The sequence below is a fragment of the Shewanella inventionis genome, from assembly GCF_014641855.1.
In the GTDB taxonomy this organism is placed as follows: Bacteria; Pseudomonadota; Gammaproteobacteria; order Enterobacterales; family Shewanellaceae; genus Shewanella; species Shewanella inventionis.
This window is the reverse complement of sequence record NZ_BMII01000023.1, coordinates 1-57,671: the sequence shown is the minus strand read 5'-3', so window position 1 is coordinate 57,671 and position 57,671 is coordinate 1. Positions and strand designations below refer to the sequence as shown.

The window sequence follows — 57,671 nt, the reverse complement described above, 5'->3', positions numbered from 1 at the left end:
CAACGGCTTTAATAGGGCATCCCTATCAATTGAAAATTTCATCGTTCTACATTCCCTGAATTAAGAAGACAAAGTTCTAATCAAGTTAGCGTAATCTTCTTTAATGTCATGACTCTCTTCACGCAGTTGCGCAATTTTACGACAAGCATGCAATACCGTCGTATGGTCACGACCACCAAAGGCATCACCAATTTCTGGCAAGCTTTGGTTAGTGAGTTCTTTAGATAGTGCCATCGCCACTTGTCGTGGTCTTGCCACACTGCGTGAACGACGTTTAGACAGCATATCTGCCATTTTTATTTTGTAGTATTCAGCAACTGTCTTCTGAATATTGTCTATAGTGACTAATTTTTCTTGCAGTGCCAAGAGATCACGTAACGCTTCGCGCACAAAATCAATGGTAATTGGACGGCCAGTAAAGTTGGCATTAGCAATAACGCGGTTTAGCGCCCCTTCAAGCTCGCGAACGTTTGAGCGTAAACGCTTAGCAATAAAGAAAGCCACTTCATCAGGCAGGTTAATGCCACTCTCTTGTGCTTTACGCATTAAAATCGCCACGCGGGTTTCTAACTCTGGTGGCTCAATGGCAACCGTTAATCCCCAACCAAAGCGTGATTTTAAGCGATCTTCAACACCGTCGATCTCTTTAGGATAACGGTCTGAAGTTAAAATAATTTGATGATTACCTTCTAGCAAAGCATTGAAGGTATGGAAAAATTCTTCTTGAGAACGATCTTTGTTGGCAAAAAATTGAATATCGTCAATAAACAGAGCATCGACACTGCGGTAATAACGCTTAAATTCTTCTATTGCGTTATTTTGTAAGGCTTTGACCATGTCCTGTACAAAACGCTCAGAATGCATATACACCACTTTAGCATTAGGATTATTTTTAATGATCCCATTACCAACTGCATGCAATAAGTGAGTTTTACCTAAACCAGTGCCACCATATAAAAATAACGGGTTATAGGCGCCACCTGGGTTTTCAGACACCTGTAGTGCAGCAGCTTTACCAAGTTGGTTTGACTTACCTTCAACGAAGTTATCAAACTGATAAGTTGGATTAATATTACTGCGGTGATTGGCATTCGCTATAGGTTCTGCTTGGGTATTAAATGACGTGGTTCCAACCTGTGCTCTGGTTTGGCTGCTAACAGGTTTAGCGGCTACAGGCGCAGGAGCAACAGGACGTGCTGACGGACGGCTACCAATATCAAAACGTAACTTAGGCGCATCGCTGCCCATTTGTTCAGTAAAAAATTGATTAATGATATTAATGTATTTATCGCGTACCCAATCGAGTACAAAACGATTTGGCGCATACAAAACCAACGTATCACCATCCATTTCAGCCTGTAACGGACGGATCCACATACTGAACTGCTGAGCTGATAATTCATCTTGCAGTCTGCCGATACATTGTTGCCAAAGTGAAACCGCCACTTATTTATCCCCAAATATCTTTAGTCAAAGGAAGTGTATTCTATAGTGAGATCACAATGATCGCTATCCTTAAAAACAGAATTATCCCCAGCAAGATCATTCTATGTGGATATCTGGGATCATGAAAGATCAAAATCGATCCATTTATTGTAAATATGATGCAAATCCAGCTTTATTAACCGATCCACATTGATCTATAATACGCCAGCTTTGATCTGCTTAAACACACAAAGATCCACAAGATATAGTGTCTGTACACAGACTTATCCACATCTTATGGTGCTTTTTTGTATATAGCATCAAAGAAAGATTGGCAGAAATTCATCATATAACCACTTTCGTTATTGACGATAGTAATTAAAGTGATTACAATTCGGCCTCTTTTTTGCCCTTACCTCTAATGTTGGAGCTAAGGTAAATTCACTAACAAAGACGGATTGCCATCATGAGTAAACGTACTTTTCAACCTAGCAACCTGAAGCGCAAGCGTTCTCACGGCTTCCGCGCTCGTATGGCCACTGCAGGCGGCCGTAAGGTGCTTGCACGTCGTCGTGCGAAAGGTCGCGCTCGTTTATCTGCGTAAGTAGATAACTAGGTGACTAGCTATACCTTTACGCGGGAGTTACGTTTGTTAACTCCCGCGCAATTTAAATCTGTATTCTCCAATCCAATCAAAGCATCCTCTGCTGAAATAACTCTGCTCGCTATTCCAAATTCAGAGCAACATCCTCGCTTAGGGTTAACTGTGGCTAAACGTTTTGTAAAACGTGCTAACCAACGTAACCGTATTAAACGTGTGATAAGAGATAGTTTTCGTTTACATCAACACGATATTCCTAATATTGATATCGTCGTATTAGTCAGAAATGGCGTGATGGAAATGGAAAATGCAGAACTACACAAATTGATAGAAAAGCTATGGCGAAAACTCAGTCGCCGTTACAATGGCTAGCAACCACGGTTATCCGTGGTTATCAAATTTTTATAAGCCCTTTACTGGGACCGAAGTGCCGGTTCGATCCAACTTGTTCTTATTATGCGATTGAAGCAATAAAAACACACGGAACAGTGAAAGGTAGTTGGTTTGCAATCAAACGCATATTAAAATGTCACCCTTTACATCCCGGCGGTAGTGATCCCGTCCCCCCTAAAAATGACAGGTGTAATAAATAGGCTATGGAATCTCAACGCAATATATTGCTAATCGGCTTGCTGTTTGTCAGCTTTTTAATGTGGCAACAATGGCAAACAGACAAAGCACCACAACCGGTAGCGCAACAAACTGTTACCCAAACAAACGCTGCAACAATTAACGGTGCAGACGTCCCTGAAGCAGACTCAACTGGTATGCCAGTTGATTTACCTGCAACTAAAAACTTAATTACGGTTAGCACAGACCAGCTTGATATTAAAATCAGCCCAGTTGGTGGTGACATCGTTTATGCCGCATTGGTTACACATAAAGTTGAAATTGACAAAGATGATCCTTTTATCATCCTTGAACAAACCAACACAAATACTTACATCGCCCAAAGTGGTTTAATTGGTCGTAACGGTATTGATAGCAGCGCTAAAGGTCGTGCCGCCTTTGCTGCACAACAAACCTCTTATACATTAGCTGACGGTCAAGACACCCTATCGGTTCCATTGACTTTTACCGCTGATAACGGTGTGACTTACGTAAAAACCTTTACCTTTACCCGTGGTCAGTATGATGTTGGCGTTGATTACAGCATAAACAACACGTCAGATGCGCCGTTACAAGTGCAAATGTATGGTCAAATAAAACAGACCATCAAAGAATCTGAAAGCAGCATGATGATGCCTACTTATCGTGGTGCGGCGTTCTCAACACAAGATACTCGCTACGAAAAGTATGACTTTGAAGACATGGCAGACAAAAACCTAGGTAAAGTTACACTAGGTGGTTGGGCGGCAATGTTACAGCACTACTTTGTGTCAGCATGGATCCCACCTGCGACAGATTCAAACACCATATTTTCAAGTGTGAGCGCTGGTGGCTTAGCTAACATAGGTTTCCGTGGCGCGGTATATGATATCGCACCAGGTGTAACTCAAAAAATTAGCTCACAATTTTATGTAGGCCCTAAAAACCAAAAAGCCCTTTCAGAAATCTCTGAAACGTTAAACCTAGTGGTTGATTATGGTTTCTTGTGGTGGTTAGCAGTACCAATCCACTGGTTATTGATGTTCTATCAATCATTTGTGGGTAACTGGGGTATGGCAATTATTTTAATTACCCTAACCGTTCGTGGTTTGTTATATCCACTAACTAAAGCTCAGTACACGTCAATGGCTAAAATGCGTAATTTACAGCCAAAATTAACTGAGATGAAAGAACGCTTTGGCGATGACCGTCAAAAGATGGGTCAAGCCATGATGGAACTGTACAAAAAAGAGAAAGTAAACCCTATGGGCGGTTGCTTACCTATTTTGTTACAAATGCCAATCTTCATCGCATTGTACTGGGTATTACTTGAAAGCTATGAGCTACGCCACGCGCCGTTCATGCTTTGGATTAATGACTTATCAGTCCAAGATCCATACTACGTATTACCATTGCTAATGGGTGTTTCAATGTGGTTGATGCAGAAAATGCAACCTATGGCACCGACAATGGATCCTATGCAAGTCAAAATGATGCAGTGGATGCCTGTTATCTTTACGGTATTCTTCTTATGGTTCCCAGCAGGTCTAGTACTTTACTGGTTAGTGGGTAACTTAGTTGCTATTACCCAGCAGAAGATTATTTATGCAGGTTTAGAGAAAAAAGGCTTAAAATAAGCCCAAGCTCAACAGTTAACTCATTTAGTAGTTAAATGAATAAAAAGGCGGCTTAATAGGCCGCCTTTTCCTTTAATGATTTAGCAGGTATCTACCGTGACAACAGACACTATTGTAGCGCAGGCCACCGCACCAGGACGCGGCGGTGTGGGGATTATTCGTGTATCAGGTGACTTAGCCAGTAATGTGGCAAACGCCATTATTGGTCATGTACCTAAAACCCGTTATGCCGAATATTGTGATTTTAACAGTAGTGATGGCCACGTCATTGACCAAGGTATTGCGCTGTTTTTTAAAGGGCCAAATTCATTTACAGGCGAAGATGTACTAGAGCTACAAGGCCACGGCGGCCAAATTGTGCTCGATATGCTAATAAAACGAGTGTTAGAAATTGACGGTATTCGCATAGCAAAACCAGGGGAGTTTAGCGAGCAAGCCTTTTTAAACGACAAGCTTGATTTAACCCAAGCTGAAGCGATTGCCGACTTAATTGATGCCACCAGTGAACAAGCCGCAAAAAGCGCTTTGCAATCACTCCAAGGTGAGTTTTCAAAAGAAGTGCATGAGCTAGTAGAACAAGTCACTAATCTTCGCTTGTATGTTGAAGCCGCAATTGATTTCCCAGATGAAGAAGTCGACTTTTTATCTGATGGTAAAATTGCCAACGCCTTATATCGCATTATCGACAAACTCACTACCGTTCAAGCCAGTGCTAAACAAGGTTCGATTATTCGCGAAGGCATGAAAGTCGTCATTGCAGGTCGTCCTAATGCAGGTAAATCTAGCTTACTTAATGCCTTAGCAGGTAAAGAGTCAGCCATTGTTACCGAAATAGCCGGCACCACCCGTGATGTACTGCGTGAGCATATTCACCTTGATGGCATGCCACTGCACATTATCGACACAGCAGGATTACGTGACACCACAGATACCGTTGAGCAAATTGGTATTGAACGCGCCTGGGCAGAAATTGCCAGCGCAGATAGGGTGTTGTTTATGGTTGATGGTACCACTACAAACGCTGTAAATCCGCATGATATTTGGCCCGATTTTATTGACCGTTTACCTTCAAGATTAGGTGTTACAGTTGTGCGTAACAAAGCTGATTTAACCGGTGAAACGCTCGATATGTCACAAGAGCAAGGATACGATGTTTACCGTATTTCTGCCAAAACAGGCCTTGGGGTTGAAGAGTTAAAACAACACCTTAAAACCTTAATGGGTTATCAAAGTAACCTAGAAGGTGGCTTTATTGCCCGTCGTCGTCACTTAGAAGCCTTAGATTTAGCGGCAAGCCACTTACAATTAGGCAAAGAACAACTTGAGGTATATCTTGCCGGCGAACTACTGGCGGAAGAGTTACGCATGTGCCAAATGGCGCTATCAGAAATTACCGGTAAATTTACGTCAGATGACTTGCTCGGCAAAATATTTAGCTCTTTCTGTATCGGTAAATAGTGGATTGGCAAACAAAGGAATAAACACATGACATTGGCCAATCAAGTTGTGATACTCGACTTTGAAACCACAGGTTTATCACCAGACAATGGTGACAGAGCTATTGAAATTGGTGCGGTAAAGTTAGTTGATGGCCAAATAGTGGACACCTTTCAAGAGCTAATAAATCCAGGAAAGCGGGTTAACAGCTTTATTGAACAATACACAGGTATTAGCAACAATATGCTTAAACACGCGCCATCATCTAAAGAAGTGATGGCACAATTTGCCAAGTTTATCGACGGATTCAATTTAGTAGCGCACAACGCCAGCTTTGATAAAAAATTCTTAGATGCTGAATTTAAGCATAATAAGCTGCACTACACAGGCCAATTTGCTTGCTCATTGTTGTTATCGCGTCGCATCAGCCAAGATGCGCCTAATCATCAACTTGGAACCTTAGTAAGTTATCATCAGTTACCAAACGATGGAGTGTTTCACCGCGCCCTAGCTGACGCCACCATGACTAGCCACCTTTGGTTACATCAACTCGATTTACTACAGCAGCAACTGCCAAACCATCTTATAACCTTGGATATTATCAATAAAATATCGAGTTTGCCCAAAGCACAAATAAACCGCTACTACCAAACAATGGCTCGCTGATTACAAATCTTGCGCTAATTTATCCACAAGCAGCCGCACTTTAGGCGATAAGTGACGGTTGTGTGGATACAAGGCCCAAATGCCTTCTTTAGGTTGCTGGTAAGGTGCTAATAACACCACCAACTCCCCAGTTTCAATAGCATCATTAACGTAATAACCGGGTAGCTGCACAATCCCCAGCCCTTTTATTGCTGCAGATAATAAACTTAAACCACTACTGCAACTCAGCGAACCACTCACTTTAACGGCTCTAGGCTTGCCCTGATCAATGAAATGCCAATGTGATTGACTGCCAATTAAGCAATTATGCTGGCTCAATTCCGACAAGGTATAAGGCGTACCAAATTGAGCAATGTAGCTAGGAGCAGCACACACAAATTGACTGCGACTGGTTAAACGTTTCGCCATCATTGACGAATTAGATAACCGCCCTAGCCTAATAGCTAAATCAAAACCACCTTCTACAAGATCAAGCTGACGATTAGTTAACTCGCACACCACTTCAATATCGCGATATTGCTGCATAAAATCGATAACAATCGGCATAACAAAATTTTCACCATAGGTAACAGGCGCTGTCATCCTAATTAAGCCCTGGGGTTTATCTTTTAAACTCGAAATGGCCCGTTCAGCTTCATCAAGACTGTCTAATACCTGGCGACAATGCCGATAATAAACCGAGCCCTCCTCGGTTAACGATACCTTGCGAGTTGTGCGATAAAACAATTTAGTGTTTAGGCGGTTTTCAAGTTGGCTCACCTGGCGGCTCACTTGCGCCGTAGAAATACTTAAACGTTTACCAGCCGCAGTAAAACTGTCGGTTTCTGCCACTGCAACAAACTCAAAAATCCCTTCCCACTGCATCATTATTACATTCTCGTAAAAGTCATTTGCAAAACATGCTGATTATCAATCAATGATAAAGAAATACAATGGATAAATACACTACACTGTAGTGATGCTAATTATCCATCATTCATGGTATTACGTTTAAGGAAGCTATCTATGTCTGCACAATTTATTAAATCCAAAGCCGCAATTGCTTGGGGGCCAGGTCAACCATTATCGGTTGAAGAAGTCGATGTAATGTACCCAAAAGCCGGTGAAGTCATGGTGCGTATTGTGGCATCTGGCGTATGTCATACCGATGCATTTACCTTATCTGGTGATGATCCTGAAGGCGTATTTCCAGCAATTCTTGGCCATGAAGGTGGCGGGATTGTTCATATGGTTGGCGAAGGCGTTACCAGTGTAAAAGTCGGCGACCATGTTATTCCGTTATACACAGCAGAATGTGGTAAATGTAAGTTCTGTACTTCTGGTAAAACCAACCTATGCAGCGCTGTACGTGCTACACAAGGTAAAGGCTTAATGCCAGATGGCACCACACGTTTCTTTAAAGATGGCGAGCCTATTTTCCACTACATGGGTTGCTCTACTTTTTCTGAATACACAGTATTACCCGAAATTTCATTAGCTAAAGTGAATCCAACAGCACCGCTAGAAGAAGTCTGTTTATTAGGTTGTGGTGTGACTACCGGTATGGGCGCTGTACTAAAAACAGCAAAAGTACAAAAAGGCGATACTGTGGCAATCTTTGGTCTAGGCGGCATCGGCCTATCTGCCATTATTGGCGCTACCATGGCTGGCGCCAGCCGAATTATTGGTATCGACTTAAATGAATCTAAGTTTGAATTAGCTAAAAAACTTGGGGCAACTGACTGCATTAATCCTAAAAACTTCGATAAGCCTATTCAGGATGTCATTGTTGAAATGACCGATGGTGGCGTTGATTTCTCATTTGAATGTATTGGTAACGTTAACGTGATGCGCAGTGCATTAGAATGTTGTCACAAAGGCTGGGGTGAGTCTGTCATTATTGGTGTAGCTGGCGCTGGCCAAGAAATTTCAACGCGACCATTCCAATTAGTCACCGGCCGAGTATGGCGTGGCAGTGCATTTGGTGGCGTTAAAGGGCGCAGTGAATTACCGGGTATAGTTGAACAATACCTAGCTGGCGAGTTTAAGTTAGATCACTTTATTACTCACACCATGGGCCTTGAAGGGATTAACGATGCATTTGATTTAATGCATAAAGGCGAGAGTATCCGCAGCGTTATTCACTTTAATAAATAATCAGCTCTTTAACTCAAATAACAATGCAGTTAATTCAACAATTAACTGCATTTATTTTATGAGGACCCAACATGACCATTGAAAATATCAGCAGCACCAAAGCATTTGGTGGCTGGCATAAACAATATACTCATTCTTCAACAGCACTCAATTGCACGATGCGTTTTGCTATTTACTTACCGCCACAAGCTGAACAGCAAAATGTGCCCGTACTGTATTGGTTATCAGGGCTAACCTGCACTGACGAAAACTTTATGCAAAAAGCCGGCGCACAGCGCATAGCCGCAGAACTTGGTATTGCCATTGTTGCACCAGACACTAGCCCACGTGGTGAAGGGGTTGCCGACGACAAAGACGGCGCATATGACTTTGGTTTAGGCGCAGGATTTTACCTAAATGCCACTAAACCACCGTTCGCTCAGCATTATAAAATGTATGATTACGTGGTGTCTGAACTACCAGCAATCATTGAAGCGCATTTCCCGGTAACTAACCAACGTAGCATAAGTGGCCACTCAATGGGCGGCCATGGCGCATTAACGATCGCATTAAAAAATCCTAACCAATACAAAAGCGTATCAGCATTTAGCCCTATTTGTAATCCGATGGATTGCCCTTGGGGAATAAAAGCATTTCGAGGTTACTTAGGCGATGATCAACAACAATGGCAACAATATGATAGCTGTGAGTTGATGCAAAATAGCCAACAATTTGTCCCCGCGCTGGTGGATATTGGTACCAATGACACCTTTTTAGATGAGCAATTAAAACCTCATACATTAGAAAAAATCGCACAGCTAAAAGAATACCCGCTCGAGTTAAGAATGCAGCCAGGATATGACCATAGCTACTACTTTATCTCGACATTTATTGAACAGCACCTGCGCTTTCATGCTAACTATTTAAAGATCAAATAACACTGAGCTAATGTTAACAATCACCCAAAACGAGCCTTTTATGGCTCGTTTTTTTATCGCTGAAAAAGCACTACCTCAATAAAACAGCCAAATAAACCGCTTATTTCGAGGTAAAAAGTGTAAATAAGCCAACATTAAGGGTAAATGAGTGAGTAAAATAACCCTAAATCACGTAAACCTGACGAAGATCTAATCAAATTAAGCAACAATTTGGAGTAAAAATGGCAAAAATAGCATTATTAGTGGGTACCACATTGGGCAGCTCAGAATATGTCGCCGATGAAATGGCAGAACAATTAGCCCAATTAAATCACCAAACAGAGGTGTTTATTGACCCACAATGGGATCAACTAAACGACTTTTCAGTGTGGATCATTGTAAGTTCTACCCATGGAGCGGGCGATCTACCCGACAACATAGTGCCTTTTTATAAACAATTAATGCTCAATATGCCGGATCTTACATCGGTACAACATGCATTATGCGCCATTGGTGATTCGAGCTACGACACATTTTGCCAGGGGCCTGAAAAAATAATCGATCTATTATTACAATGCGGATCAACAGCTATTGTGGATAAGATCCAAATTGATGTACAACAAGATCCCGTGCCTGAAGAGCCCGCCCTTGCTTGGTTATCGCAGTGGCAGCATAAAATATAACGAGTATAAATTACGATCTTATTTTGTATAAACCCAGATCAACTCACAATTTAGATCTACCTTATCCACAATTTAATTTATTTTATAATAAGTTTGTGGATAAGCTATTATTTTTAGCGATCATAACTCTGTACTATTCACACTCCGATCTGCTTAAAGATCCCCCTTGTGGATAACTACCCGATCTATCCCCACCTTATATTGAGTTTGATCGCGATCAGATCACAGGTTTAAAACCTTTTAAATATCTGATTTTAAATAAAAATAAAAGTTACTAACAGAAAAGTACGATCCTAATAGTAAACATAATAAAAAGATCTATATAAAGATCTTAAGATCTATTAAGCAAACCCATCTTGATCATTCTATGAAAAATGAACATTCACGTTCAGACAAGCAAGTGCTAAAATGCACAACTCAAATAGCGTTACAAATTGAATTTAACTTTCTTAGCAATTAAAGGTCGCATAATGCATTTTCATGAACGGTTTGATGTAATTGTCGTTGGTGGTGGTCATGCCGGAACTGAGGCAGCCCTCGCAGCAGCAAGAATGGGATCAAAAACATTATTGTTGACCCATAACATCGACACACTAGGTCAAATGTCTTGTAATCCCGCCATTGGTGGTATTGGTAAAGGTCATTTGGTTAAAGAGATCGATGCATTAGGCGGCGCAATGGCTACAGCCACTGACTTTGCCGGTATTCAATTTAGAACGTTAAATTCAAGTAAAGGCCCAGCGGTTCGTGCCATTCGTGCACAAGCTGACCGAGCACTGTATCGTCAAAAGATTCAACATATTTTACAAAACCAACCTAACTTGCGTATTTTTCAACAAGCTGTTGACGATTTAGTTGTTGAAAATAATAAAGTTGTTGGTGTTGTCACTCAAATGGGTTTGGCATTTGAAGCTCCAGCAGTAGTATTAACTACAGGCACATTTTTAAGCGGCAAAATTCATATTGGTTTACAAAATTACAGCGGTGGCCGTGCAGGCGATCCACCAGCAATTGCATTAGCCAATCGTTTACGTGAATTGCCCATTCGTGTTGGCCGTTTAAAAACCGGTACACCACCACGTATTGATGCCAATACCATTGATTTTTCACAAATGACAGAGCAAAAAGGTGATACTCCATTGCCAGTAATGTCATTTCTTGGTGATGTGAGTCAGCATCCAAAACAAATTTCATGTTTTATTACCCACACCAATGAAAAAACTCACGACATTATTCGTGGAGGCCTAGATAGAAGCCCAATGTATTCAGGAGTTATTGAAGGTATTGGTCCTCGTTATTGCCCATCGATTGAAGATAAGATCCACCGTTTTGCAGATAAATCATCGCATCAAATCTTTATCGAACCAGAAGGTTTAAGTACTAACGAAATCTACCCTAATGGTATTTCAACCAGCTTGCCATTTGATGTGCAACTTAATTTAGTGCGTTCGATCAAAGGCATGGAAAATGCTGAGATCGTGCGTCCTGGTTATGCAATTGAATATGATTACTTTGATCCACGTGATCTTAAAAACTCATTAGAAACCAAAACCATTGCAGGTTTATTTTTTGCAGGCCAAATTAACGGCACTACAGGTTACGAAGAAGCCGCTGCGCAAGGGTTATTGGCTGGTATGAACGCATCTTTACAAGTACAAGGTAAAGAAAGCTGGTGTCCACGCCGCGACGAGGCTTACCTTGGTGTATTGGTTGATGATTTATCAACCCTTGGTACCAAAGAACCCTACCGCATGTTTACCAGCCGTGCTGAATACCGTTTATTACTACGTGAAGACAACGCTGATCTGCGCTTAACCGAAAAAGGCCGTGAACTGGGCTTAGTAGACGATAATCGTTGGGAATTATTCAGTAAGAAAAAAGAATCGATCGAACTGGAATTACAGCGTTTACGTAGCCAATGGGTACACCCTAATTCACCGTTATTAGATGTATTAAATCCTCAATTAAATACACCAATTTCGCGTGAAGCATCATTTGAAGATTTACTGCGTCGCCCAGAAATGGATTACAGTAAATTAATGAAACTAGAAGGTTTTGGCCCAGGTCTTGACGATCCACAAGCGGCTGAACAAGTGCAAATTCAAGTGAAATACTCAGGTTATATTCAACGCCAACAGGATGAAATAGACAAAGCTATTCGTCATGAAAGCTCATTGTTACCTCTTGATCTCGATTATCAAGAAGTACCAGGACTTTCAAATGAGGTGATCGCAAAGCTTAATAATCACAAACCTGAAACGGTAGGACAAGCATCTCGGATCTCTGGAATTACTCCAGCAGCCATCTCTATTTTGCTAGTACACTTGAAAAAACGTGGTTTATTGAGAAAAAGCGCATAATTTCAAATATTTTTTCGACTCAGTAACACAAGGGAAGCCATAAGGCTTCCCTTAGTGCTTTTACGGCTTCATAATAACTGCCGTCTGTTCATGCAATTTACGAGGTTTTCTGTGTTATCTGTGCAACTCCAAACCTATTTAGCTGAAATGAAAATATCAGCCACTGAATTACAACAAAAACAACTCGTCGGTTTTGTTGAAATGCTCGCTAAATGGAATAAAGCCTATAACCTCACCTCGGTACGCGATCCTGAACAAATGTTAATTAGACATATTATGGACAGTTTGGCCGTTTCTCCTTATCTTGAAGGACAGCGATTTATTGATGTGGGCACAGGTCCTGGTTTACCTGGGATCCCATTAGCCATTATGAATCCAGACAAACAATTTGTATTATTAGACAGTTTAGGTAAACGGATCCGCTTTCAAAAACAGGTTCAATTTGAGCTGAAAATTAATAATATCACCTCAGTAGAAAGCCGGGTCGAGGCTTATCAACCCGATGACAAATTTGATGGCGTGTTAAGTAGAGCATTTGCATCGATACAGGATATGCTCAGCTGGTGTCATCATTTACCAACTGAAAATGGCATCTATTACGCCCTAAAAGGTCAGTTAAACCAACAAGAATTACAGCAAATGCCAGCAGGATTTTCGCTGGTTGAAACCATTGTATTGCATGTACCAAAGCTAGACGAACAGCGACATTTATTAAAAATTGCTAAGCAATAAACTGCATTTCTTTCGCTAATTAATCTAACCGGACATCAATAATTTTAAGACAGGATGACATTGTGGGTAAAATCATTGCCGTAGCCAACCAAAAAGGTGGCGTAGGAAAAACAACAACTTGCGTAAACCTAGCCGCATCACTTGCCGCCACAAAGCGTAAAGTGTTGTTGATCGATTTAGATCCTCAAGGCAATGCAACTATGGGCAGCGGAGTCGACAAGTACGATGTAGATAACACCGCCTATGAGTTACTCGTAGAAGAAAAGCCCTTTGCCGATATTGTGATTAAAAATACCGTCGGTAAATTTGATCTGATCGCAGGTAATGGTGATGTGACAGCTGCAGAAATTAAATTAATGGAGTTTTTTGCCCGTGAGATCCGCTTACGTAATGCACTTGCCCCAATAAAAGATGACTACGACTACATCTTTATTGATTGCCCACCTTCTTTGAACATGTTAACGGTCAATGCCATGTCGGCAGCAGATTCTGTATTAGTACCAATGCAATGTGAATATTATGCCCTAGAAGGGCTTACAGCACTCATTGATACCATTACTAAACTTGGTGCCATGGTCAATCCAACATTAACCATTGAAGGTATTTTGCGTACCATGTATGACCCGCGTAACCGCCTATCAAATGATGTGTCTGATCAATTAAAACAACATTTTGGTGATAAAGTTTATCGCACTGTTATTCCGCGAAACATTAGGTTGGCAGAAGCTCCTAGTTTTGGTGCGCCAGCCATGTACTACGATAAATCGAGCGCTGGAGCAAAAGCATACTTAGCCCTAGCGGGTGAAATTATCCGTCGTGCAGAGCAACAAACACAACCCAAACAAGCGTAGGATATAAAAATGACGTTAAAAAAACGCGGTTTAGGTAAAGGCCTGGATGCCTTATTAAGCCATAGCAATGCGGCGACTCGTAAAAACGAGCAACCAGAAGAAACTCAATCACACCCTGTAGCAAGCGATCTTATTCATCTTGATCTGGACAAACTCCAACCTGGTAAATATCAGCCACGTAAAGATATGTCTCCAGAGGCATTAGAAGAGCTTGCTGAGTCTATTCGCTCCCAAGGTGTTATTCAGCCAATTGTGGTGCGTAAAGTATCAAATGGTAATTATGAAATTATCGCGGGTGAACGTCGTTGGCGTGCAGCACAACTTGCTAAGCTTGATAAAGTCCCGTGTATTGTTAAACAAGTGGCAGATGAAGCGGCTGTGGCTATTGCGCTGATTGAGAATATTCAGCGCGAAGACCTCAATGCAATGGAAGAAGCAATTGCCTTACAGCGTTTATTAGAAGAGTTTGAATTAACCCATCAACAAGTCGCTGATGCAGTAGGTAAATCTCGAGCTAGTGTATCTAACTTACTGCGCTTAAATAGCCTCAATGAGCCTGTTAAGCGTTTGTTAGAATATGGTGACATTGACATGGGACACGCCCGTGCTTTATTGGCCATAGAAGGTGATGAACAGACTAATTTAGCCCGATTAGTTGCATCAAAAGAAATGACTGTTCGAGAAACTGAACGATTAATTAATAAAGCCTTAAATCCGGCTAAAACCGTCGAAACTCAAGCTAAAGATCATGATGTTAGCCGATTAGAACAAGAGTTAATTGAACGGCTCGGTGCCAAAGTTGCCATTAATCATGGTACTAAAGGTAAAGGGAAAATTGTAATAAACTACCAAAATCTTGCTGAATTAGACGGTATTTTAAGTAAAATTCGTTAAAAATCTGACTAAACCATTTCATGTAGTAATTTTGTGACATAGCGCTAATTTTTACTTTTGTATATTTAGCGCTATTTCACTCATTAAATCGTTGTTTTCCTATCATCAAAGTTGCAAACAAAGCGCGAAAAGGTATACTTTGCAGGCTTTTTGTATCTTAAGGCTAGTTTAATATATTAAATTTAACATTAGGACCGCGAAAGGCATTAATGCGGAGATATGAAGTTGGGTAATGTTTTAGCGCGTCGTGGTAGGTTAGCAGCCTATAAATTAGTGCTGGTACAAGCGATAGTAGCGAGCATTATTTCAATACTATTTTTCGTAATGTGGGGAGCGCAGTATGGTCAGTCTGCTTTAGCAGGCGCGATTATCGCTGTACTTCCTAATTTTGTATTCGCAACCCTAGCTTTCTCACATAGTGGGGCAAGCTCTGCAGCAAAAGTGGTTAAAAGCTTTTACTGGGGGGAAGCGGTAAAGATGCTGTTGACCATTGCATTGTTTACGTTAGTGTTTATCAACATGGAAGTCGGATTTATGCCGCTTTTTACTTGTTATTCGTTAGCGTTAGTTGTGCACTGGATAGCACCTTTATATTTCAAGCAAAGTTAAGTGGGATGAATCATGGCTGCAACTGGTGAAGCGTTAACACCGCAGGGCTATATCCAACATCACCTTACCAACTTAAGTGTTGGTGAAGGGTTTTGGACATGGCACATTGATTCGTTGCTCTTTTCGGTTGGGCTTGGTGTGTTGTTCTTATGGCTGTTTTACAGTGCTGGCAAAAAAGCGACAACAGGCGTTCCTGGCAAATTTCAATGTTTTGTCGAGATGATTGTTGAGTTTGTTGATAGCAGTGTGAAAGAAACTTTTCACGGCCGCAATCCTGTTATTGCGCCTTTAGCTCTGACTATTTTTGTATGGATTTTCATGATGAACTTCATGGATATGATCCCTGTAGATTGGTTGCCATGGGCAGCAAGTTTAGCAGGCGTGCCATACCTTAAAGTGGTTCCGACTACTGACGTAAACATCACTTTTAGCTTAGCTATTGGTGTGTTTGTGCTGATTATTTACTACAGCATTAAAGTCAAAGGTGTTTCAGGTTTTGTTAAAGAACTAACATTTCAGCCTTTTAACCATTGGGCAATGATACCCGTCAACTTATTATTAGAAACAGTAACCTTAGTTGCTAAGCCAATTTCATTGGCACTACGACTATTTGGTAACTTGTATGCTGGTGAGTTGATTTTTATCCTTATTGCATTGATGTATGGTTCTAACGTGGCGTTATCTGCTCTAGGTGTAGGATTACAACTAGGTTGGTTAATTTTCCATATTTTAGTTATTACTTTACAAGCATTTATTTTCATGATGTTGACCATTGTTTATTTAAGCATGGCGCATGAAGATCACTAAGGGTAACCGAAAATTTTTTTGACCTAAATCATTAATAACAACGATTTAGAATATTGGAGATAGATATGGAAACTGTATTAGGAATGACGGCTATTGCTGTTGCTCTACTTATTGGTATGGGTGCATTAGGAACAGCTATCGGTTTCGGCCTTTTAGGTGGAAAGTTTTTGGAAGGTGCAGCTCGTCAGCCAGAAATGGCGCCTATGTTACAAGTTAAAATGTTCATCGTAGCGGGTCTACTAGATGCCGTAACTATGATTGGTGTAGGTATTGCGCTATTTATGCTATTTACTAACCCATTGGGTGCAATGCTTTAATTAACGCTTCTGTCTTTAATCTAACTAGGAGGCTGTTGTGAATTTCAACGCTACCCTATTCGGTCAGACGGTTGCCTTTATTCTCTTCGTGTGGTTTTGCATGAAGTTTGTATGGCCTCCGTTGATGAATGCCATCGAAGAACGCCAGAAGAAAATTGCTGATGGTCTGGCAGATGCCGGCCGTGCAGCAAAAGATCTAGAGTTAGCGCAAATTAAAGCTACTGAGCAACTAAAAGAAGCAAAAGTAACTGCCAACGAGATCATTGAGCAAGCTAACAAGCGTAAAGCTCAAATCGTTGAAGAAGCTAAAGCTGAAGCACAAATTGAGCGTGCAAAAATTATCGCTCAAGGTAATGCAGAAATTGAAAACGAACGTAATCGCGTGAAAGATGACTTGCGTAAGCAAGTTGCTACTCTAGCCGTTATCGGCGCAGAGAAGATTCTTGAGCGTTCGATTGATCCAGCCGCCCACAGTGACATAGTTGATAAACTTGTTGCTGAAATTTGATAAGGAGTTGAGTTATGGCTGAATTAACCACCATCGCTCGCCCTTACGCAAAGGCAGCTTTTGATTTTGCTGTTGAACACAAAGCAGTCGATAGTTGGACAGAAATGTTAGCTTTCGCCTCATTGGTAAGTGAAAACGAATCAATGAAACCACTGCTTAACGGTACTCTTGCGAGTACAGAACTTGCCTCACTGTTTATTAAAGTTTGCGGTGAACAAGTCAACGAGCAAGGTCAGAACCTGATAAAGGTAATGGCTGAAAACGGTCGTTTAGGGATACTGCCAGCAGTATCGCTACTTTTTGCTGAATACCGTAATGAGTGGGCAAAAGAAGTTGAAGCCACAGTGGTTTCTGCAACTGAGCTAAGCTCTGAGCAACAGCAGCAAATTAGTGTTTCTCTAGAGAAACGTCTCGCACGCAAAGTTAAGCTGAATTGCAGCATCGACGCATCGCTTATTGGCGGTGTGATTATTAAATCAGGCGACCTAGTCATTGATGGCTCGGTAAGCGGTAAGTTATCGCGCTTGTCTGATAAGCTGCAGTCGTAATTGGGAGTTTGAGCATGCAACTGAATTCCACTGAAATCAGCGATCTGATTAAGCAGCGGATCGAGCAGTTCGACGTCGTTAGTGAAGCTCGCAACGAAGGTACTATCGTTGCAGTAAGTGACGGCATCATTCGCATTAACGGCCTTGCCGATGTAATGCAAGGTGAAATGATCGAACTGCCTGGTGGCCGTTTTGCAATCGCGTTGAACTTAGAACGTGATTCTGTAGGCGCCGTAGTAATGGGCCCTTATGCTAATTTAGCAGAAGGTGCAAAAGTAAGAACCACTGGTCGTATTCTTGAAGTACCAGTGGGTCGTGGACTACTTGGTCGTGTTGTTAACACCCTTGGTGAGCCAATCGACGGTAAAGGACCTATCGACAACGATGGTTTCTCTCCTGTTGAAGTGATTGCTCCTGGTGTTATTGAGCGTAAATCAGTAGATCAACCAATCCAAACTGGTTATAAAGCCGTTGATGCCATGATCCCAATCGGTCGTGGTCAACGTGAATTGATCATTGGTGACCGTCAGACTGGTAAAACAGCGATGGCTATCGATGCAATTATCAACCAGAAAGATTCAGGTATTAAATGTGTCTATGTTGCTGTTGGTCAGAAAGCTTCTACCATCGCTAACGTAGTACGTAAACTTGAAGAACATGGCGCACTAGCTAACACTATAGTTGTTGTTGCATCAGCTTCTGAAGCTGCCGCACTGCAATTCTTAGCACCATATTCTGGTTGTTCAATGGGTGAATACTTCCGTGACCGCGGTGAAGATTCTTTAATCGTATATGATGATTTGTCTAAGCAAGCAGTTGCTTACCGTCAAATTTCATTGCTATTGAAGCGTCCACCAGGACGTGAAGCATACCCAGGTGACGTATTCTATCTACACTCGCGTTTATTAGAGCGTGCATCACGCGTAAACGTGAACTATGTAGAAAAGTTCACAAACGGTGCAGTAAAAGGTCAAACCGGTTCGTTAACCGCGTTACCTATTATTGAAACCCAAGCTGGTGACGTATCAGCGTTCGTACCGACCAACGTAATTTCTATTACAGATGGTCAGATCTTCCTTGAGACTGACTTGTTTAACTCGGGCTTACGTCCAGCAGTTAACCCAGGTATTTCTGTTTCTCGTGTTGGTGGTGCAGCGCAGACTAAGATCATCAAGAAACTGTCTGGCGGTATCCGTACTGCACTTGCACAGTATCGAGAGCTTGCAGCGTTCTCACAGTTTGCATCTGATTTAGATGATGCAACACGTGCTCAACTTGAGCATGGTGAGCGTGTAACCGAATTAATGAAGCAAAAGCAATATGCTCCTATGAGCGTTGCTGCCCAGGCTGTGTCTATTTTCGCAGCTGAAAAAGGCTACCTAAAAGGTGTTGCTTTAAATGAAATCGGTCGCTTCGAAGCCGCTCTGCTTTCATACATGAACAGTCAACATGCTGAGCTAATCAAAACCATCAACGCTACTGGCGATTATAACGCTGATATCGAAGGTGAGTTGAAAGCAGGCATGGACAAGTTCATTGAAACCCAAACCTGGTAATAATGAACAAGAGGTGTCATTAGGCACCTCAGGTCCCAGATTGGAGAGTAGAGATGGCCGGCGCTAAAGAGATTAAAACCAAGATCGCGAGTGTTAAAAACACTCAGAAGATCACTTCAGCTATGGAAATGGTTGCAGCCAGCAAAATGCGCAAAGCGCAAGAACGCATGGCAGCGAGCCGTCCATATGCAGAAAATATGCGTAAGGTGATCGGTCACGTAGCGCAAGGTACTCTCGAGTATAAACACCCCTATTTAGAGGTGAGAGATGCCAAGCGGGTTGGTTACATAGTTGTAGCAACCGACCGTGGCCTTTGTGGTGGTTTGAACGTCAACCTATTCAAAAAGGTTGTGTCAGACGTGAAGAAATGGAAAGAGCAAGGTGCAGAAATAGACTTTTGTCCAGTTGGTGCTCGTTCTGTTCAATTCTTCAAAAGCTTTGGTGGTAATGTTACTGCCCATGCATCAGGTTTAGGCGATTCGCCAAAGCTTGCTGACTTGATTGGCACAGTGCGTGTCATGTTAAAAGCTTACAACGAAGGTAAACTGGATCGTCTGTACATTGTGTTTAACAAATTTGTTAATACAATGGCCCAGACTCCTGTGATCGAACAGCTGCTACCTTTACCTAAGTCAGATGAAGAAGTAGCGAGTTACCCTTGGGATTATATATACGAGCCAGATCCAAAAGAAATTTTGGATGTACTGTTAACTCGTTATTTTGAGTCACAAGTGTATCAAGGTGTTGTTGAAAACCTTGCCTCTGAACAGGCTGCCCGTATGGTAGCGATGAAGGCGGCAACAGACAACGCTGGCGAAATGATCGATGATTTGCAATTAGTCTATAACAAAGCCCGTCAGGCTGCGATTACGCAAGAACTGTCGGAAATTGTATCAGGCGCTGCAGCGGTTTAGGTTAGGTAACGAATTCAAGTTTAGAGGATTAATCATGAGCACAGGTACTGTTGTCCAAGTAATTGGCGCGGTTGTGGACGTCGAGTTTCCACAAGATTCTGTACCTCGGGTATATGACGCTCTGAAGATCACAGGTGAAGGCGCCTGTAATGGTTTGGTGCTGGAAGTTCAGCAACAGCTAGGTGGTGGTGTAGTTCGTACCATCGCTATGGGTTCTTCTGATGGTCTGCGTCGTGGTCTAGAGGTAGCAAACTCAGGTTCACCAATTTCTGTTCCGGTTGGAGTGAAAACTCTTGGCCGTATCATGAACGTATTAGGTGAGCCAATTGATGAAGCGGGCGAAATCGGTGAAGAAGAGCGTTATGAAATTCACCGTGCAGCACCTTCATACGAAGATCAATCAAACACGACTGAACTTTTAGAGACTGGTATCAAGGTTATCGACCTTGTATGTCCTTTCGCTAAAGGTGGTAAAGTAGGTCTGTTCGGTGGTGCGGGTGTTGGTAAAACAGTTAACATGATGGAACTGATTAACAACATCGCTAAAGCTCACTCAGGTCTTTCTGTATTCGCTGGTGTTGGTGAGCGTACTCGTGAGGGTAACGACTTCTACTACGAGATGGAAGATTCAGGCGTATTAGACAAAGTTGCCATGGTATATGGTCAGATGAACGAGCCTCCAGGAAACCGTTTACGCGTAGCGTTAACTGGTTTGACTATGGCTGAAAAGTTCCGTGACGAAGGTCGTGACGTACTGTTGTTCGTTGACAACATCTACCGTTATACCTTAGCTGGTACTGAAGTATCTGCACTGTTAGGTCGTATGCCTTCTGCGGTAGGTTATCAGCCAACACTAGCTGAAGAAATGGGTGTTCTACAAGAACGTATTACTTCAACTAAAACAGGTTCGATTACTTCTGTTCAAGCAGTATATGTACCTGCGGATGACTTAACCGATCCGTCACCAGCAACAACCTTCGCTCACTTAGATGCGACTGTTGTATTGTCTCGTCAAATTGCTTCATTGGGTATTTACCCAGCCGTTGACCCATTGGACTCGACTTCACGTCAGTTAGATCCACAGGTTGTTGGTCAAGAGCATTATGATGTTGCAAACGGTGTACAAACTGTATTACAGCGTTATAAAGAGCTGAAAGACATTATTGCTATTTTGGGTATGGATGAATTGTCAGATGACGACAAAACAACTGTATTCCGTGCACGTAAGATTGAGCGTTTCTTATCTCAACCTTTCTTCGTAGCAGAAGTGTTTACAGGTTCTCCAGGTAAGTACGTTTCTCTAAAAGACACCATCCGTGGCTTTAAGGGTATTTTGGATGGTGAATTCGATCACATTCCAGAGCAAGCGTTCTACATGGTTGGCTCAATCGATGAAGCTATCGAGAAAGCGAACAAAAAGAAATAACTAGGCCGTAAAGCTTAGTTCTTTAAGGAGAACTTGATGGCAGCCAAAACAGTCCAACTTGATATTGTTAGTGCAGAAGACAGCATCTACCACGGCGAAGTGAGCTTTTTTGAAGTGAACGGCGCTGAAGGTGAGTTAGGTATTATGCCTAACCACGTTGCTCTACTAACAAAAATCAAGCCTGGTATGGCGCGCTTTATCAAGCAAGATGGTAGTGAAGAAGTGTTGTACCTTTCTGGTGGTTTACTAGAAGTACAACCTACTGCAATCTCAGTACTTGCTGATGTAGCATTACGTGCCGATGATATTGATGAAAAAGCCGCTTTAGAAGCGAAAGAACGTGCAGAGCAAGCTATTGCTAATGCTGGCGCCGACTTTAACTACGAAGCCGCAGCTATTGAATTGGCCAAGTCTTTGGCTCAATTAAAAGTAGTTGAAACCATCAAGAAAAATATCACCAGATAATCTGATTATTTGACACAATAAAAGGCGACTCGTTATGAGTCGCCTTTTTTATTGCTGAAATACCATATTAAGAGTTTTTTTATTTATACCCGTCAGGATAAATAAGTGATCAGAGAGTGCTGATTGGTATTAGCATGGGATTAAGCTAAAATAGCGCCAATTTGAATTCATCTTGTTTGAAGGGACTAATTATGTCGTTAAATGTTGTTATCTTAGCCGCAGGCAAAGGAACTCGCATGCGCTCAGATTTACCTAAAGTGCTGCATCCTATTGCCCATAAAAGTATGGTTCAGCATGTTATCGACACTGCTAACTCATTAGGAGCGCAAGCCATTCAACTAGTGTATGGCTACGGCGCCGACAAATTAAAGGCAACACTCGGTGAACAAGCACTTAATTGGGTGTTACAAGCAGAGCAGCTCGGTACCGGGCACGCTGTCGCTCAAGCCAACTCAAACATCAACGACGACGATACCGTGCTTATTCTTTACGGTGATGTTCCACTTATTCAACAATCTACATTAGAGACACTGTTAGCGGCTCGCTCAGCAAATGGATTAGCCATTTTAACGGTCAATTTGCCTAACCCAACCGGTTACGGCCGTATTGTGAGAGAGTCAGGTAAAGTGGTTGGCATTGTAGAGCAAAAAGATGCTAACGCAGAACAGCTCACCATCACTGAAGTTAACACAGGTATTATGGCCGTACCTGGCAAGCAGTTAAAAGCCTGGTTGAGCCGGTTATCAAACAACAACGCACAAGGCGAATATTACTTAACCGATATTATTGCAATGGCGAATGCAGATGGTGTTGATATTACAACCTCACAACCGCAATCGGCAATTGAAGTTGAAGGTGCCAATAATCGTGTACAATTAGCACAGTTAGAGCGTGCATACCAAGCTCGTGCAGCTGAAAAGCTCATGCTAGAGGGTGCCAATTTACGCGATCCTGCCCGTATTGATATTCGCGGTGATGTCAGCGTGGGTATGGATGTGATGATTGATGTTAATGTCATTTTTCAAGGTAAGGTTACTTTAGGTAATAACGTTACCATTGGCGCAGGCGCTATTTTAATTGATTGTGACATTGCTGATAACGCAGAAATTAAACCTTATACCATTGTTGAAGGCGCAAAACTTGGCCAAGCAGCAAGTGCAGGGCCTTTTGCCCGTTTGCGCCCAGGTGCAGAGCTTAAACAAGATGCACACATTGGTAATTTTGTTGAAATCAAAAAATCAGTATTAGGTGTTGGCTCCAAAGCAGGCCATTTAGCCTATCTTGGCGATGCTGTTATTGGCGCTGGTGTCAACATAGGAGCTGGTACCATTACCTGTAACTACGACGGCGCTAACAAGTTTGTTACCACCATAGAAGATGGCGTATTTGTCGGCAGTGATACCCAATTAGTTGCGCCAGTCACCATAGGTAAAAACGCGACATTAGGTGCCGGTTCTACTATCACTAAAGATGTTGCAGCAGATGAACTGGTTATTACCCGGGTAAAACAACGTCATATCACAGGTTGGCAACGTCCTGTAAAAATTAAAAAGTAACATTTTAAACCCTTCTAAAATGTAACCATAAAAACCTCTGCTTATCACAGAGGTTTTTTTGTACTTTTATTTCAATTTGAATCATTCAGATCTAGATAAAGTTTCATTTGATGTTAAAATATCTTTCGTTTCGAAACTTATGTGAAAGATTTTTAATCAAATGACCAAACGTAATACTCAACAACGTCGCCATTCGATCATTAAATTGGTTAACGAGCAAGGTGAAGTCAGTGTCGATGAACTGGCCAGTTTGTTCGCGACCTCAGAAGTCACTATTCGTAAAGATTTAGCCATGCTTGAAACTCATGGTTTATTGCTACGTCGTTATGGTGGGGCCGTTCCTGTTCCTCAAGAAATGACCCAAATAGCAAACGAAACATTGTCGTTGAACAAACAAGCCATTGCAGCAAAAGCCGCTGAGCTCATTCGCGATCATAACCGAATCATAATAGACAGTGGCAGTACCACATCGGGGATAGTGCAACAGCTTAATGATAAGCGTGGCCTAGTGGTGATGACAAACTCATTGCAACTAGCCAATGCCATACACGAACTTGAAAACGAACCGACATTATTGATGACCGGTGGTACCTGGGATCCGCATTCAGAGTCTTTTCAGGGCCAGGTGGCAGAGCAAGTATTACGTTCATATAACTTCGACCAATTATTTATCGGTGCAGACGGCATCGATCTTGATCGTGGAACCACCACATTTAATGAACTCACCGGACTCAGTAAAGTGATGGCCGAAATGTCACGTGAAGTGGTGGTGCTATTAGAGTCGACCAAAATAGGCCGGCGGATCCCCAACCTGGAACTGCCGTGGGATGTGGTGAATGTGTTAGTTACTGACGACAACATTAGCCCGCAAGCCGTAGAAACTATTTCAGCACATGGCGTAAAAGTGATACTTGCGCCATATGCAAACTAAATTAATTTAATATCTAATATCGTAAAGGAAAATAACATGTGTGGAATCGTAGGCGCTGTTGCGCAAAGGGATGTTGCAGAAATTTTAGTAGAAGGCCTTCGTCGCCTTGAATACCGCGGTTATGACTCTGCGGGTGTTGCTGTCATTAATCAAGGTGAATTAAGCCGCACTCGCCGTTTAGGCAAAGTACAAGAGTTATCATCAGCACTAGACGCCGCGCCACTGGCTGGCGGCACAGGTATTGCTCACACTCGCTGGGCAACTCATGGTGAACCAAGTGAGCGTAATGCTCACCCGCATTTATCTGAGGGTGACATTGCCGTAGTACACAACGGTATTATTGAAAACCACAACAAGCTACGTGAAATGCTTAAAGGCTTAGGTTATGTGTTTTCATCAGACACAGACACCGAAGTTATATGTCACTTAGTACATCACGAGCTTAAAACAGCTGGCAGTTTATTGGCCGCAGTGCAGGCTACCGTAAAACAACTCGAAGGCGCATACGGTACAGTGGTTATCGACCGTCGTGACAGTGAGCGTATGGTTGTGGCTCGAAGTGGTAGCCCGCTAGTGATTGGTTTTGGTTTAGGTGAAAACTTTGTTGCCTCAGATCAATTAGCCTTACTGCCTGTAACTCGCTCATTTGCCTTTTTAGAAGAGGGCGATGTCGCTGAAGTGACGCGTCGCGAAGTCAACATTTTTGACCTTAACGGCAGCCCTGTTAAGCGTGAAGTAAAAGAATCTGAAGTGACCCATGACGCCGGTGATAAAGGCGAATACCGTCACTATATGCTAAAAGAGATTTACGAGCAGCCAACCGCTATTGCCCACACTTTAGAAGGCCGTATAGCGGGCGGAAAAGTACTAGATTCTGCATTTGGTGAAAACGCCGCAGAATTGTTAAAAGACATTAAACACGTACAAATTATTGCCTGTGGTACCAGTTACCATGCAGGTATGGCAGCGCGCTACTGGTTAGAAGACTGGGCAGGCGTATCGTGTAACGTTGAAATTGCATCAGAATTCCGTTACCGCAAATCGCATTTATTCCCAAACAGCCTATTAGTGACTATTTCACAGTCAGGTGAAACAGCCGACACATTAGCAGCAATGCGCTTAGCAAAAGAGATGGGTTACAAAGCCACATTAACCATCTGTAACTCACAAGGTTCGTCATTAGTACGCGAATCAGACATGGCGTATATGATGAAAGCCGGCGCTGAAATTGGCGTAGCCTCAACCAAAGCCTTTACCGTGCAACTTGCAGGTTTGTTAATGTTGACCACAGTTATTGGTCGTCATAATGGCATGTCTAGCGAAATGGAAGCTGCAATTACTCAAAGCTTACTGTCAATGCCCGCTAAGGTTGAGCAAGCACTAGGGTTAGACGATGCGATTGCTGAATTAGCAGAAGATTTCGCCGACAAGCACCACGCGTTATTCTTAGGTCGTGGCGATCAATACCCAATCGCAATGGAAGGCGCGTTAAAGCTGAAAGAAATTTCGTACATTCACGCAGAAGCGTACGCCTCAGGCGAGTTAAAACACGGCCCATTAGCACTTATTGATGCCGACATGCCAGTGATTGTGGTTGCACCAAATAATGAGTTACTTGAGAAGCTTAAATCTAACGTTGAAGAAGTACGTGCCCGCGGCGGCTTAATGTATGTATTTGCTGATGTCGATGCTGAGTTTGAATCAGACGACACCATGAAAGTCATCCCAGTACCACATTGTGATGAGTTTATGGCACCACTGATTTACACCATTCCATTACAATTATTGTCATACCATGTGGCATTAATTAAAGGTACTGATGTAGACCAACCACGTAACCTAGCTAAGTCGGTTACTGTTGAGTAAGGTGTTGATTTGTTATAAAAAAAGGCTTCTTTGAAGCCTTTTTTTATTTTCTAATAAAGAACGAAAATTATTATGGTATTTGATATTTTTCTGCTAACTTGAAAATGGAGTGACATTAATCATTAACATGAGGTCGATGAGATGGATTTTATTGAACGAATAGATGTTTTATCAAAAAGGATTCCTCAAATAGCTGCCAGTTTGCAAACTGAAGAAGCCACTAAAAATGCGTTGATCATGCCATTTTTACATACAGTGTTAGGTTATGATGTTTTTAATCCCAACGAGGTAATCCCCGAGTTTACTGCCGATATAGCAACTAAAAAAGGTGAAAAAGTAGACTATGCATTAGTTAAGGATGGTGAAGTACAAATTCTCATCGAATGCAAAAAATATGGTGAAAAGTTATCAATTAAACATGCTGGGCAGCTTTTTAGGTATTTTTCGGTTACAAACTCTCGTTTGGCCATTTTAACAAATGGCACAGAATATCAATTTTTTACCGATCTTGATGCACCTAATAAGATGGATGAAAAACCATTTTTAACCTTAGATTTATTAAATATTGATGAACATTTAGTACCTGAGCTTAAGAAGCTTACAAAATCGTCATTTGATGTTGAGTCTATAGTGAGTGCTGCTGGTGAGCTTAAATATCTAAATCAAGTAAAAAAATTGCTAAATGAGCAATTTAAAGATCCAGAAGAAGAGTTTATTAAATTTTTCGCAGCAAGAGCATACGACGGTGTTCTAACACCTAAAGTTAAGCAACAATTCACTGAAATAACTAAAAAAGCCTTAAGACAATTTCTTAGTGATAGTATTAATGACAGGTTGAAATCAGCAATAGGAAGTGAACAGGTTTCAAAAGTGGATGAAGAAATTCCTAATGCTCAAGATGATGATAAACCTAAAATTATTACTACTAATGATGAAGTTGAAGGTTTTAATATCGTTAAAGCTATATTAAGACAAAAAGTAGATGCTACAAGAATTATAGCAAGAGATACTCAAAGTTATTTTGGTGTATTACTGGACGATAATAATCGTAAACCTTTATGTCGCCTACACTTTAATGCGAAACAAAAATATCTTGGTGTATTTGACGTTGATAAAAATGAAACTAGGCATCCGATAGACACTCTTGATCAGATATTTGATTTTAGTGAAGTATTATTACAAACGATTACATTTTATGAATAGGTGTTAGCTTAATTTCTTATTATTTTTAAGCTGCTTATTGGTTTATTAAAAAGCGATAGTTAGTGGGGTATCGCATCAATGTTAGTTGTCTTTGTATGGTACAGGACTCTGAGGTCTGTTTTATTTATTGGCTCGGTTTTTTACTCTTTAGATTGTAAAAAACCGAATCAATAACGTTATGGTATTAAAACAGTGCTAACTCCAACGATAGTATTTTAACTTTTTACGTATTTTTAAACGGCGAATTAAATTAAACGGTTTTGCTTTTAAATGATCAGTGCCTGAAGCGACAAGTTTATCAATCGCGTCTAATGTTCTTTCACTCGACAAACCATCTTGGTAGGGATGAATCGCATTACAATGAGTGGTGATATTTTGTAAAAGCGTTTCACTGCGTTGAAATGCGTTGTCTAGCATGTTTTCGAGTTGGTCTGCTTGTTGAAAATTGATCATCCACTCTTCTGGGCGGCGGTTATTGAACGCCACAACGGCTTTTTCTTGTAATGCGAATTCAGCGAGTATTGACGAAGTATCTGACAATAAAACATCTGCTGCTTGCAATAGCGGTATCACATCGCCGGTTTCAATAAACTGCAACTTGTCACTTGTTAAGCCTTTAAACATTTCAATTTCTTCAGCGGTTGCTTTGGGATGCAGTTTAACAATCCATTGCCAATCTCTGCTTTGAGCCAATTGCTTTATATAAGGATATAACGCATAAGTGCTGGTTAGGCTGGGTGAAAACGTTGGCGCATACAAAATAACAGGTTTATCTGATTTAAATTGATGTGTATCAGGGTGTAATGAAAATAATGGATCAAGTTTTGACCAACCGGTTTCAACTACCTCACAAGTACCATCATTGATTGAGCTAAAACCTTGGGTAATGTTTGGCCCTTGAGTGCAATATAAATCAAAAAAGCCTCGAATATTAAATTTGCCTTTTTTGCCGGAGTCAAAACCATGAAAAACTTGTACTTTTACTCCAGGGAAAAAGTCAGGTATAAAATTACCCGGTGCAAGTGTTGCGTGAGGATTAAATTGTTTCACCTGGTATACATCGAGTAAACGCAGATCATCAACCTTAAGAAACTTTTCAGCTTCACTACCCTTAGGGATAAACCACGCCACTTTACCGCCGCGTTTATTTATCGCTTTTTCTAATGGTCTAAGTACGCTAAAAGAGTATGACAAGGTTACATAAAATAAATAGCGCATTTGATTATCTGTCTTACTGTTATTATCTACCTGATTTAACATGTTTTAATCCTACATTGCCTATAACAATAATTGCTTATTACCAAACGCGAGCAACCAAGCCTTTAAGGTAATACCCCTCAGGGAATGCGCTACTTATTGGGTGATCGCTTGCTTGATGCATACGTTCAACAAATTGCACTTCTCGTTTGGCATCTAATGCTGCATCAGCAACGACTTTCTGGAATAACTCTGACTGCATTAAGCCTGAACATGAGAAGGTGAGTAGTATGCCGCCTGGATTAAGTAACTGCATGGCAATCATATTGATGTCTTTGTAGCCACGACATGCACCATCTAACTGTGATTTATTATCCGCAAATTTAGGTGGATCGAGTACGATAACATCGAAGGTTTTACCTTCATCGCGGTATTGGCGCAGTAGTTTAAATACGTCGGCTTCGTTGTAATTTACATGGTCATCATTAAGGTTGTTAATGGCCATATTGTCACGCGCGGTTTGCAGTGCTAAACCTGACACATCAACGTTTTCAATACTGGCCGCCCCCGCTTTAGCTGCATACAAACCAAAGGTGCCTGTGTAACAAAAACAGTTAAGTACCGATTTACCTTTAACAAAACGAGCCGCCATTGCGCGGTTGTCGCGTTGGTCTAAATAAAAACCGGTTTTATGGCCTTTTACGACATCGACTGCGATTTTAATGCCGTTTTCTTCAATGATGACTGGCATTGGTGATAGTTCACCGTGCAGTAGCCCCATTACTGGCGCTAAGCCTTCTTTTTTACGAGAATCGACATCTGAGCGTTCATACACGGCGCAATCTGGATATTGCTGCACGAGTTGCTCAACAATAGTGTCGCGCCACTTTTCTGCACCGGCACTGAGGAGTTGGCATACAAGCACATTGGCATAACGGTCAATGGTGATACCGGGTAGCCCATCTGACTCGGCCGCAATAAGGCGATACCCGGTTAACCCTTGTTCGCGGATTAAATCATCACGTCCAGCTTGAGCGCGTTTAATGCGTCTTGCAAAAAAGTCGCCGTCAATTTCTTCTTGTTTATCGAAGGTCCATACCCTGACTTGAATTTGCGACTCGGGCGACCAGGCTCCCCGTCCTAACCAGCGTCCATCGTGTGCCACTACATCAACGGTATCACCTGCTTGAGGTTTACCACCATTAACATTATGTATGCCGTTGGAAAAGACCCAAGGGTGACGACGATCGAGTGAGCGTTCGCGGCCGGGTTTAAGTTTAATTCTGATAGCCATGGTGTTGCCTAATGTCGATAAAAAGTGAATAACGTTTTCGCAATGCCACTCATCTTTGTCTTTGTGACGCGTGATGAAATAAGCCTATAGCGACGAGTGCAGATCATAGCGTGTTTTGGGGGTAAAAACCTGACAAATCATCATTAATAAGTGGAGTTTTTTTGTTGCGGCTAGGGTTTTATTCCCAATCAAAGCGAAATACGTATCTTCAGGTTGATTGGGCATTGTTGCGGTTATTTGAGGCTAATCCTGACAAATATCAGTTTATTCATTTTATGTGATACAGGCCCTGTAAACTAAATAGTAATAATTTGCATTAACATAAACGTTATGTATAATCCCCATAAAATTTACACTGCTTTACATAAGTTTACGATATTATTCACATTGACCTATCAGGATAAAAAATGAAAAAAACGTTAATTGCGGCAACTTTATTAAGCCTGTTTTCTAGCCAATACGCTACGGCATCTGACGAAACAACCGAATTACGCCAAATCATTGAACAGCAACAAAAAGTGTTGAAAGATCTTGAAAAGCGCCTTGAACAAACTGAAAAACGAGTAGAAACAACTGCTGATGTTGTTGAGTCTACCGCGTCTAGCAAGTCTGCTACCACTATTGGTGGCTATGGTGAATTGCACTATAACAACATTACTGATAACAAAACCGGTACCGATAAAAAAGAATTCGACTTTCACCGCTTTGTATTATTTGTTGGCCATGAGTTTAATAGCACAACCCGTTTTTTCTCTGAGCTAGAAGTTGAACATTCATTAGCGGGTGAAGGTAAAAAAGGTGAAGTTGAGTTAGAGCAAGCTTATATTGAGCATGACTTTAATGAGATGTACACAGGTAAAGCGGGTCTATTTTTAATGCCAGTGGGTATTATCAACGAAACTCATGAGCCGAATACGTTTTATGGTGTTGAGCGTAACCCAGTTGAAAAAGACATTATCCCTGCAACATGGTGGGAAGCTGGTTTAACGCTTAATGTGAAAGCCGCTCCAGGTTTAGCGTTTGATACGGCCGTAACCTCTGGTTTGTATTTAGACCAAAGCTCGGGTTATAAAATCCGTAATGGTCGTCAAAAAGTATCTGAAGCCAAAGGTGAAGATTTAGCCTACAGCGGCCGTGTTAAATACACTGCCGTACCGGGTTTAGAGCTAGCGGCTACTGTGCAATACCAATCAGATTTAACTCAAGGTGAAGCGGGCGTTGATACTGCATCTGCAACCTTATTAACGGCACATGCTATTTACAGCATTGAAAACTTTACCGTTAAAGCATTATTTGCGCAGTGGGACATCGACGGCCAAGAAGCTGAAGCATTAGGCCGCGATAAGCAAAATGGTTTCTATATTGAACCAGCTTACCGCATTAACGATCAGTTTGGTGTATTTGCGCGATACAACGAGTGGGACAACAATGCAGGTAACAGTGCAGAAACTAAGAAAAAGCAAACTAACGTAGGTGTGAACTACTGGTTACACGAAAACGTAGTCTTTAAAGCTGACTTTGAAAAAATCACTGGTGCAGCAGATTCGGACGGCTTTAACCTAGGTGTTGGTTATCAGTTCTAAATACTGATAAGTGTTAACGCCATTTATCGGTAAATCGATTATCGATAATAATTTGGGTGCCAACAGTGTATATTGTCGGCACCCTTATTTTTAATTGTTTATGGATGGTATGCGCTAATGTTTCGTTTCGCTTTAGTCTTTTTAATACTGTTATTTTTAGGGTATCTTCCAACGCACAAAGCACACGCTGCCACTCAATATCAGTCAAATGATGCATTTATAAGCCAGGCATTTAACGGCAATAGTGGTGAGGCTAAGGTGTTATGGCTCGATGATGATTTAAAGCAAGCGGTAGAGGCTATTTTAGCGCATCGATTTAATAAAATGCGCGTACGTTATTGGCTGCACAATAATGAAACCGTGTGGATTATGGATGAAATTGGTAAAGAATCGCCGATTACTGTTGGTATTCACGTAAAAGATCAGCAAATTGCTCAAACCAAAGTATTGGTGTACCGAGAAAGCCGTGGTGATGAAGTTCGCCATGATTTTTTTACCGATCAATTTAAAGCGGCCAAGTTAACTGAACAACATCAACTCGATAAACACATTGACGGTATCACAGGGGCAACCTTGTCGGTAAGAGCATTAACAAAACTGTCGCGTATTGCGCTGTTGCTTGATGCCCATATTAATCAATAAGCCATGTTAAGCAGGTTAGCGTGACAACTCCCTATCGAAAAAACACACTCCGTATCAGATTTTTACGTATGCTTCGCCCTTGGCATCGCCGTTTAGGCTTGGCGAGTGCATTATTTATTTTATTGTTAACGTTAACGGGTGTGGCGATTAATCACAGCGACGACTTGGGGTTAGATAAAACGGGGGTGACTCAGGCATGGTTACTGGATTATTACGGCATTGCTGCACCTAAGCATGTTGCTCAATTTGGTCACGGCCCTTCCGCGTTATACATTACCGACAACTTATTGTGGCAAAACCAACAAATGATTTTAGAAGCGGCCGACACACTGATCAGCGCCGCTTACACCAGTAATATGCTGGTGGCAATTGATGCCCAACAGTTATATTTATTTGATAAGCACGGCCAATTACAAGAAACCCAAAATACTAGTACAGGTCTTCCGCCTGGGTTATTCGCGCTGGCCATAATTGATGACCGGGTATGGCTAAATACAGAAAATGGAGTATTTAAAGCCGACGAACAACTCATTGAATGGCAAGAAGTTAGCGCATTGACAACGCCTGTTGTCTGGTTGAATAAAAGCGATACTTTGGATACCGACATCATTAATCTGGCCCGTAGTGCTAACTTGAGCTGGCAACGGGTGATGCTTGATTTGCACAGCGGGCGCTTGTTTGGTCATTTAACAATATGGCTGTGGGACTTGTTTGCCCTAGCACTATTGATGGTATCGTTGAGCGGTTTTTGGATTTGGCTTAAGCAAAAACCGCCAAGGTAGTTAATATGATTAATGGGTGTTCAATACTTTTGAGTGTTAATAATAAACGCTGAGCTTGAATGTTAATTGTTCATATAAATGTCACGCTCTAAAACTCTAGCTTAAAAAAGAGCGTAAATTGCAATTGAATTGCCTATGCGCTTTTCGTTTAACATACTAGTGTTAGTTGAACTCTTCGTGCTGCGTTTGTTGACCATTTATACGGCGTTATCGATTTACTACACCTCAAAGTCTCATCTTGTATAAGTGGCCAATAATTCGTAATCACAACCTTGAAAGTTTAACAGGTCTCAATATAAAACAGGGTGATGTTTTTGGCATCACCCTGTTTTTGAGCAAGGATATTATTGATTTAAATTTTAAGCGCTAGGAATAGCTTCATCACCTTTACGAGCGAATGAGGCGGTTTTTTTAAACACAAACCGATTGGTGAATAATGCAAAGCCGATACAGGCAATTAATGTAACTGGCATTAAGTGAATGTAATGCAAGGTTACAAAAAACGGTGAAAATTCAAATGTCATCGAAGCGTATAACAATACGCCCATAATAACCGCCGCAATACCGGCACGAGCATCAATATTTTTAAACAGTAAACCCACAATAAATATCGATAAAATTGGCATGCTGAGTAAACCATTTAATTGCTGTAGTAGGTTGATGATACTTTCAGCTTGTTGGTAAATAGGCACTAATACTAATGTGAGTGTGCTTAATAATAATGTAACCCAACCACTTAGCTTAACGACGTTAGGGTCTTTTTTGATGTAGGTTTCGTGAATATCACATACATACAGGGCGGTTGCTGAGTTAAGCAAGCTATTGTAAGTCGACAATACGGCTGCTGCCATTGCTGCGGCAAATACGCCAGTTAACCAGGTTGGCATGACATCACCCACAATACGGCCATAGGCAGCATCACCAATATCACCGTAGAGTTTGTACGACACTATGCCTGGGATCACCACAATAGCCGGTACAATTAAAATACGAATACCAGCGGCTGCAAATACCCCTTTTTGAGCTTCTTTTAGTGTGGGAGCTGCCATTGCGCGTTGGGTAATGGTTTGGTTTGTGCCCCAATAATACATTTGAATAAAAATCATGCCGGTAAGCAATGTATGCCAAGGTAAAGGCGAGTCATTGTCACCAATAAAAGTTAAGCGCTCTGCTGGAATGTCGCTAAAGTCAAAGTTAATGGCTTGCAGCGATAAAAACACGACCAACATTGCCATGCTAAGTAACAACACGCCAGAATAAGTGTCAGAAACCGCAACGGCTCTTAATCCACCAAAGAAAGCATATATTGCACCTAACACAGTAAAGCCGACAGCGATGTACATTAGCGGTATGTTGACGTTAAACATGGTTTGCATAAATAGCGCCCCAGAGTAAATCACCGCAGGCATATAAATAAAGGCATTGCCAAGCAAAAAGATGCTGCCAATAACGGCTCTTATGTGTTTGTTGTTGTATCGTTTTTCTAGTAATTCGGTGGTGGTAGTACAGTTGTAACGGTAGTAAACGGGTAAAAACACTTTAGCTAAAATAATTAAGCCTATAACAGCTGAGAATTCCCACCAGGCAAGTAATGCCATTTGGTTACCGTTCATCCCCACGAGTTGGTCAGTACTTAAGTTAGTTAAGGTGATTGAGCCGGCAACAAATACCCAGCTTAAGCCTCCACCAGCTAAAAAGTATTCTTTATTTTGCGTACTCTGTTGGCGGTTGGCTCCGCGACATTTTATGTAAGTTAATAAACCAATAATTGCCGTGACCAGGGCAAATACCGATAATTGGATCATGTTTTCAGACATTGTTTTTCCTTTCCCAATAAGGTGTTGGGTATTGTTATGCTGCCGTTGAGTTTTTACTGACTTCTAGTTTTATACTTTTTATTGGCGTTAACGTTTGGATCTTGTTGTGCTTTTTGATGAGTGCGTTTAGTTGAAATAGCGACATCAACATTGATTGTATTGGTGCTAAATAGCCTTTTTGATGCAGCTCAAATAAGGTGTCTTTATTAAGCGATTGCAGTTTGTCTTCGTCGATGGTGTACAGGCCAGATAAACTCGGTGTGTTGCCATTTTGCTGTTGGATTAAAATATTTATTGGGCGTAATAAACCGAGTTGGTTGATGTAGTGGCTAAATTCCTGGGTGCGAATATCATTTTTGATGTCGGCTTCAAGTAACGTTTTTACTCTGGATAAATGCAGTGATGCTTTGCCATTGGTTTCAAAAATAGGCTGACCGCTGGTGGTTGAAAACACAGAGTGTGCCTCATCTATCCCTATGGTGTATTGCTGTGGGTTTTCTGGTGATTTCATCAAGAAAAACGGAAATGTTTGCATGTTGGCGGGTGTGTGCAATGCGGTCCACTGGCCTTGATCAATAAACAAATTACAGCCTTGCTCAAAACTGGTAAAACCGGTTAACACCCATTGGCCATTTTGGCTGTTGCGCACATAAAAAATAGGCATGCAACAAGCCGCTTGGCTGACTTCGGTTACACGTAAATTCATGATGTTTTGTTGTTGGGCAAACTGAATGGCACAGTCGTCTGCTATGCGTAACTCTTGATGTTGTTGTGGCGTTAATTCTGTCAGTGTTTTCATATTATTATTCTACTGTTGAGAGTGAGATAACCATTGTTCTATAAAGTCACGATGAGGCGGCAAGGTATTGAGCATTTGCTGCGTGAGTTGAACATTGCGGTTTAAAATTTGCGACGCCTGCGCGTGCTGTTGGTAAAGATGGGCGTGCTGAGTGTAATCTGGCGTAAACTCCATGCCGTAAAGCACATACTGATAACTGGCAGCGGGGAACAACTCGTTAGGGCCGTTAAAGTCTTTGCTTGTTGGGCCTCTAAATGCCCACATGCTTAAATCGTCTTGTAAACTTTGCGGTATAGACTCTGGGTTGCAGTGTGCTTGCCAATATGGCTCTGGGCGTTTGGTAAGCATGTAGTGCAGTTTTAAAAAGTCGACGATTCGGCTCCAACGATAATCCATTTGCTGGTTAAAACGCTTGGCCGTTAATGCCATTACACTGTCGTTAACGGGTAAATTTTCTGCGATGTAGCGGGCTGAAATTTCAATCAACATAATCGCGGTTGCTTCAAGTGGTTCTACAAATCCTGCTGCCATACCCACGGCAACGCAGTTTTTTTGCCAAAAACGTTCACGGTGGCCGCTTTCATAGCGAATTTTTTTGGCCATTAAGCCTTCTGCTTGAGGGCCAATGTAGCGTCGTAAGTTAGCTTCTGCTTGCTCATCGCTCATAAAGCGGCTTGAGTAAACATGGCCCACACCGCGACGGTGAGTTAGCCCTATATCCCAAATCCAACCAGAGTCTTGTGCGGTGGCAATGGTGTGAGAGGCGATGGGGCTGTTGGCATTGTTGTATGGCACTTGCATTGCGATTGCGCGGTCATTAAATAACACGTGGTCAAGCTTAATAAACGGGACATTAAGGGTTTTGCCGAGCAGCAACGATGCAAACCCGGTGCAGTCGATAAATAAGTCACCTTCAATTGGCGCTTGATCAAGCAGTGTTACGCTGCTGATGTTTCCTTGGTTGTCGACATTGGCTTGGTCGACGGTGCCAATAATGTGATTAACGTTAAGCTGTGTTTTGCAGTGTTGTTTGAGCAGGTCGGCAAAAGCGCCAGCATCGAGGTGGTAGGCATAATTGCATGTGCCTTGATAATCACCCTCAGCCATACTGCGCGGCGCAAGGCCTGACTCACAAATAGCATGTTGAAAATTGGTTTGTTCGGCATAATCTTTAATATTATCAATATACGGCGCTAAATCGAGGCGACCATAGCCCAATGGGACTGTAAATGGATGATAATAAAAGTCGCCATTGCCATGCACCCAACTGACAAATTTTCCACCTTGCTTAAATGTGGCATGACACTTTCTGAATACTTCGCTTTCGTTTAGCCCTATTTGTTGCAGGGTATTTTTCATGGTTGGCCAGGTGCCTTCACCTACGCCAACAGTCGGAATATCTGACGACTCAATTAAGCTTATGTTTATCGCCTGATCTGTTTGACTTTTATGATGTGATGCAATGATTGCCGCGGTTAACCAGCCTGCTGTTCCGCCGCCCACAATGATTATTTTTTTTATTGCTTTTGCCATTGGGTTAACATCCTGTTTGCAATTGAGTGTTTAGACACTATCACAAGGTGAGGGTTGTTGGTTTGTTATAAACAAAAAGACAGGCGCGGTTGCACCTGTCTTTTTACGGTTTATAAATTAAAACTTGCCTCTAAACCCAACTGCATAACGAGAACCGTTGTCTTCAACCGAGTATATCTGGTTGGCGAAACGGCCTGTTTGCACTAACTCTTCTTCAGTGATGTTAATACCTTCAACAAATACTGAGATGTTTTCGTTGATATCGTAGCTCGCGCTAATATCCCACTGACCGAACGTTTCAGTGTTGATAGGTTCACCGTTAAAGCCGTTATCTAACTGACGTAAAAAGCCTTCGCGGTTGTTAAATGCAACACGTGCTTGCCAGTTATCTTGCTCATAAAACAGGATTAAGTTTTGTGAGTCGCCCAACCCTTCAAGCGCAAAGCTTTGTGTTGAGTTAGCATCAACTTTAACATTGCTGTCTACCACGGTTGCGTTAGCTGTAAAACCAAAGCCGTTTTCAAAAACGTGAGTTAATGCTATTTCATAACCGGTAATACGCGCTGACTCACCATTTTGTGGACGTGTAACAGTGTACACTTCAGATTGACCATTTAACTCTTCAGTTGTTGACACTACATCACTTGAACAAAGATCAGAGTTAGTGGTGCTACAGCCATAGTCAGGACCTGTACGGTCGGTCATTTGGTACGTTTCTTCACCGGTTAAGCTCACGATGAAATCGTCAACTTCTTTGCTGAAAAATGCAAAACTAAATAAGCTGGCATCATCGTAATACCATTCGTACGACACATCCCAGTTTTCTGAGCGGAATGGTTCTAGTGCTGGATTACCACCACTTGCTGTTAAGTTTTGACGACGAGGTTCGTTAAATGTCGTTGCTGGTGAAAGCTGTGACATTGTTGGACGCGTTAATGAATCGTATGCTGCAAAACGCAACACCATGTCATCTTGCAGATCTAACTTAATGTTTAAGCTTGGTAATAAGTTAGAGTAAGACGTGCCTTGGGTAATGTCTGACGCTGGGCCATAGATGTTAGCAAATAAGGTCGCGTCGCTAGTTGGTACTACGTCAGAGATGTAACTCTGTACCGCACTCACGTCGACATTGGTATTTGAATATCGAGCACCAAAGTCTACTGTTAACGGCATATCACCCACGTCATACACAAAGGTAAAGTTCATGTATAAGCTGCTGATATCTTCGTTAATGGTATAACGGTTGTTTTGCAATGTTGGAACGATTGGGTAGCCTTCTGCGGCTAAGTAGTCGACCATTGCATCACCGTCGTAGGTGTAGAATGTGTCAATCAAACCAGAGAAATAGTTATTAGCGGTATAAGGTCTAAAATCAATCGCATCTAAAGGTGCTTCGGTGCCGTAACCACAGAACTGACATTGGTTACCAAAAATTTGATAACTCGATTTTTCACGCTCTTGACGATAAACACCGAATTTAGCTTTGGTGAATACTAATGAGTCAGGTGTGTATTCAAAATCCGCTTTGAATTCAGTTATCTCGTCTTCATCGCTAAACTGATTACCTTTTTCATTGTAATGTAAGCGAGCTAGGCTGGCATCAGGTAGGCTGCCATTATCGAAACCATCATGTACAACCGTTGGTACGCCACCGGTACCATCAAATTCGTAACTATTGATCATACCCACAACGTTAAAGCGGTCACGACCAGCGCGATCGTTTTCAGCATTTGAGTTTGATACATCAAAGTTGGCTTTTAGTTGGTCGTTTATATCCCATTTTACGTTTAAACCAACACCACTGTTGGTAACATCGCGAGAGTTACGAGTGTGCGATACAAAGTCGGTTGCTGGATCACCACTGCCTTGGTGTAACCCCACATCTTGAGTGAAGGTTAATAATGTACCGGTTGCTGGGTCAATTGTGGCACTGCCGACGCGATCGGGTTCAAACCAAGAGGCTAAATCGGTAACTTGTGAGTCGACTTCAAACTTAGAAATAAAGCCGTCTAAGGTAATGCTGACATCGTCAGAGGGTGCATATTGGAATACTAAACTAGCGTTAGTACGAGTACGCTCTTGTTCGTCAACGATTTGGTCCCAGTTACGTGGAATGTATGCGTTAGTAAATAATACGCCGTCACGTGAGTTAGAAATCGTTTGGCCGCCGCGCCAACCCGCAGTGTTAATTTGGTTAATTTGAACATCACGTTCTTGATGGCTCACTGCCAATAACACACCCATGGTTTCATCATTAAAGGTGTTACTGATTAAGCCTGAAACTGCTGGAGATACTTCTTCAGAAAGGCTTTCGTACATGCCTTTAACTGACCCGACGATTTGCAAGCCGCTATAATCAAACGGACGTGCTGTTGTGAGGTCGATAGTACCGCCAATGCCGCCTTCTTGCATGCTAGCATTGGTTGTTTTATATACGTTGGCGCCAGTGATTTGCTCGGCAGATAAGATGTCGAAGTTAAACTCACGACCTGCACTGTCAGTAGCCATTTGGCGGCCGTTAACCAGTACGGTGTTAAATTGTGGACCAAATCCACGAACAGTAACTGCCTGGCCTTCACCACCGCTACGGTCAATTGAAACACCTGTGATACGTTGCAATGATTCTGCTACGTTTAAGTCTGGAAATTTACCCAGATCTTCTGCCGAAATACCATCTGAAACCACTGACGCAGTTTTCTTGTCGGCCATTGAGTTTTTTAGACTGCTACGGATCCCTTTTACTGCGATGACTTCAATTTGCTCATTGGCTTGTGTATCAGCTTCTGCTGCAGTAACTCCGTGTACACTGCCAATTGCCCCAGCAATAGCAAGTGCTAACGTCGTCCTTTTGCCAAAAGTCGCGATTCCTTTTGTAGACATTTTTCTTCCCCCAGTTGATGTTGCTGCTTTTTTATAAATCTATTATTTTTTTAATAAGCTTATTTATCTTATAAATATAGTAATTAAGGCTAAATATCAACCTTTTCTTAACAATGTGATGCAGGTCGCTTAGTGTTTTTTAACTGTTTTTATGTGTTTTTAAGCATTAATTGCATAAGCGTTGCGGGTGCATTTGTTTTTAATGGTTTTTTATAGTTAATTTTCATAGCCTTGTGATCATCCGTTCTAGACAAACTAAATTTGACTCGCTCCAACACTTGTTGATGACTTGTTAATTAAGAACTGTGATTTCTGAAAAATAAACTGCCAAAAACAGACAGTTTATTTTCAGAAGTGTACTGGTTTTTGGTTTAGTTTTTAGGCGTTTTCATATCCCATGACATGCCTGTAGCATAGCGATGAGCAAATCCTTTCCAGGCGGGTGTTGGGTTGCCTTGGGTGTCTTGCTCGTTTGATTGACCTGTTAGTTGTAAAAATTCACATTTATCCTGTTGATTTTTAACATGGCAATCCATCATGGCTAATGCAAAGTGTTTATTGATTGTGTTGAGCTGAGTATTGCTCCAGGCTGGCTCAAAGTAATGGCCAAGGTCGATTTCATTTTTGTAAGCTATCTGTGGTGCTGGGTGAGGTGCTATGTTGTGACGCGCATTATGATAGGTGAGCATATAGGTGCTCTGTCCACCTGTGTGTTGATATAGCGACTGGATGCCTTTGTAACCTGAAATATCATCAAGATCACCAGAGACATATAATGTTGGGGTGGTAATTTTGACTAACGACTCAGCGCTAAAGAGTTGATAGTTTCCTCCCCAGGGGGCCATAGCTATCATGGCTTTCCATTTAGGATCTACTTTTGCGGGAGCCTTTTGCCCAGCCGCGCAGGTGTTAAGTAATTCAATTGCGCCATTAATCACGTTAAGATCTTGGCTACCAGTGAACGTGGCTGCAGTTTGTTGGTTGAATTGATAACAGCCGCCCACAGTATTTACGGCGCCATAACCGCCCATGGAGTAACCTATTAATCCTGCTCGTTGAGTGTCGATTATGCTGCTAACAAAGTTTTCTGTGCCACTAAAGTGGTCAAGGGTAAATTGTTGATCGCGTGATCGATTTAGTAAGGTGCTAAAAAATCCGCTAAAGGGTGCATTAACCATATCAACTTCTGCATTGGTTGAGTCGGTATGATCGAGTGCTGCAACCACATAACCATGGGAGGCTAAATGCTCTGCAAGGTAAAACATAATGGTGCGATAGCCGGTGTAGCCATGAGACAGCACCACTAATGGAAACGGTTGGCCGGTTAAGTTAACCACTTGTGCATCGCGAGTGGCATTACCTTGTAAGGCAAAAGGCAACCCTAAACGAGTTTCGTTAACGTAGGTCGCTTTGGGGGTATTCGTCGGGGTTTTATTGGTTGGATACCAGACTTCTACTGTGAGCTTGCGGTCTTCTACTGTTTGGGTATTTGGGTTGAACTGTTTTTTATTTACCAACTGAAGCGTTTTAACACCCACAGGGTATTGGCCTACTTGAGCTAATTCGGACAGAGCTTCTTTGGGCAGTAATGTAGGATAAAGTTGCTCAGGTTGAGGTGTTGCATTGATATTTGGTTTTTGTGTGTCTGCCATTACGGCCGAGGTAGTGCTTAACCAAAGTAATGCTGCGCAGCTGAGTGTTTTGTTATCAATTTAATGCTGTCCTTTTCGGTTGTGATTTCCATCTACATCAATGATTAATACATAGCGGGCATTGAGTGAACGCCCGCATAATGTGTCAACGGCTTTAGTATTGCTGCACTGTGAGCCCGTTGCCTGCGGTACACACATAGATGTCTGCTTGCAGATTGAATTGAGTAAAATAATGTTGTTCAACAGCTTGCTGAATCACGGCCACATCCTCGTGACGGCATAAGCAAACAATAGCACCACCAAAGCCACCACCCGTCATACGAACAGCACCTCTATCACCGAGTGCTTGTTGGCAAATTTGTACTAGGCCGTCGGTTGCTGGCACAGTAACTTCGAAGTCATGTTTAAGCGACTGGTGCGATGCGGTCATTAGGATGCGCAGCTGGTCAATGTCGTTATTGGCCAGTGCTTTGGTGGCCGCAATAACGCGGTCGTTTTCCGTAATGACATGATGAGCTCGAGCAAATTCATTTGCACTTAGTTGTGGCTTTGTTTGGCTTAGTAAAGCCAAATTGGCGTCGCGTAATGTGCTAAGCCCCATTTTTTTGGCGGCTTGTTCACAGTCTATGCGGCGCTGGTTGTATTCGCTGTCGACTAATTTACGCGGGTAGTTAGAGTTAACGATTACGATAGACAGATCAGTTGGAATGGTTACCGCCTGGGTGCGAAGATCTTGGCAGTCAATCAATAATGCCTGGTTTTGTTGACCTTTGGCCGAGATGAGCTGATCCATAATGCCGCATTGGCAATCCATAAAGTCGTTTTCGGATTCTTGGCCAAATAATGCAATTTGCTCTTCGCTTAGGTTCAATTCACAAACGTGATTGAACATCCCTGCAATGGCAACCTCAAGGGCGGCAGACGATGACAAACCGCTGCCTTGTGGGACATTACTTTCAATCAGTAAATCGACCCCTTTTAGCTGGTGGCCAGCACGATTAAGCACAAAAGCCACTGCGCGAATGTAGTTACCCCATTGCGAATTACCTTCTGTAATGGCTTGATTAACTTCAAAGCTTTCTTGCTCGTTTGGGTACATGGTCGAAATGACATTGACAATATTGTCGTCGCGCAAACGATAAAGTACTTGGGTGCGAAATGTTAAAGCACAAGGTAAAACGTAACCTTGGTTGTAATCGGTAAATTCACCAATCAAATTAACACGACCCGGTGCGCTGACCACACCTTGCGCATCGGATCCATATTGCTGGGTAAACAAGGCCTGTAGCGCATTGTTAGTCATGTTGATTTCCTTCGGTGTAGTGTACGTTGCTGGCATTTTTTAATATTTTTGCAGCGGTTTCAGGGCTTAAATCGCGTTGGCTTTCTGCAAGCATTTCATAGCCGACCATGTGTTTTTTTACCGTAGCAGAGCGCAATAATGGTGGGTAAAAATGTGCGTGCATGCGCCAGTGGCTATCATCAGTTAGGTCACTTGGAGCACAATGCCAACCCATCGAATACGGGAAGCTGCAATTAAACACGTTGTCATACCGAGTGGTGAGTACTTTTATGGCGTCGGCAAGAGCAGTAGATTGAGCTTCAGTTAATTGTCCAAAATGACGTACGTCGTCTTTACTCACTAATAAGGTTTCAAATGGCCATGCAGCCCAAAATGGCACGACAACAAGCCAGTGATCATTTTGGTATACCACGCGCACGTCGTCGGCAATTTCACGTTTAACATAATCAGCCAGTAAATTGCTGCCGTGTGTTTGTTGGTATTGGTGCTGGCTGGCTTGTTCTAGTTGAATTTCTGTTGATAAATGGTTGTGCGCCCATACCTGGCCATGTGGGTGCGGCTGCGAACAGCCCATTACTGCGCCCTTGTTTTCAAAAATATGTACGCAGGCGTACTGAGCTGATAGCTCTACATAGTGCTGCGTCCAGGTGTCGACCACGTCTTTTATTTCGTTAACTGACAACTCAGGTAAGGTTTTGTTGTGTTTAGGTGAAAAGCAAATCACCCGACATTCACCAGTGGCGGCTTCTATTTCAAATAATGGGTTTGCTTCAAGTTGTGCTGCTTGCTCTGCCACTTGTGAAGTAAGTGCACCAAAATCGTTAGTGAATACAAATGTCTTGTTATATTCAGGGTTGTGGGTGTCATTTGCACGCTGATTGCCTGGGCATAAAGGGCATGACTCATCGTGTTCTGCTAGGTTTGAAGGGGCACTTTTTTCTGTCGCACCTAACCATGGTCGGTTGTTTCGGTGCGGCGATACTAATACCCAGTTACCCGTTAACGGGTTTTTGCGTCTGTGGGTAAATTCAAACTGGCTCATGGGGATCCTTTTATCTATGTTTATGGTGTCGCTTTACTGTTGTGTATCGCCACATTGACACGATGATAAATTATACAAATTCAATTTATATGATAAATACTACTATTAAGTTTTTTATTTAACAAGATGTAATCAGTTTCGACAAGATCTTTCTAAATGTGCTTGTCAACGAGAGGTGAGTCACTCTATGATATGCTCAATATATATTATTTATCATATTTATTTGTGGGTGGGTAAGTAAATGGAAGCCGATATAGAAATTGTTGATGTTGTCGTGATAGGTGGCGGCATAAACGGTGTTGGAATAGCGGCCGATGCGGTAGGGCGTGGATTAAGTGTATTGCTTTGTGAGCAAAATGACTTGGCTTCTGCTACGTCATCAAACAGCAGTAAATTGATCCATGGCGGATTGCGTTATCTAGAGCATTATGAATTTCGTTTAGTTAAAGAGGCGTTAGCTGAGCGTGAAGTGTTATTAAAAAAAGCCCCTCATTTAATTACGCCATTAACCTTTAGGCTCCCTCATCAGGCCCATTTGCGCCCCGCATGGATGATCCGTTTAGGGTTATTTTTATATGATAATTTAGCATCTCGTGTGACGTTAAGCGGTTCAAAAAAAATCACTTTTGGTGTAGATAGCCCGTTAAAACCTAGTTTTATTCAAGGTTTTGAATATTCTGATGCCTGGGTTGATGACTCTCGTTTGGTGGTGTTAAATGCTTTAGCCGCTAAAGAGTTAGGTGCGCAAATTTGTACCCAAACACGATGCATTAATGCTGAGCGTGAGGGGGCGTTATGGCGCTTAACGTTACAAAACCAAGCTGATCAATCGGTGCGAGATGTACTCGCTAACACTGTGGTGAATGCTTCTGGCCCCTGGGTGTCGAGCTTATTTAGTAATGTGATTAAACAGCCTTCGCCACAAAAAATTCGTTTAGTGAAAGGCAGCCATATTGTGGTGCCTAAAATCCACCAGCAACCGCAAGCTTATATTTTACAAAATGAAGATCAGCGGATTGTATTTGTGATCCCGTTTGAAGATGATTTTTCATTGATTGGTACCACAGATGTTGATTTTAATGGTGATCCAAAAGAGGTGAAGATAGATCAACAAGAAATTGATTATCTGGTAAATATTACCAACCATTATTTTAATACCGCAATAAGCGAGCAAGACATTGTTCATACCTTTTCTGGTGTGAGACCTTTAATGGATGATGAGTCTGAGTCGGCTCAGTCAGTAACCCGTGATTACACTTTTATCGTTGATGCTCCAAAAGGTAAAGCGGCATTGTTATCGGTGTTTGGCGGTAAAATTACCACTTATCGTAAATTGGCCGAAGCCGCGGTGAATCGCCTTAAGCCATTTCATCCTAAAATGGGTAAGGCTTGGACTGCTCAGCAGGTATTGCCCGGTGGTGACTTTAGCAATTTGACAGAGTTAACTCGTATTTATCAGCAGCAATATCAATGGTTAGCGCCAAAATACATTAGCCGTTTACTGCGTACGTACGGTGCGAGGACGCAATATATTTTAAATGATGCAACCTCAGAAGATGCATTAGGTATCGATTTTGGCCACGGGCTTTATCAAGCTGAAGTCGATTATCTTATGACCAATGAGTGGGCTTGCACTGGCCAGGATGTTCTGTGGCGTAGAACCAAATTAGGGTTACATTTTTCTGCTGAGCAACAACAGCATTTGAGTGACTATATGCAGGCGGCTAACGCTGTAGCTTCTGATGTTGAGTCTCAGCAACAGGTGGGTTAATTAAGCGCTAACAATGTTGAGCGTCAGTACCTTTACTGATATTGGCGTTGTTTAGGTGTGTATTAAACCACATGGCGTATCAACGATACCTGTGATGTTATGTAGTTGGTATATAAATACATTGCCAGACAGTGGGTAGTCTTGTAATTGTTGTGGCGATAACGCTATACGAGATGTGGTGACAATTAACCAATCTAAATTAGGCCCACCAATAGCAACGCTTGAAGGTTGCACCGCTGGAATTATCAGCTTTTCAACTATTTCCCCATCAGGGTTATAACGCACGACACTATGATCGCCCCATTGGGCATTCCAGATATAACCTTGGGTATCAACGGTTGAACCATCGGGGAATACATGCTGTTCTGTGTTTGCGAACACCTTTTTATTGGTAAGTGTATTGCTCTGTTGGCAATAATTGTACTGATAAATGCAATGACGTTCAGAGTCTGCGTGATACATAATGCTGCCATCTGGGCTCCAGCATAAGCCGTTCGATATCTTAATATTACTAAAGGTTTTATGGAGTTGCCCTTGGTTATCTACTCGATAAAGGCTGCCTTGCTGCTCAGGCGTATGCCTTGTTTCTACCATGGTTCCAGCCCAAAAATGACCGATGCGATCGGTTCGACCATCATTAAATCGATTACCAAGCTGTGTTATTTCTGGTTGGCTTAGCCAGGTGATGGCGTGTGTTTCAAAATGGTACAGTGCAAAGCCTTGCTCAAAAGCCACAATCACTTGATAGGTATCTTGGTTTGCTAAAAAGGCAAAACTACCAATACGATAGGGTAAATGATATTGCTGGTGGCTTTGGTCGTCGACTCGGTATTTATGAATGTTACCCGCCATAATATCAATCCAATAAATGGCGCGGTGCTCGGCGTGCCACAACGCATTTTCGCCTAGTTGATTTTGTGATGGGATAACGTTAATTAGTTTACCAATGCAGCCTGAATGATTACTCATGGATTAATGGAATACCTTGTTGATACACCACATTAAACCCAGCTAATGTGGCATCAGTTACGTTCCATAATGTTGTTTTCACATTGCAGAGATTCAGCGCTTTGGCAAAACATTGGTTTAAATGGGGTGGGCCTATTATGGCTATTGAGCTGAGTTGGCTTAAGGCCCATTCTGTTGCATGTTTTGCAGCCCTTACATCGCAACCAATTAATATGCCAGACAAATAAGCATGTGCCTGCTTAGTTGTAAAACCTTCAAACAATTGTTTGCTTCTTACGCTGAACAAGCCATGGGCGAAATTGTCGGTAGCGGATGACAAGCTAAAGTCAGCACCTTGAATAAAGGCGTCAAAATCAAATTCTAAATCGGACACTTTCTCTTGGATCAATACGCTATTAGATGACAACAAGTCATATAACTCACCGGTTAACGCCGTTTTAAATAGTACGACTTTACCATCTTCGATTAAGACCCATTTTGTGTGAGTGCCGGGCAAACACACGAGGTGTTTACCTACAAGGTGTTGCGGAGCCATCGCAAGCCATCCAAGTAAATGAAACTCTTCACCGCGCATTGAGTCATGCAAATGATTATGCAGTTGGCAACGTAACCCTGGGAATATAGTGATTTGATGCCCCTGACAATTAAACTGGGTGCCGGCCGAAATCACATCTGTTGGCGAAATAGGGCAATGCAGGTATTGGGTTTCTTTCCAGCCGATGCTTGAGCCTATTTGACCTATCATCAAAATAGGCAGATGACCAAAACGTTTAGCCCATGGTGCAATGCTGTCCATTAAGGTGGTTTGAAAATCGGTAAGTACTTTTTTTACGCCGACATTATTAACTTGTTCAAGCACGGTGAGCGGTTTATTCGCTTCGGCTAAACACAGGTATGCCCGTAAATGACTTGTACCCCAGTCAACAGCAATAAAATGTTGGTATTCAGTAAACAAGCTAGGCTCTCCCACCGTCGATATTAATGCACTGCCCGGTGATGAGTTCACTGTTATCAGACGCTAAAAACAGTGCCAGTTTAGCGACATCCTCTGGTGTAATGCGGCGTTTTAACGCCATTGCATCCGTCCACTTTTGCTCTTCTTGTTCGGTCAGCCAACTGGCGAGTTGTTTTTCAGTTGCCACCCATCCCGGTAAAATGGCATTGACCCGAATACCGGCTTCACCAAACTCACGCGACAATGACCGTGTCATGCCTATGAGGCCTGCTTTTGCGGTTACGTAGCCTGTCATCTGCTGCGAACCAAGTAGTGCGGTAATGGAGCTAAAATTAATAATACTGCCCGAATGCTGGAGTTTCATGTGACTGTAGGCTGCTTGAGATGCAAAAAAAGCAGGGTCTAAATTGATTTGCATGCATTTGTGCCAGTCGTGTGCCGAAATGGTTTCGACATCTTGGCGTGCATCGTTGGCCACATTATTAATGAGCACATCAAAACGACCAAAGTGCTCAGCAACATCTCTAATGGCTAATTGCAACGACTCTGAATCCGTGGCATCGACAGCGCGAAACCAAATTGCATTAAGGTCATATTGCGACAGATTTTGCTTAAGTGCGTCGGCGGCTTGTTGGTCTATATCAATAAAGGCCACTTTGGCATGTTGGCGGGCAAAGGCTTCTACCATTGCTGCGCCAATACCACTGGCTCCGCCGGTAATAAAAATGACTTTGTTTGTTAAGTCTTGGTATTGAGTTGACTGACTCACAGATAACGCTCCAAACCTATTATTTTGATTATGGTTAACTGGCGGTATTTTGAGGATTAACGGATTAATCCGTAATAATAAAAGTTATTTTTAACATTAACGACGATGAAAACAAAGTTATATCGGTTTTGTGTTTAAATATGATATAACAGATTTATGTACTAAAGACTGGACAGCAACAGGCATGAGCACTTCACCGCGTCAAAATTTAACCCACCAACTTACCCATGATTTAGGCATTGCCATTGTTAAAGGGGTTTACCCAGTGGGCGAAGGATTGCCGTCTGAAGCAGATTTATGTATCGAGTATGATGTGAGCCGTAGCTCAACCCGCGAAGCAGTAAAAATGCTTTCTGCAAAAGGGCTGATTTCATCAAGACCAAAGCAAGGTATTCGGGTGTTGCCTGAAAGCAATTGGAATATGTTTGATACTGACGTATTAAAATGGATTTTAAGCAGTAAGCCTTCTTTGTCTTTGTTGAAAGAATTTACTCAGGTGCGTGTTGCATTAGAACCTCAAGCTGCCGCGCTGGCCGCCATGAATGCGTCGGATGAGCAAATAGCATCTATTGCCAAAGCCCTTGAGCGCATGGTAGAAGCTGAGCAAGGATTAGATGATCCTTTAGAGGCTGATATTGCTTTTCATACCAGTATTTTGATTGCCAGTGGTAATCGTTTTTTTGTGCAATTAACTGAGTTTATCAGTACAGCGCTTAGAGTGAGTATTCGTTATACCAATAAAATAAAAGGCGTACCGGGTGCCGATGTGCAAAAACACGCTGAAATTTATGAGGCGATAAAAGCGCGTAACCCCCAGCAAACACGTGCAGCAGTATCAATGATTTTAGAAGAAGCACTTGAGTTGATTGAGTCAAAATTATAATCGTAAATGGATAAGCCGATAATAAAAAGAGCATCTAACCTAGATGCTCTTTTGCTTATGGGGATAGTAAGAACGGTTTACTGTGCTATTTCACTTGGTTTAACTCAAAAATCAATGACGTCTGTGGGAACGTAATAGGTAACTGCATACCAAAGGTCATTAATGCTTCGCCGCTATAGGTTTGCTTGTCAATGACGCTGAGCACTGATGGTGAGTAAAACGAGAACCCAGCAGGCCACACTAGTGATAAGGTGTAATCTTTGTCGGCATCTAATCCGGCAAAATGGTATTTAGGCGGGTTAGTGCGCTGGGTTTCTTTCACACTGTTGTATGCAAACAAAGCCTGGCTTTGGTCGGCGTTAACAATGCCAAAGTTAATCGAGTCGCCATCTGAATTTAACCGCACCAATTTACCGCTGTGGATCAGCTGACGATGCTGTTTGTGCAGTTTGATAATCTGTTGTAATTGCTGACGTTCGTCATCGGTTAATTCACGCGGGTCCATTTCTATGCCCATGTGACCAAAAAAGGCCACCGCAGCGCGCATGGCAATACTAATGTTGCGCCCTGTGATATGGCAATCACGCGGACCAACGTGTGCGCCCATCACCTCCGCCGGGAAGAAAAACGAACAACCACGTTGAATAGTGAGTCGATCTAATGCGTCGTTTGAGTCAGATGTCCATACTCGATCGGTATAACGTAGTACGCCATAATCAACCCTAGCTCCACCAGATGAGCAACTTTCTATTTCAACATGGGGGTGTGCTTGCTTTAAGCGTTCAATTAACGTATATGCTGCGAGTGTTTGCTGGTGCACAGCAGGTTTTCCGGCAAAGTTACCTGCATGATTAAGGTCGCGGTTCATGTCCCATTTTATATACACAATTTGGGGGTACTCGACCAAAATGTCGTTAATGGCATTAAAGAGGTAATCGGTTACTGCTGGGTTAGTCATATCTAACACTAACTGCTTTCTAAATTTAAGCTGTTCGTTACCTGCCGTTTGCAGTGCCCATTCTGGGTGGTTACGGTATAAGTCACTGTCTGGGTTAACCATTTCAGGTTCAAACCACAAACCAAACTCCATGCCCACGCTGTTGACATGATCAATTAATGGTTGTAACCCGTTGGGGTAAATGTCACGGTCAACGGTCCAGTCGCCTAAACCGGCAAAGTCACCGCGTCGCCCTTTAAACCAACCATCATCGAGCACAAATCGCTCTGCACCAATGTCTGCCGCTTGTGTAGCCAATGACTGTAGTACAGCAACATCGTGGTCAAAATAAATGCCTTCCCAAGTGTTGTAGTGAACAGGTCGAGGCTTTTGGCGTACCTTATCGGTGATCAGTGATTGGCGAACAAACTGATGAAAATGATGCGACAAACCACTAAAACCTTGGTTAGAGTATGCGCTATAAAGTGTTGGGCTGGTATATGATTCATTAGGGGCTAACACTAACTCACCAGGCATCAATAACTCACCTAATTGCGCATAACTGCGACCTTCAGCGAGTAACTCTGCGCGCATTTTATGATTGCCGCTCCAGCCTAAATGAAACCCATAACACTCACCGCCTTGCTCATGAGTGAGTTTGTTGTGCATGACCATCCCCGGGAAATTGTCGTGTGACGTTTTCCCTTTGCGGTTTTCACGTACAAAGCTGCCTAAAAACATGTCGAACGATTTACGTTGAAACTCATTTGACCAACGGCCTTCAAATGACATGATTTGATCAATATGAAGTGGCATTGGGATTGTTGGTGCTGCACACCAGTTCACATTTACCGCGTTATTGCCTAAGTTGGTTAATTGTGTGGTTGCACTGAGCACGTCAGAATGCGGGTCTAAGGTTAAGTGATGCTTTACGCTTAAATTACGTAAACTGTCGATAGACTCAAAAATGACCTGATTAGCTGACGGTTGCGTGACTGAGGTTAATGTACCGCCAATAGACCAGGCAATATTGTTGTCAAATATTTCAATACCGGGAGCACCGGTAAATCCTTCGCCCATTAACGGCGATAGTGATATGGGCGCCTCAACAACGACTGAGCATTTTGCTTCTTGGCGAGTGCTAAGTTGTTTCATCATGTCGTATGTGGTTTTAGAGGATATTTTTTTACCAAAATACAAAATAGCTGGCGTTTTATTGCTGCAGTCAACCACTACGCTTGTGTGTTGGCCATTAAGTAAAACGAAATTGGGATGATGCGACATGATTTAACATTCCTTGATTGGGAGTATCACTTAACAAACATAGCTGCAAAATATTACTGTAGGGCAGTGGATTGAGCCACTGCTAACGCCGGCAACATACGATGATTTATACTCAGTTTATTTAAAATACTATATATCATATAAATACTGGGTTAGTATATTATTCATCATTAAAAATTCGTCAAGTCACCTTGTAACTTTGCTTGTAACGGTAGGGTATTGTGTTAAAAATATCTAGGTTCAAGCCTGAGGTTTTACCTGCTATTTATTGGAGATTAACATGTTAGGAGTTTGCTATTACCCAGAGCATTGGACTGAATCTATGTGGCAGCAAGACGCAAAAGAAATGCGTCAGCTCGGATTGCAGTATGTGCGTATTGGTGAGTTTGCGTGGTCTAGAATTGAAGCTCGCGATGGAGAGTATTCGTTTGAGTGGTTAGACAGAGCGATTGAAACTCTTGCCAGTGAAGGTCTGCAGGTGATCATGTGCACCCCGACAGCTACACCTCCTAAGTGGTTAATCGATAAATACCCAGACATTCTACCTGTCGACATTAACACGGGTACCACACGTGGCTTTGGTTCGCGTCGTCATTACGATTTTTCTAGCCAAAATTATTTTCGCGAAGCCATGCGTATTTCAACTGTGATAGCAGAGCGTTACGGTAATCATCCAAGCGTGTGTGGTTGGCAAACCGACAACGAAATTGCGTGCCATGACACAACCCATAGTGGTTCACTGGTGGCCAAGTTGGCATTCCAACAGTGGTGTAAAGACTATTATCAAGACGATATTGAAAAGCTAAACACGGCATGGGGTAATGTGTTTTGGTCGATGGAATATCAAGACTTTGCGCAAATCGAACTGCCTATTTTAGCCGTGACCGAAACTAATCCTGCACATCAACTGGCGTATCGTCGTTTTAGTTCAGATCAGGTGGTGAAGTTTCACGATGCCATGATTGAGATCATTCGTGCTCATGCGCCAAATCGATTTATAACGCACAATTTTATCCCGCTGGTGGACACACAAACCGATAACTTTGCACTGGCTAAAAACCTCGATTTTGTTAGTTATGACAATTACCCGTTAGGCCGCTCTGATATGTTTTTTAAACATATGCCAGCGGAGCAATTTAAACCATATATGCGCACGGGCCACCCTGACTTTTCAAGCTATTCCTTTGACCAAAGCCGTGGCGTAAGCAATAAAAACTTTTGGGTAATGGAGCAACAACCGGGGCCTGTAAACTGGGCACATCATAATCCGCGTCCAGAAAAAGGCATGGTCAGATTGTGGTCGTGGCAAGCCTTTGCTCATGGCGCAGACTGTGTATGTTACTTCCGTTGGCGCCAAGTGCCATTTGCGCAAGAGCAAATGCACGCTGGTATTAAACGTAATGACAACTCCAAAGCGGCGGCCTGGGCTGAAGTTGAACAAATGCGCGATGAGTTGGCCAAGGTCGATTTTACTATTAGCGATCCAGTGCAAGCGAAAGTGGCGATTGTAACGGGTGCTAATAGCCAGTGGGTGACCGAAATTGAACGCCAGGGTGACAGTTATAATCATCAACGGGTTGAATTTGCATACTACTCAGCGTTACGTCAGTTAGGGTTAGCTGTTGATTTTGTGTCGGTTGACCATGATCTAGCTCAATATGCGCTAGTGGTAGCCCCTTGTTTACCTATTGTGCCACAAGCATTTGTTGATAAATGCAAACAAGCTGATGTGCACTTGGTTATAGGCCCGCGATCTGGCAGTAAAACCGATGAGCTGTCGTTAGTGCCAACGTTAGCCCCTGGTGTATTACAAGCATTGGTGCCTGTCAAAGTGTTGTCGACTGAAACTATCCGTCCTGATTGCAGTGAAGTATTGCATTTTAATGGTATTCAATTTGAGAGTCAGTGCTGGCGAGAAGAGTTAGCACTTGCTGATGGTGTAGATGTTGTTGCGACTTATCATGATGGCAGCCCTGCTGTTGCACGTCATCAAAATACTAGCTATGTGGCCACACTGACGTGTGATGCGTTTTTACGTGAATATTTTACCGTGTTATCCGCTGAGTTGGGATTAGTTACATTTGCGCTTCCAAAAGATATGCGACTTGTACAACGTGGTCAGTATGCTTACCTGTTTAACTATGCGGGTTACTCACAAACAGTACCAAGTGAGTTACAAGGTCAATACGTGCTAGGCAGTGCTAATCTTGCAGCTTATGACGTAGCCATTGTTAAACTCAATTAAGCTTTTTTGGTGACATCGTGGTTAGGTTGTTAACCATGATGTCACTAGTTTGCAAGGTGAGCAGGCTCTGCTGCTATTGCCACAGAATGAGCCTGTTTAGACTCAATGTTTTTCCAAACTTTGTCATGAAAATAAAACACCACGGTATTCACAGCGGGTTCTAATAAGGCAATCGCACCACCGATAACAATGCTACCAGTTAATAAGTAAGTAATCGAAAACGCGACACTGAAGTGTAATATGGCAAAGCTAATGGTCTTTTTCATGATAAATCCCCCTGTTTGATTTAATTAAATGATAACAGTTCTCATTATCATGTAAAGAGGGTTGATTCGATTGTCTCAAATGGTAATTTAGATTAGGATTTGTTTTGTAATCTTTAAATTATAAAGCCCTTAAAAAGGGCTTCAAATTTGATGAGATTAACTATTGTGGCTGTTGTCTTAATAATGCCAAGGAAAGCGTGAAAAATCCTGGTCGCGTTTTTCTAAAAAGGCATCACGTCCTTCTCTTGCTTCTTCGCTCGCATAGGCTAATCGTGTGGCTTCACCAGCAAAGAGCTGCTGACCAACTAACCCATCGTCCGTCATATTAAAGCCGTACTTTAACATGCGCATTGCAGTAGGTGATTTCGAGTTAATCTCTTTGGCCCAGGCTAGCGCTTCAGTTTCGAGCTCATTGTGAGGAACTGCGCGGTTTACCATGCCCATATTAAAGGCTTCTTCTGCTGAATAATTAAAACCAAGGAAGAAAATTTCACGAGCGCGTTTCTGCCCAATCATCTTCGCTAAGTAAGCACTGCCATATCCTGAATCAAAACTGCCTACATCAGGGTCCGTTTGTTTAAATATTGCATGCTCTTTAGACGCTAAGGTTAAATCACACACAACATGTAAACTGTGGCCGCCGCCAACAGCCCATCCAGGTACAACAGCAATCACAACTTTAGGCATAAAGCGGATCATGCGTTGTACTTCTAAAATATGCAGGCGGCCCATGCGGGCAACATCAGGTTGACCTTCTTTAGCTCCTTCGTATTTATAGCCATCTTTGCCGCGAATACGTTGATCGCCGCCGGCACAGAAAGAATACTGTCCTTTTGCCGAAGGGCCGTTTCCGGTTAATAGTACGCAACCCACATCAGACCATTGTCTGGCATGGTCTAATGCTATAAAGAGTTCGTCTACCGTTTTAGGGCGAAATGAATTTAGGCAATCTGGACGATTAATTGCGATACGAACGGTACCCTGAGATTTTGCGCGGTGATAAGTAATGTCTTCAAAGTTAAATCCCGTGACAACATCCCACAAGGCTGGGTCAAAGATGTCTGATACTGATTTAGGTTGAGATTGCGTCATAAAAAAAACCTAGCCTCTATTGTAAATATTACACAAAGGCTAGGCTTATTTGATACTTAGGTCAATTTGTTACCGTAAAAGCGTTAACTCACTCAGATTTTATCGCAAATAAATTGCAGATTTTCTTTGCTAAAAACTGGGTGGCGGGCGCTGCTATGGCAGTATTGATTTTTAAACTCGGCAATACTTTCATTACTCACAAATATGCCATCTAATTCACGAATTTCTATCGTTGATAATCGCTCGTATATTTCTGCTTTAACTTGCGGAATATGTGTATCGACACGGATGATTTTTGTCCCCGTCATCGAATCCAACTTTTTGTCAGCCTTAGTAAACATACTTTTGATGTCATTAATTGGCTTATCAAGTTTGTCAGTTTCTGTCGCGAAATAATAAACAACGCCCGCGATTATTGCTAAACCTATCCAACCTCTCATCTTTTTATCCAATAATGTGTTATTACCTATATAATAAGCTAGTTATCGTTCAATATTAAAGCAGTAAGGCTGTAAAATGACGAAAGAATCTAACCCCAAGGATTTCTCAAAACAACAACGTATTAAAATCCATCAACCTGATGCCAGTAAAGCAGACCGCTTCAATCCGCGCAACCGTATTTACGTACGCGCTATTGATGGTATGTGGACCACATTACGTCGCCAAATGGGTTGGATTGCAATGTTATTTTTTCTGCTACTTCCTTGGTTACCTTGGGGAGAACGTCAGGCAGTGTGGTTTAATCTTGCCGAGCAAAAATTTCATGTATTTGGTTTAACCATTTGGCCACAAGATCTTACCTTACTTGCCGCACTGTTTATGATTGCCGCTTTCGGGCTATTTTTTGTAACCACTTACCTTGGCCGAGTGTGGTGTGGTTATACCTGCCCACAAACAGTATGGACTTTTATCTTTATTTGGTTTGAGGAGAAGTTGGAAGGCGCGCGTAATAAACGTATCAAGTTGGATCAAATGCCATGGAGTTTCGATAAGCTGTGGCGTAAAACCGCAAAACACACCTCCTGGATACTAGTATCATTACTAACAGCCACCACATTTGTTTCTTATTTTGTACCAAGTAGAGAACTCTACATCGATTTCATTACACTTAATGCCAGCGGTGGAATTTACTTTTGGGTTATCTTTTTTACGTTAGCAACCTACGGTAATGCTGGTTGGATGCGTGAAATTATGTGTATTCACATGTGTCCGTATGCTCGTTTTCAAGCAGCAATGTTCGACAAAAACACCTATATAGTGGGTTATGATGCTAAGCGCGGTGAAACGAGAGGTCCACGAACTCGTAAACAAGATCCCAAGGAGATGGGATTAGGTGATTGTATAGACTGTGACTTATGTGTACAGGTTTGCCCAACAGGTATTGATATTCGTAATGGCCTGCAATACGAATGTATTAACTGTGGTGCATGTATTGATGCATGTGATAACACGATGGAGCGTATGGGGTACGATAAAGGACTAATTAGTTACACCACTGAAAACAAACTCGACAACATAGAAGAAAAAGTCGTTAGACCTAAACTTATTGGTTATGGCGTTGTGCTTACTGTGATGATCCTCGTCTTTATATATGCCAGTGCAACGATTGCTCCTGTACGTATGGATGTCATCCGTGATCGTAATTCATTATTTAGAGAAAACAACCAAGGTAATACCGAGAATACATTTACATTAAAAATCCTCAATAAAACAGAGCAACCCCAGGAATATGAATTAAGTGTTGAAGGGTTGACCAATGCGCAATGGATAGGACCACAACATGTCTCCATTGAAGCTGGTGAGGTTTTAACGTTACCAGTGAGTATTGCAGTAGACCCCATTGAACTGAAAAGAACTATCACAAAGATAGACATTAAAATCACCGCAGTGATTGATGGCAATCCAGTAGAGATAAAACAAGAAACTCGATTCTTTGGCGGGTAAAACCGAGCAAAATAGCCAAAAAAGGGGCGAATAGTCCCTTTTTTGTTCTTTTCGATTGAAAAAACACCTCTTAGTCATGTTTTTGCAATATTTCTGAATTTTATGCTTGCACAAAAGTTTTAGCTCCCTATAATGCGCAACCACTGACACGGCAAGCGGCTCACGCCAATGAAGAGTCAGTCTGAAGGGTTCAAAATGAAATCTTCAGCGCGAAAAGAAAGTTTGAAAAAACACTTGACGCGAAGATGGGAAAGCGTAGAATACGCAGCCCAAGCCAACGACCTGGCGTCAATGGCCACTAAGCGAAAGATTGATTCTTTTGGTATTAGTAACGCTCTTTAACAATCTAAACAAGAAATCTGTGTGGACATTCACAGGTATTGAGTTATTCGAAATTGTCTTCTTGTTCTTCGGAATGTA

At 42.2% G+C, this 57,671-nt stretch carries 52 protein-coding genes (1 of these 52 running past the window's edge); 33 read left to right on the top strand and 19 right to left on the bottom strand.

The annotated features are described in order from the left end of the window. Both dnaN and dnaA read right to left on the bottom strand, forming a co-directional pair. Nucleotides 1-42, bottom strand: partial view of a DNA polymerase III subunit beta gene (gene dnaN / locus IEW93_RS14225; protein ID WP_188739968.1) — the 5' end (the start) only. Its footprint begins 1,059 nt before the window's first position; the window shows 42 of its 1,101 coding nt (coding positions 1-42); the start codon lies at nt 40-42; its stop codon lies off the left edge, out of view. A gap of 18 nt (nt 43-60) precedes the next feature. Next, a complete protein-coding gene (dnaA, locus tag IEW93_RS14220; RefSeq protein WP_188739967.1) occupies nt 61-1,446 on the bottom strand; it encodes a chromosomal replication initiator protein DnaA in 1,386 nt (461 codons plus the stop codon). Nucleotides 1,447-1,891: 445 nt separating this feature from the next. Here dnaA and rpmH point away from each other — a divergent pair, with 445 nt between their 5' ends. From rpmH to IEW93_RS14190, 6 genes are all read left to right on the top strand, one after another. Beyond that, the gene (rpmH, locus tag IEW93_RS14215) at nt 1,892-2,029 is read left to right on the top strand and encodes a 50S ribosomal protein L34 (RefSeq protein WP_011070423.1); all 138 of its coding nucleotides are present in this window, start codon (nt 1,892-1,894) and stop codon (nt 2,027-2,029) included. A 12-nt stretch (nt 2,030-2,041) separates the two neighbouring features. Beyond that, the gene (gene rnpA / locus IEW93_RS14210) at nt 2,042-2,398 is read left to right on the top strand and encodes a ribonuclease P protein component (protein ID WP_160055730.1); all 357 of its coding nucleotides are present in this window, start codon (nt 2,042-2,044) and stop codon (nt 2,396-2,398) included. Then, nucleotides 2,365-2,619: a membrane protein insertion efficiency factor YidD gene (gene yidD / locus IEW93_RS14205; RefSeq protein ID WP_188739966.1), complete on the top strand. Its 255-nt coding sequence runs from the start codon at nt 2,365-2,367 to the stop codon at nt 2,617-2,619. The genes rnpA and yidD overlap by 34 nt, the downstream gene beginning before the upstream one ends. Nucleotides 2,620-2,622: 3 nt before the next feature. Beyond that, nucleotides 2,623-4,251 (top strand): membrane protein insertase YidC, encoded by a 1,629-nt coding sequence (gene yidC, locus IEW93_RS14200; protein ID WP_188739965.1) that lies wholly within the window; start codon nt 2,623-2,625, stop codon nt 4,249-4,251. Nucleotides 4,252-4,347: 96 nt separating this feature from the next. Beyond that, on the top strand, nt 4,348-5,709 hold the full coding sequence (gene mnmE, locus IEW93_RS14195) for a tRNA uridine-5-carboxymethylaminomethyl(34) synthesis GTPase MnmE (protein WP_188739964.1): 1,362 nt from the start codon (nt 4,348-4,350) through the stop codon (nt 5,707-5,709). Between the two features lie 27 nt (nt 5,710-5,736). Continuing rightward, nucleotides 5,737-6,354, top strand: a complete 618-nt coding sequence (locus IEW93_RS14190; protein ID WP_188739963.1) for a 3'-5' exonuclease — start codon at nt 5,737-5,739, stop codon at nt 6,352-6,354. Here IEW93_RS14190 and IEW93_RS14185 read toward each other — a convergent pair whose 3' ends face one another. Then, entirely contained in the window at nt 6,355-7,221 is an 867-nt protein-coding gene (locus tag IEW93_RS14185) for a LysR substrate-binding domain-containing protein (RefSeq protein ID WP_188739962.1), read from the bottom strand. Nucleotides 7,222-7,359: 138 nt separating this feature from the next. Between IEW93_RS14185 and IEW93_RS14180 the strand changes: the two genes are divergently transcribed. The 20 genes from IEW93_RS14180 (at nt 7,360) to IEW93_RS14085 (ending at nt 27,612) form a co-directional block, all read left to right on the top strand. Continuing rightward, nucleotides 7,360-8,490 (top strand): S-(hydroxymethyl)glutathione dehydrogenase/class III alcohol dehydrogenase, encoded by a 1,131-nt coding sequence (locus tag IEW93_RS14180; RefSeq protein ID WP_188739961.1) that lies wholly within the window; start codon nt 7,360-7,362, stop codon nt 8,488-8,490. A gap of 71 nt (nt 8,491-8,561) precedes the next feature. Further along, nucleotides 8,562-9,407 (top strand): S-formylglutathione hydrolase, encoded by an 846-nt coding sequence (fghA, locus tag IEW93_RS14175; RefSeq protein WP_188739960.1) that lies wholly within the window; start codon nt 8,562-8,564, stop codon nt 9,405-9,407. A gap of 221 nt (nt 9,408-9,628) precedes the next feature. Then, nucleotides 9,629-10,069, top strand: a complete 441-nt coding sequence (gene mioC, locus IEW93_RS14170; RefSeq protein WP_188739959.1) for an FMN-binding protein MioC — start codon at nt 9,629-9,631, stop codon at nt 10,067-10,069. Nucleotides 10,070-10,539: 470 nt separating this feature from the next. Continuing rightward, on the top strand, nt 10,540-12,429 hold the full coding sequence (gene mnmG, locus IEW93_RS14165; RefSeq protein ID WP_188739958.1) for a tRNA uridine-5-carboxymethylaminomethyl(34) synthesis enzyme MnmG: 1,890 nt from the start codon (nt 10,540-10,542) through the stop codon (nt 12,427-12,429). 111 nt (nt 12,430-12,540) lie between these two features. Next, nucleotides 12,541-13,161: a 16S rRNA (guanine(527)-N(7))-methyltransferase RsmG gene (gene rsmG / locus IEW93_RS14160; RefSeq protein ID WP_188739957.1), complete on the top strand. Its 621-nt coding sequence runs from the start codon at nt 12,541-12,543 to the stop codon at nt 13,159-13,161. A 62-nt stretch (nt 13,162-13,223) separates the two neighbouring features. Beyond that, a complete protein-coding gene (locus IEW93_RS14155) occupies nt 13,224-14,012 on the top strand; it encodes a ParA family protein (protein WP_188739956.1) in 789 nt (262 codons plus the stop codon). 9 nt (nt 14,013-14,021) lie between these two features. Next, nucleotides 14,022-14,906, top strand: a complete 885-nt coding sequence (locus IEW93_RS14150) for a ParB/RepB/Spo0J family partition protein (RefSeq protein ID WP_188739955.1) — start codon at nt 14,022-14,024, stop codon at nt 14,904-14,906. A 225-nt stretch (nt 14,907-15,131) separates the two neighbouring features. Next, nucleotides 15,132-15,515, top strand: coding sequence for an ATP synthase subunit I (locus tag IEW93_RS14145; protein ID WP_188740000.1), 384 nt, complete (start codon nt 15,132-15,134; stop codon nt 15,513-15,515). A 12-nt stretch (nt 15,516-15,527) separates the two neighbouring features. Then, nucleotides 15,528-16,322, top strand: coding sequence for a F0F1 ATP synthase subunit A (atpB, locus tag IEW93_RS14140; protein WP_188739954.1), 795 nt, complete (start codon nt 15,528-15,530; stop codon nt 16,320-16,322). Nucleotides 16,323-16,387: 65 nt separating this feature from the next. Then, nucleotides 16,388-16,639, top strand: coding sequence for a F0F1 ATP synthase subunit C (gene atpE, locus IEW93_RS14135; RefSeq protein ID WP_011639455.1), 252 nt, complete (start codon nt 16,388-16,390; stop codon nt 16,637-16,639). A 37-nt stretch (nt 16,640-16,676) separates the two neighbouring features. Next, the gene (gene atpF, locus IEW93_RS14130; protein ID WP_188739953.1) at nt 16,677-17,147 is read left to right on the top strand and encodes a F0F1 ATP synthase subunit B; all 471 of its coding nucleotides are present in this window, start codon (nt 16,677-16,679) and stop codon (nt 17,145-17,147) included. A 14-nt stretch (nt 17,148-17,161) separates the two neighbouring features. Continuing rightward, nucleotides 17,162-17,695 (top strand): F0F1 ATP synthase subunit delta, encoded by a 534-nt coding sequence (gene atpH, locus IEW93_RS14125; protein ID WP_188739952.1) that lies wholly within the window; start codon nt 17,162-17,164, stop codon nt 17,693-17,695. Between the two features lie 14 nt (nt 17,696-17,709). Then, the gene (gene atpA / locus IEW93_RS14120) at nt 17,710-19,251 is read left to right on the top strand and encodes a F0F1 ATP synthase subunit alpha (protein WP_188739951.1); all 1,542 of its coding nucleotides are present in this window, start codon (nt 17,710-17,712) and stop codon (nt 19,249-19,251) included. A gap of 53 nt (nt 19,252-19,304) precedes the next feature. Next, nucleotides 19,305-20,165 (top strand): F0F1 ATP synthase subunit gamma, encoded by an 861-nt coding sequence (atpG, locus tag IEW93_RS14115; protein ID WP_188739950.1) that lies wholly within the window; start codon nt 19,305-19,307, stop codon nt 20,163-20,165. A gap of 34 nt (nt 20,166-20,199) precedes the next feature. Continuing rightward, nucleotides 20,200-21,591, top strand: a complete 1,392-nt coding sequence (atpD, locus tag IEW93_RS14110) for a F0F1 ATP synthase subunit beta (protein ID WP_188739949.1) — start codon at nt 20,200-20,202, stop codon at nt 21,589-21,591. A gap of 36 nt (nt 21,592-21,627) precedes the next feature. Next, a complete protein-coding gene (locus IEW93_RS14105; RefSeq protein WP_188739948.1) occupies nt 21,628-22,056 on the top strand; it encodes a F0F1 ATP synthase subunit epsilon in 429 nt (142 codons plus the stop codon). Nucleotides 22,057-22,247: 191 nt separating this feature from the next. Further along, nucleotides 22,248-23,612: a bifunctional UDP-N-acetylglucosamine diphosphorylase/glucosamine-1-phosphate N-acetyltransferase GlmU gene (gene glmU / locus IEW93_RS14100; protein WP_188739947.1), complete on the top strand. Its 1,365-nt coding sequence runs from the start codon at nt 22,248-22,250 to the stop codon at nt 23,610-23,612. A 160-nt stretch (nt 23,613-23,772) separates the two neighbouring features. Continuing rightward, on the top strand, nt 23,773-24,543 hold the full coding sequence (locus IEW93_RS14095) for a DeoR/GlpR family DNA-binding transcription regulator (protein ID WP_188739946.1): 771 nt from the start codon (nt 23,773-23,775) through the stop codon (nt 24,541-24,543). A gap of 36 nt (nt 24,544-24,579) precedes the next feature. Continuing rightward, nucleotides 24,580-26,409 carry a glutamine--fructose-6-phosphate transaminase (isomerizing) gene (gene glmS, locus IEW93_RS14090; RefSeq protein ID WP_188739945.1) on the top strand — a complete coding sequence of 610 codons (1,830 nt, stop codon included), beginning with the start codon at nt 24,580-24,582 and terminating at the stop codon, nt 26,407-26,409. Nucleotides 26,410-26,550: 141 nt separating this feature from the next. Next, nucleotides 26,551-27,612: a type I restriction endonuclease gene (locus tag IEW93_RS14085; protein ID WP_188739944.1), complete on the top strand. Its 1,062-nt coding sequence runs from the start codon at nt 26,551-26,553 to the stop codon at nt 27,610-27,612. Between the two features lie 195 nt (nt 27,613-27,807). On the opposite strand, the gene IEW93_RS14080 is transcribed toward IEW93_RS14085, so the two are convergent. Both IEW93_RS14080 and IEW93_RS14075 read right to left on the bottom strand, forming a co-directional pair. Beyond that, entirely contained in the window at nt 27,808-28,872 is a 1,065-nt protein-coding gene (locus IEW93_RS14080; protein ID WP_188739943.1) for a CDP-glycerol glycerophosphotransferase family protein, read from the bottom strand. Nucleotides 28,873-28,909: 37 nt separating this feature from the next. Continuing rightward, complete coding sequence (locus tag IEW93_RS14075) at nt 28,910-30,103, bottom strand: class I SAM-dependent rRNA methyltransferase (RefSeq protein WP_188739942.1); 1,194 nt, start codon at nt 30,101-30,103, stop codon at nt 28,910-28,912. A gap of 407 nt (nt 30,104-30,510) precedes the next feature. On the opposite strand from IEW93_RS14075, the gene IEW93_RS14070 reads away from it, so the two are divergent. The 3 genes from IEW93_RS14070 to IEW93_RS14060 all read left to right on the top strand — a co-directional run bounded on the left by IEW93_RS14070 (nt 30,511) and on the right by IEW93_RS14060 (nt 33,110). Beyond that, the gene (locus IEW93_RS14070; RefSeq protein WP_188739941.1) at nt 30,511-31,686 is read left to right on the top strand and encodes a porin; all 1,176 of its coding nucleotides are present in this window, start codon (nt 30,511-30,513) and stop codon (nt 31,684-31,686) included. A gap of 117 nt (nt 31,687-31,803) precedes the next feature. Next, complete coding sequence (locus tag IEW93_RS14065) at nt 31,804-32,328, top strand: FMN-binding protein (RefSeq protein WP_188739940.1); 525 nt, start codon at nt 31,804-31,806, stop codon at nt 32,326-32,328. Nucleotides 32,329-32,348: 20 nt separating this feature from the next. Further along, entirely contained in the window at nt 32,349-33,110 is a 762-nt protein-coding gene (locus IEW93_RS14060) for a PepSY-associated TM helix domain-containing protein (protein ID WP_229706694.1), read from the top strand. 359 nt (nt 33,111-33,469) lie between these two features. Here the strand turns inward: IEW93_RS14060 and IEW93_RS14055 are convergent, their stop codons facing one another. From IEW93_RS14055 to IEW93_RS14025, 7 genes are all read right to left on the bottom strand, one after another. Then, nucleotides 33,470-34,927, bottom strand: coding sequence for an SLC5 family protein (locus tag IEW93_RS14055; protein ID WP_188739939.1), 1,458 nt, complete (start codon nt 34,925-34,927; stop codon nt 33,470-33,472). Nucleotides 34,928-34,961: 34 nt separating this feature from the next. Beyond that, nucleotides 34,962-35,726 (bottom strand): SapC family protein, encoded by a 765-nt coding sequence (locus IEW93_RS14050; protein ID WP_188739938.1) that lies wholly within the window; start codon nt 35,724-35,726, stop codon nt 34,962-34,964. A gap of 9 nt (nt 35,727-35,735) precedes the next feature. Further along, nucleotides 35,736-37,259 carry a tryptophan halogenase family protein gene (locus IEW93_RS14045; RefSeq protein ID WP_188739937.1) on the bottom strand — a complete coding sequence of 508 codons (1,524 nt, stop codon included), beginning with the start codon at nt 37,257-37,259 and terminating at the stop codon, nt 35,736-35,738. A gap of 117 nt (nt 37,260-37,376) precedes the next feature. Beyond that, the gene (locus tag IEW93_RS14040; RefSeq protein ID WP_188739936.1) at nt 37,377-40,139 is read right to left on the bottom strand and encodes a TonB-dependent receptor; all 2,763 of its coding nucleotides are present in this window, start codon (nt 40,137-40,139) and stop codon (nt 37,377-37,379) included. 371 nt (nt 40,140-40,510) lie between these two features. Continuing rightward, nucleotides 40,511-41,791, bottom strand: coding sequence for an alpha/beta hydrolase family protein (locus IEW93_RS14035; protein WP_188739935.1), 1,281 nt, complete (start codon nt 41,789-41,791; stop codon nt 40,511-40,513). Between the two features lie 154 nt (nt 41,792-41,945). Further along, on the bottom strand, nt 41,946-43,094 hold the full coding sequence (galK, locus tag IEW93_RS14030) for a galactokinase (protein WP_188739934.1): 1,149 nt from the start codon (nt 43,092-43,094) through the stop codon (nt 41,946-41,948). Beyond that, nucleotides 43,087-44,136, bottom strand: a complete 1,050-nt coding sequence (locus IEW93_RS14025) for a UDP-glucose--hexose-1-phosphate uridylyltransferase (protein WP_188739933.1) — start codon at nt 44,134-44,136, stop codon at nt 43,087-43,089. Before IEW93_RS14025 ends, galK begins: the two co-directional genes overlap by 8 nt. 241 nt (nt 44,137-44,377) lie before the next feature. Here IEW93_RS14025 and glpD point away from each other — a divergent pair, with 241 nt between their 5' ends. Continuing rightward, complete coding sequence (gene glpD / locus IEW93_RS14020; protein ID WP_188739932.1) at nt 44,378-45,907, top strand: glycerol-3-phosphate dehydrogenase; 1,530 nt, start codon at nt 44,378-44,380, stop codon at nt 45,905-45,907. 51 nt (nt 45,908-45,958) lie between these two features. Here the strand turns inward: glpD and IEW93_RS14015 are convergent, their stop codons facing one another. Genes IEW93_RS14015 through IEW93_RS14005 form a run of 3 tightly spaced genes read right to left on the bottom strand, consistent with a single transcriptional unit; the run spans nt 45,959 to nt 48,600 of the window. Further along, nucleotides 45,959-46,876, bottom strand: a complete 918-nt coding sequence (locus IEW93_RS14015) for an SMP-30/gluconolactonase/LRE family protein (protein ID WP_188739931.1) — start codon at nt 46,874-46,876, stop codon at nt 45,959-45,961. Next, nucleotides 46,869-47,831 carry a 2-dehydro-3-deoxygalactonokinase gene (locus IEW93_RS14010; protein WP_188739930.1) on the bottom strand — a complete coding sequence of 321 codons (963 nt, stop codon included), beginning with the start codon at nt 47,829-47,831 and terminating at the stop codon, nt 46,869-46,871. Before IEW93_RS14010 ends, IEW93_RS14015 begins: the two co-directional genes overlap by 8 nt. Before the next feature lies 1 nt (nt 47,832). Then, a complete protein-coding gene (locus IEW93_RS14005) occupies nt 47,833-48,600 on the bottom strand; it encodes an SDR family NAD(P)-dependent oxidoreductase (protein WP_188739929.1) in 768 nt (255 codons plus the stop codon). Nucleotides 48,601-48,784: 184 nt separating this feature from the next. On the opposite strand from IEW93_RS14005, the gene IEW93_RS14000 reads away from it, so the two are divergent. Continuing rightward, nucleotides 48,785-49,483 carry a FadR/GntR family transcriptional regulator gene (locus IEW93_RS14000; RefSeq protein WP_188739998.1) on the top strand — a complete coding sequence of 233 codons (699 nt, stop codon included), beginning with the start codon at nt 48,785-48,787 and terminating at the stop codon, nt 49,481-49,483. Nucleotides 49,484-49,568: 85 nt separating this feature from the next. Here IEW93_RS14000 and IEW93_RS13995 read toward each other — a convergent pair whose 3' ends face one another. Further along, complete coding sequence (locus tag IEW93_RS13995) at nt 49,569-51,704, bottom strand: alpha-galactosidase (RefSeq protein WP_188739928.1); 2,136 nt, start codon at nt 51,702-51,704, stop codon at nt 49,569-49,571. Nucleotides 51,705-51,984: 280 nt separating this feature from the next. Between IEW93_RS13995 and IEW93_RS13990 the strand changes: the two genes are divergently transcribed. Beyond that, nucleotides 51,985-53,949: a beta-galactosidase gene (locus IEW93_RS13990; protein WP_188739927.1), complete on the top strand. Its 1,965-nt coding sequence runs from the start codon at nt 51,985-51,987 to the stop codon at nt 53,947-53,949. 44 nt (nt 53,950-53,993) lie between these two features. Here IEW93_RS13990 and IEW93_RS13985 read toward each other — a convergent pair whose 3' ends face one another. The 3 genes from IEW93_RS13985 to IEW93_RS13975 form a co-directional block, all read right to left on the bottom strand. Then, entirely contained in the window at nt 53,994-54,215 is a 222-nt protein-coding gene (locus IEW93_RS13985) for a DUF2061 domain-containing protein (RefSeq protein WP_188739926.1), read from the bottom strand. A gap of 177 nt (nt 54,216-54,392) precedes the next feature. Next, the gene (locus IEW93_RS13980) at nt 54,393-55,307 is read right to left on the bottom strand and encodes a 1,4-dihydroxy-2-naphthoyl-CoA synthase (RefSeq protein WP_188739925.1); all 915 of its coding nucleotides are present in this window, start codon (nt 55,305-55,307) and stop codon (nt 54,393-54,395) included. Nucleotides 55,308-55,399: 92 nt separating this feature from the next. Beyond that, entirely contained in the window at nt 55,400-55,747 is a 348-nt protein-coding gene (locus IEW93_RS13975; RefSeq protein ID WP_188739924.1) for a hypothetical protein, read from the bottom strand. 76 nt (nt 55,748-55,823) lie between these two features. On the opposite strand from IEW93_RS13975, the gene ccoG reads away from it, so the two are divergent. Then, entirely contained in the window at nt 55,824-57,251 is a 1,428-nt protein-coding gene (ccoG, locus tag IEW93_RS13970; RefSeq protein ID WP_188739923.1) for a cytochrome c oxidase accessory protein CcoG, read from the top strand. Nucleotides 57,252-57,671 lie beyond the last annotated feature (420 nt).

Bases quoted from the DNA above. Each gene is read 5' to 3' on its own strand.
- rpmH (WP_011070423.1), top strand. From the start codon at position 1,892: ATGAGTAAACGTACTTTTCAACCTAGCAACCTGAAGCGCAAGCGTTCT.
- yidD (WP_188739966.1), top strand. From the start codon at position 2,365: ATGGCGAAAACTCAGTCGCCGTTACAATGGCTAGCAACCACGGTTATC.
- yidC (WP_188739965.1), top strand. From the start codon at position 2,623: ATGGAATCTCAACGCAATATATTGCTAATCGGCTTGCTGTTTGTCAGC.
- IEW93_RS14190 (WP_188739963.1), top strand. From the start codon at position 5,737: ATGACATTGGCCAATCAAGTTGTGATACTCGACTTTGAAACCACAGGT.
- IEW93_RS14185 (WP_188739962.1), bottom strand. From the start codon at position 7,221: ATGATGCAGTGGGAAGGGATTTTTGAGTTTGTTGCAGTGGCAGAAACC.
- IEW93_RS14180 (WP_188739961.1), top strand. From the start codon at position 7,360: ATGTCTGCACAATTTATTAAATCCAAAGCCGCAATTGCTTGGGGGCCA.
- fghA (WP_188739960.1), top strand. From the start codon at position 8,562: ATGACCATTGAAAATATCAGCAGCACCAAAGCATTTGGTGGCTGGCAT.
- mioC (WP_188739959.1), top strand. From the start codon at position 9,629: ATGGCAAAAATAGCATTATTAGTGGGTACCACATTGGGCAGCTCAGAA.
- mnmG (WP_188739958.1), top strand. From the start codon at position 10,540: ATGCATTTTCATGAACGGTTTGATGTAATTGTCGTTGGTGGTGGTCAT.
- IEW93_RS14150 (WP_188739955.1), top strand. From the start codon at position 14,022: ATGACGTTAAAAAAACGCGGTTTAGGTAAAGGCCTGGATGCCTTATTA.
- atpB (WP_188739954.1), top strand. From the start codon at position 15,528: ATGGCTGCAACTGGTGAAGCGTTAACACCGCAGGGCTATATCCAACAT.
- atpE (WP_011639455.1), top strand. From the start codon at position 16,388: ATGGAAACTGTATTAGGAATGACGGCTATTGCTGTTGCTCTACTTATT.
- atpH (WP_188739952.1), top strand. From the start codon at position 17,162: ATGGCTGAATTAACCACCATCGCTCGCCCTTACGCAAAGGCAGCTTTT.
- atpA (WP_188739951.1), top strand. From the start codon at position 17,710: ATGCAACTGAATTCCACTGAAATCAGCGATCTGATTAAGCAGCGGATC.
- atpG (WP_188739950.1), top strand. From the start codon at position 19,305: ATGGCCGGCGCTAAAGAGATTAAAACCAAGATCGCGAGTGTTAAAAAC.
- atpD (WP_188739949.1), top strand. From the start codon at position 20,200: ATGAGCACAGGTACTGTTGTCCAAGTAATTGGCGCGGTTGTGGACGTC.
- IEW93_RS14105 (WP_188739948.1), top strand. From the start codon at position 21,628: ATGGCAGCCAAAACAGTCCAACTTGATATTGTTAGTGCAGAAGACAGC.
- glmU (WP_188739947.1), top strand. From the start codon at position 22,248: ATGTCGTTAAATGTTGTTATCTTAGCCGCAGGCAAAGGAACTCGCATG.
- IEW93_RS14095 (WP_188739946.1), top strand. From the start codon at position 23,773: ATGACCAAACGTAATACTCAACAACGTCGCCATTCGATCATTAAATTG.
- glmS (WP_188739945.1), top strand. From the start codon at position 24,580: ATGTGTGGAATCGTAGGCGCTGTTGCGCAAAGGGATGTTGCAGAAATT.
- IEW93_RS14085 (WP_188739944.1), top strand. From the start codon at position 26,551: ATGGATTTTATTGAACGAATAGATGTTTTATCAAAAAGGATTCCTCAA.
- IEW93_RS14080 (WP_188739943.1), bottom strand. From the start codon at position 28,872: ATGTTAAATCAGGTAGATAATAACAGTAAGACAGATAATCAAATGCGC.
- IEW93_RS14075 (WP_188739942.1), bottom strand. From the start codon at position 30,103: ATGGCTATCAGAATTAAACTTAAACCCGGCCGCGAACGCTCACTCGAT.
- IEW93_RS14070 (WP_188739941.1), top strand. From the start codon at position 30,511: ATGAAAAAAACGTTAATTGCGGCAACTTTATTAAGCCTGTTTTCTAGC.
- IEW93_RS14065 (WP_188739940.1), top strand. From the start codon at position 31,804: ATGTTTCGTTTCGCTTTAGTCTTTTTAATACTGTTATTTTTAGGGTAT.
- IEW93_RS14055 (WP_188739939.1), bottom strand. From the start codon at position 34,927: ATGTCTGAAAACATGATCCAATTATCGGTATTTGCCCTGGTCACGGCA.
- IEW93_RS14050 (WP_188739938.1), bottom strand. From the start codon at position 35,726: ATGAAAACACTGACAGAATTAACGCCACAACAACATCAAGAGTTACGC.
- IEW93_RS14045 (WP_188739937.1), bottom strand. From the start codon at position 37,259: ATGGCAAAAGCAATAAAAAAAATAATCATTGTGGGCGGCGGAACAGCA.
- IEW93_RS14040 (WP_188739936.1), bottom strand. From the start codon at position 40,139: ATGTCTACAAAAGGAATCGCGACTTTTGGCAAAAGGACGACGTTAGCA.
- IEW93_RS14035 (WP_188739935.1), bottom strand. From the start codon at position 41,791: ATGGCAGACACACAAAAACCAAATATCAATGCAACACCTCAACCTGAG.
- galK (WP_188739934.1), bottom strand. From the start codon at position 43,094: ATGACTAACAATGCGCTACAGGCCTTGTTTACCCAGCAATATGGATCC.
- IEW93_RS14025 (WP_188739933.1), bottom strand. From the start codon at position 44,136: ATGAGCCAGTTTGAATTTACCCACAGACGCAAAAACCCGTTAACGGGT.
- glpD (WP_188739932.1), top strand. From the start codon at position 44,378: ATGGAAGCCGATATAGAAATTGTTGATGTTGTCGTGATAGGTGGCGGC.
- IEW93_RS14015 (WP_188739931.1), bottom strand. From the start codon at position 46,876: ATGAGTAATCATTCAGGCTGCATTGGTAAACTAATTAACGTTATCCCA.
- IEW93_RS14000 (WP_188739998.1), top strand. From the start codon at position 48,785: ATGAGCACTTCACCGCGTCAAAATTTAACCCACCAACTTACCCATGAT.
- IEW93_RS13995 (WP_188739928.1), bottom strand. From the start codon at position 51,704: ATGTCGCATCATCCCAATTTCGTTTTACTTAATGGCCAACACACAAGC.
- IEW93_RS13990 (WP_188739927.1), top strand. From the start codon at position 51,985: ATGTTAGGAGTTTGCTATTACCCAGAGCATTGGACTGAATCTATGTGG.
- IEW93_RS13985 (WP_188739926.1), bottom strand. From the start codon at position 54,215: ATGAAAAAGACCATTAGCTTTGCCATATTACACTTCAGTGTCGCGTTT.
- IEW93_RS13980 (WP_188739925.1), bottom strand. From the start codon at position 55,307: ATGACGCAATCTCAACCTAAATCAGTATCAGACATCTTTGACCCAGCC.
- IEW93_RS13975 (WP_188739924.1), bottom strand. From the start codon at position 55,747: ATGAGAGGTTGGATAGGTTTAGCAATAATCGCGGGCGTTGTTTATTAT.
- ccoG (WP_188739923.1), top strand. From the start codon at position 55,824: ATGACGAAAGAATCTAACCCCAAGGATTTCTCAAAACAACAACGTATT.